We start from the raw sequence: 57,671 nt of genomic DNA, 5'->3' as shown, positions 1-57,671 counted from the left end.
TGAATTCGGCTATGACGAAAAATGGGTACTTAACGGAGAAAACTAAAGGTGAAACAATGTCAAGTATATCAATCATTTATGCGGCAACCACCGTATTGTCGCTTATTATTGCGATAGGATACTGCTGTGCAATGAAGAAAAAGGAAATATGGATGTTACTTCTGTATTTTTCGGTATTCATAATAAACGGCGGATATTTATGTCTGTCTATTTCAAAAACGCTCGGCGAAGCTCTTCTTGCCAACAGAATAGCATACCTCGGTTCGGCATTTCTGCCGCTATGTATGCTTATGACAATAATGAACGTGTGCAAGACAGGATATAGAAAGATTGCAACGGCAACCCTTTTACCCATAACCTGCATCGTCTTTCTTATTGCGGCAACACCGGGCTACCTTAATTGCTATTACAAATCGGTAACAATAGACATAACCGACGGTCTTACAACGCTTGTCAAGGAATACGGTCCGCTTCACAGAGTCTATGCGCTGTATCTGCTTTTGTATTTTGCAATAATGATAGGAATTATCATATATGCAATGATCAAGAGAAGAATAACCTCGGCTTCCCATGCAACGCTTCTTGCGTCTGTTACACTCGGCAACATCGCCGTATGGGGAATCGAACAGATCATTGACATTGAATTTGAGTTTCTTTCCATCACTTATATAATAACCGAGCTGTTTTTACTTATGCTGTACATAATGCTTCAGGTACAGGAGCATACGGCGAATACAGAATCGGAGGCTTCGCTCAAAACGAAACAGATACCTGTTCCTCAAGCTGTAAAAGAAACAGAAGCAGCGGAAACTACGACCGCAAATACAGAAACAGAAGAAACAACCGAAGAGCCGATAGACGAGTATAAGCGTTTCTGCGACGGTATTTCGCTTCTTACGGTAACCGAGAGAAAAATATTCGACCTCTACGTTTCGGGAAAAAGCACTGCGGAAACGGCAGAAGCTGTAGGCATAAAGGAAAACACCCTTAAATTCCACAACAAGAATATTTATCAGAAGCTCGGTGTTTCATCAAGAAAACAGCTTCTTTACTATGCCAATCTCTCAAACGAAACCGAAGTATCGGAAAATTGAATGTATATAACAAAAGTCCCCGGAGCAATCCGAGGACTTTTTTGTTTGGATATGTAATTATTCTGTCATATAACCTTCGAGAATCTTACGGATCTTTCCCATGCCTTCCCTGCCGTTTTCGGGCATACACTCATTGGATACTCTGATATATCCTGTGCCGGTTTTGAATTTTACTGCAACGAGCAAGCCATCCTCGGAGATTGTATTTCTCATAGTGTTCCAGCCGTGCATATGATATTCGTCGGCAATAAGGTCACACTCATATGAGCCGTAGAGCCTTGCATCATAGACATTTTCTGTTTTTGTTCCGTCGGATTTTACCTCTGTTACACGAAGCTCTGTTCTGTCCTCCTGATTGCCCTCGGCGTCTGTTTCGGATATATAGTAGAGAGCTATGGTATACGTTTCGGGGTGACCGTCAGCAACGGCTGAAGTTGCACGGTAATACTCATAAAGAAGTGTTTCTTTTATGCCTTCTTCAGGAGGAGTGTACACCATGTCATTTTTTGTCACACATTCAAGCTTCGCATCATACGGAGGCATAACAAACTCTAACTTATATCCGCCGAAATCGGAATAGGTCGCATCTATTGCCTTTCCGCTGAGGTAAAATCTATAGCTTGTGTCGGTTGCAACGTACGGAAAGTGGAGCGTTACCTTTTGCCCTGCCTTGTAGCTGTCCTTTGCTCCGCGGTACAGATCCTTACTGTCGTATTCCATTCTGTATTTTTCACCGCCTGAGGAAGTCAGTGCTCCGAATAACGCTGCAACACCTACGGCAGCTGCGGCGACTATAACTATTATCTTCATCGCTTTTTTCATTTACTTGGAAAGCTTGGTGATTGCGCTGTCGCACTTGGTGATAAGGCTTGCTTTGTCCTTATTGTCGTCGGGGAATGCTTCAACTGTTGCCTTTGCAGCCTGTGCATCCTCAAGTGTACCCCAGGAAGCTATGTTATCGATGGCACTTGACTTTACATTCTTTGAAGCCTCTGCGTCAGCAACGATAGCAAGCATTGCATTAACAACTTCTCTTTCATCAAAGTAGTCGGCACTTGCTCTCCATTCATCATATTTTGCCTGCGAACCCTTCATTTTGATGCCTGTAAGACCGTTCCATGAAGGAATGTCGGGGTTTGTTGTGTTCATTGTGTAATATTCCATTGTGAGCTTGTAAGCTGCTTCGGAGGTATTATCATGCGTAGGATATGCATACCAGATATCGGTAAGTCCGAGAAGAGCATTGCCGTGGAACTTCTTTGCAAGAGATTCATCCATAAGAACCGTTTTGTAGTTTTCCACAAGTCTGTCGTCGCCGATCTCTCCTGCGTATCTTAAAGCACTTCCCTTTACTGTATCATCCGCATCGTTCATAAGTGCGATCGCTGCTTCAAGTGCCGCATCCTTACTTTCAATATCAAATCTGTCAAATGCAGTGGTAACTGCTCTTCTTAGGTTTGCATCTTCGCTCTTTGCGAAAGGAAGTGCAAATGCCCAGAATTCATCATTGTTACCGTAGGACTGAGGAAGTCCCTTAAGCACTGCATAAACCACCTTGGGTTCTGTTTCGGAAAGAGCCTTTTCGAGAAGAGGTGCATAGATTTCGGCATCCGAGCTAATATTGTTGGTAGACTGCTGTCTGTAAGCATAAGCTCTTGCAAGGTCATACTTACTGCCGATAAGATAGCTTATTACTTCCTGATTAGCTGCATTTACAGTATTTGCACCGCTGTCCTTTATAAGCTTTACAGCTGCGACGATAGTATTATCGTTGTCAAATTCATAGTCATCCTTTGTATCAAGGAATGCATAATTTTCATAAAGCTTTGCAAATTCCTGTGCTGTGGGATTTGCCGCATCTGCAAAATATTCCTTTACAAGGTCTTCTGCTGTTTTTGACATAAATTCAGCCTTTAATTCTTCAAAGCTCTTTTCTGCGGGGACTTCCGGTTCATCGGGTGTTTCGGGTGTATTTACTTCCGTGTTATTATTCTCCGGATTCTGTGTGGGAGTTTTATCGCCACCGCAAGCGGCAAGGAAAATACACATAAGTGCTGCTAACATTAATACCAAAAACTTTTTCATAACAGCTTCTCCTTTTAATTTTATATTTTAACTATAATCAGACGGAAACAATCGGCTATATCTTCGATAATTGGTTAAATTTTTTCAAAAATCAGCATTCCACCCATAAATTCAAGACAGCCGTCATCATCGAACTCAAGAGGCATTGGATCTGTGCCCATGCTTTCGTTATGGCAGAAATACTTGTCATCTCTTTTAAGCCACTCGAATTTGTCTGCAATTACAAAGCCGTCGTCTGTAACCTCAGCTCCTTCTGCTCTTGCTTCTTCAATTGCTTGAGCCGGAATGGGAATCATCATTGTGAGTTTTCCGTCCTCGGTAATATCAAGCACCAAGCTTGCCATTTGAGCCTGTTCTTCGTCTTTCTGTTCTTCCGGAATAGCATTAAACTCATCAATGGTGATAAGCTTTGGCTCATCTCCTTCGAAGTGTATAATCTTTTTAACTTTCCAATTTCCTACAATACTCATGGCAAACTCCTTTTTTTAGAATTTTCCGCCTTTTCCGCCATATGTTCCACCGGAAGATGACTTGTGTGTTGAAGAACCACCGGATGATGATTCATTTTCTTTTTCTCTGCGGTCAACTGTTCTGTATAGGAAGAAGTCACGGGAGTTTGCGATGCTAAGGCTTCCGGGCTTCAAGTAACTTGTCGCCTGTGTCTTGAACGCAACGCTCTTGAGCTGACCTTTCCATATGCTTGTTATTATAAGAGAAACCAAAAGACCAATGCCTACTGAAACGAGAAGGCTCATCGGCAAGTCATAGGGCTCTTTTGGCATATTTCCCACGTCGTAGGGTTTGCCTGTTTTTGCCTGTGTTATAAACTCGTCGGTATACTGGATATATGCTCTGAATGCACCTGCATAGTCACCGTCGGAAAGAGCAGGAAGGAACTTTTCGGATATGTAATCTATTCCCGCATCTGTCATTGCGGTAATTCCGAAGCCCTTTGTGAGATAATACCAGTCACTTTCTTCCATGCTGATATACAGCATTGCACCGTCGTCGCCGTAACCGAGATACTCATACCATTCGGTAGCATCCTCTTCAACGGTAAGACCTTCTTCCACAGCATCTACCGTGAGAATGGCAATATCCATTCCTTGTCTCTCGCTTACTTCATCAAGAAGAGCAAGAATTTCAGCGTTTTCGCTTTCGGTAAGAAGCGGTACTTCTGTTAAATCCTGCAAACGATAATACTCATCTTCGGCAGCAACGCCTACTGTCAGCATTATAACCGACAATATTGCAACAAGCAGTGTAAATATTCTGTTTTTCATAATTCACACCCCCTCAAATTAACCAGAGCAGATAAGATATGCCGAGACATACTGCACTTATCACACCTGTAAGTCCGAAAAGCCATCTCTTGTATGCACCCTTGTCAAGAGGGAGATCGCCCACAAGCTTGCCTGTCTGACCGTTCATTGCAAAGGTGTATTTCTGACCGTTCCAATCGGTGTTGAGAAGCCACACGGGGAAAAGGGCATACTTTGAAGTGCCGTTTTCAAGATTTATACTTGACATTACGGGTGTTACGGTAGTGTAACCGTCAACTGTTGAGGCAAAAGCATCTTCGGTGCTCTTCTTGATTCTTTCATTTGCTCTTTCAATACTTGTTTCGGCGTCAACGTCATATTTGTCAGCAATATAGCCTGCAAGATATGCTGTTTGGAAATCGACAGCCTGTGAAAAGTCAAAGGGTTCAATTGATTCCATAAGGTCATCTGCCATCTTTGTCGAGCCGTCAACGGGAACTTTTTCAAAGCCGAGTGAGCCTTGACGAGTTACATTATAAAAGCTTGTTTCGGTGTATTCGTACCTCGAATCACTCCAATGGCGAATACGTGTTGCTCTGTATCTGATGTTGGCATCGGCCTCTGCATCAAAGAGCCAGAAAGGAACGTAAACGCCCTTGATTTCTTCAATATGATTCTGGTCTCTGAAAACTTTAGGAAGGAACCTCTTGCCTTTATAGTGGTTAAGGAGCGCTTCCTTCGCAGCTTTCTTATCAAGCTTAAATGGAATAACAAAGTCAGGCTTCAGAGCACCTGAGAACTGTCCCATCATAACAACCTGATTTCCGCAATAGGGGCATTTTGAAGCTGCCAGCGTATCATCGCCTACAATTTCGCCTCCGCAGGAGTTACACCGGTATGTACGAAGGCCGTCTGCTTCTCCTTCCTGCCACTCGGAACCTGCATTCGTTTCCCACTGCATGTTGCTTTCCGAGTCGTTCTGAAGCTCACTGTCATAGGAAGCAAGGGTTTCCATTTCAAATTCGTTGCCGCAGAAAGGACATTTCATTTTCTGAGATTCTGCGTCAAACGCTATCGCACCGTCACAGCACGGGCATTTGTATTCTTGTAAAGTAGCCATATAAACACTCCTTTCAAATTACTGTATTATCAGCCTACACCGCAAAGTATAAAGCTGTCATATCCGTTTTCTGCCATAAAAGCCGTCAGCGGTTCGGCGAAATCATCGAGAATGGACAGAATAAGCAGCTCACCGTCATACATAATACCGTAAGCTCCCGTCAAAGCTTCATTTTCGCCGAGTGTAAGGTACAATGTAAGAGCTTCGGCATGCCATGAGCCGCGAAGGTCTTTTTCTGTCACATCGTCCCTTGTTACATAATAGTGCGCCGAGCCATCGGGAAACAACTCAAGGTATGTTTCTGATTTTTCAGAGATTATTCCCCATGAGCCGATAAGGTAAGAGTAATCTTCCTCTTCCTCGGGCCCGGAAGCCTCTGCAAACTCAAATGTTGCACCGTTCTTGCCCCACAGTATGGGATCGCCCTCTTCGTGTGTAAGAATGAGATAAGTTCCGTCATCACGGTAATCCATATCCCACTTAAAACCGCACTTCAGTTCATACGGGTCTATAAACAATTCATCGGAATCTTCATAGTCGTTTGGCGGTCCACCGTACATATCAAGAATGATCATATCACGCTCGGCATCAAAGCTCCATTCGCCCATAAACCACTCTACAGGCTCGCTGTTTCCAACGCCGTATACGTAGGTTGCTGTTCCGTCTACGTAAAGTTCAAGGCTCATTGACATAAGCTCGTAGTCGCCGTTTTCCGATTCTCCGAACCAGCTTCCGCAGAATATGGGATCTGCTCCATCTGCAAGACCGTTCTGAATGTCATAATACTCTTTTATTTTCTCATAAGGCGAAAAATCGTAAATATCTTGATTCTCTACAAGCTCTCCGTCCTCGCCCGAAAGACAGGGACTGTATTCAAGGGTGCTTGTGCTTATGATCACATTTGGTATTATTTCGCTGACATTGCAAAGAAGAAGGAACGGTTTTCCATTTGCCGATTCGCCTAAAAGCTCACCCTTTTCAAGCTCATAGGTTTCTTCATCAGGTACTGCGTCGTATACCTTGACTGTTTCTGTACTATCGGCAGGTACAACAAGATACATCTCGTTGTTTTCGTTTACGATAAGGTCACCAAGCTCCATTTCTTCAACAAAGGGATAGTCTTCATACAGTCCTAAATATTTAAAATAATCTTTTGTGTCATCAAATGTTTCAACAAAGTATCCGAGATATGCAACACCCAGCTTTGCACCGCTGTCGGATATCTGCTTTCTGAGTTCTGTAAGTAACTCGTCTTCCTTTTCTGATTTATCAGGTTTTGATGTTGTTTTGTCACCTTGACTGTCATCAGTTTCTGTTACATCGTTATTGTTTTTCACATCAGGCTTATCGTTCTCTTGAGTGCAGGAAACAAACAGCATCGCACAAAGTGTAAAAACAAGCAACAATGATATTATTTTCTTCAATGTTATCACCGCCGTCAATACTGAACACCTGCAAGAGCCGCATCAGCCTTTGCGATAAGCTCTGTTCTGTCACCCTCAAGATATGTACCGAGACTTTCTGCCGCCGCTGCCGCTTTTTCTTCGACATTTTCGTCACCTGAAGCCGCAGCCTTTACCGCACCTGCAACATCCTTGATTGCTGCCCACTGCTTTTTTGCGTTGTTTATGGAGTTGCCAAGAGTTTTCTGAATACCGAAGAGAGTATCAAAATACTTTTCAAGCGACTTAAATTCAAGGCTGTTGCTTATCTCAAAGCGGAAGCTGTAAAGACCTGCCGTATTGTGGAAGAACATACGGCAAAATTCCTTCTTTTCTATCTTGCCCTCGGAATTTTTCACCGACTCTTCCTCATATTCATAGGAAGCGAGATCTGCTATTCTGTAAACGCAGGCAAGCTGGCTTTTGCCGAAAACAATGAACTTATATCTTGTTTCAACAAGTGCCATAAGTCCTGTTGAGGGTGACACATAAAGGGGGGCACCAAATCTCTTCAGCTTTTCTTCCTTGACCTTTGTTTTCTGCAAAGGAACAAAAATCTGATTCCATACTTTTGTACCCTTTTCAACCTGCTCAATGTGTGATTTTACCTCGTCAAGAGTTGCGGGAACAAAATCGAAGATTTTAAGACACTTCTTTGCACATACCTTACGGCAGATATATGTCTTATCCGCCAGCTGCTGTCCTGTAAACAGATTAACTTCTGCTCCGCATATTGCACATGTGTTCTTTGCCATAATAAATACCTCCGTAAATGTATTTTTTTGTTTTTGTTTTATTATCTGATTATTCAAAAATAAGTTTTTTACCACACTGTGGACAGAATTTATATTTTGCCGATACTACCGTTTTGCACTTTGTACATACAAAATGGCTATGCACATACAGCGTATAGAGAGTTTCCGTCGGAAGAGGTCTGTCACAATCGGGACAAAAGAGAAGCTCCGAATCAGCTTTTGCACCGCATTCCTTGCAAACCTTTATTCTTTTCATTACCTCGGGACCGAAGCCATAGTGCTTCATATTCTCAAGACGTATTTTTTCATAAGGTGCTGTCATAGTTTCATACCTCTCCCCCCTCATAACGCAGTTTCTTTTCACAATAGCTGCAGTTGTTTCCCGAACCATTAACCTTTTGTCCGCAATGAGGACAATATTTCGGAGCCTCCTCCCACGGAGCACAAGCTACACACTCAAAAACCTCGGCGTTAAACATTTCAGAGCTTACATAAATCCCACATTTGTGACATAGATTGAAGTGCTCTTTTGCGTTTTTATTCCATACACGTTCAAGTTCCTCCTCGGAATCTGCATTTATGGAGCTTGACGTATACTCAAGCGATCCCGATAAATCGCAGAAAAACTGATAACGTAATTTTCCTTCGCTGTCGGTAATCAATCTGTGCTTTGCCATTTTTTTTTGCATAGGCTATCCTCCCTTCGGAAACGCGTTAGAATAACAGAGTTTTTTACGCATCCGTTGGTGAAGTTCATATACAAGTGTTTGCATGCCCCTTGTTATCCTTAGAACGCAAAAATAATATCCTATCGCTTCTGTTCTTGTAAGTATAATTATATATTTTTTTTGAAATTTGTCCCCCGACCAAACACTTAAAAGTTTAGGAAAAACAAAAAAATATTTTGAATTTTAATTCAAAGGTATGGGAAAAAGTATGGGAAATGGGTGGCTATACCCGAGACTTTGGGTATTTGTCCCCTAAGCTTCAAGTCACACCCTCTGTATGTTTTTTCATTGACAGGAACAACGATTTCTCTTACACAAAAGGTATGTGCGCCACTTATTCTGAAATATCCATAATTGAAAATCCGTCTGAGTTTGACCTTTCGGGTGTCGATTAACTTGGATTTTATGGTAAGCTGGAAGCAAAAATAATGTTGGAAGTAATGGAATAAATAACCAAATAGACGGCAATAGGACTTGTGCTCGAATCGAGTACAAGTCCTATTGTTAAATGTTTGATTAAAAATCAAGCAGGGCAGTATGTTACCTACGCCTTGATTGCCAAATATTTAGGTACTGCATCAACAATCCAAAATTAATCTAAGCCGCCAAAATTGCTGAGTAGTGCATTTATAGAATTAATGTCTTGGTCTATTGCTTGAGAATGTTTTTTGATTTTCTTAAGCATTTTATTAATGCTTAACACGAGATCTTTTTGCTCATATGAATCAATATTAGGGATTTTCAATTCATACAAATTGGAACCCGAAAAATTATCTCTTACAGATCCTGATGCCAGTACTTGTATCTGATATTTCATAAACGGAGTTTTCAATAATTGAACGAAATATTTTGAATCAATTTTTAAATCTCTAACTACAACATAAGCTGGACTTGTTACCAAGTTTTTTTCACGCGAATCAATCAAGATTATTGATCCTGTGTTTATTCTGTACGGGTTAAACACAATATCCCCATATTGAAGTTTTTGTGGCAAATCAGTTGCTAATAGCTCATCAACTGTTTTTTCTTCTGTCGTTGTGATTGAACCATCAATGGTTTTTACAACCGAAACATATGTGTATGTCTTTTCAACATCTTCGATAAGTTCTTGCTCCGTGAGGCGATTTCTGCCTAAATTATCTTCTGTAATATCCAGTCCAATAAAAGATTTCATAATATCTTTGGTTTCTTCGCTAAAGAAATAATATGTCGGATCCAATCTTTTAGGGACACTTGTAAAACCTATAGTTAAAAACTTGACCATAGATTCTTTCCAAACTTCGTTCTTGTTGTCATCGCTAAATGCAAGATCAGCGTATTCGATAGGATCCGCTAAAATTTGGCTAAAGTCACCATTTGTGATTTTGTTTGCTAATATTTTCAGATCACTATTTGTATATCCTCCGTTTATTGCTTTGCCAGAAGGTTCAAATCCCGTTTGGTTAACAGAAGCAAAATTGATTGTCATAATTTCAGCTGAGTTAATCCAAGTTTTTTTATCTGAAAATTTGATTTTCTTCATTCGCTCAGCAGTGTTCTTTCTAGCAATCAAAATTACGGTGTTTATTGTGTCTACACCAGACATGACAAACGTATGCTTGGGTAATTTCACAATAGTATCAATGACAAAATGGCTCAGAATGTAATCCCTAACTTTAGAATCATTATTACTAAAGATTCCTTCTGGTAAAACAATTAAGAGTTTGCCGTTTGGTCTTAACATTTTGAATGCTTTCTCGATAAACAGATGCTCTGTCTTTTCCTTTTGATTAACAATATACTCTCTTCCACTCTCGTCTTTCTTTTTGATCTTTTTGGAAAGTGTGTACTTTGCCAAAATATTCTGATCTTCTTCTGTAGAACCGAATGGTGGATTAGCGAGTATGATATCTACTCCGGTAGAAGGATCGGATTCGTTGTACTCCTTCGCAAAATATGGAGTTCCTGTGTAGTCTTTGGTATCCAATCCGTTTCCGTGTTGGATCTGCTTTCCGTCACCCCATAACAGCATGTTCATCTTTGCTGTTCTTACAGCTCTAGGTTCAGCATCAATACCGAAAATTTGAGTCTTGGTATCTTCCAATAGCTGCTCTCGATTTTTTCCTATTAAATCTAAATATTGTTGTTGTGTTTCTTCTATTAATTTTCTTTTTCTGTCAAAAGCTTTAATAAGGAATCCACCTGAGCCGGATGCGAAATCCAAAACCTTATCAGTTATAGATATATCAGCCAACTCTATCATAAATTCAACGACAGATCTTGGAGTGAAGAACTGTCCAAGGCCCTTTCCCCTTAACTGGCTAGGAAGGAATTCTTCAAAAGCTCTACCCTTAATATCGTTTAATGAATCCTTTAAATCAAATCGTCCATCCAATGTTTCCAATATAGCGATCAATGCAGTTGACGATGCGGATATTTTCACATTATTTGCAAAAATACCAGGGTAATGCTCCTTAACTTTCTTTTGGAACCAAGTGTCAACATAATTGGATTGCTCTTTGGTTGTGCCAAACACTTTAATACGTTCAGGAGTTAAGCGTTCTTCGGCAGAGATTTTATCATTGATTATTTTGATAAACAGTATTTTGGAGAATTCATCAAATGATGCAGACGGATCTAATTTGTCAATCGATCTGATTTTTGTATGTATTTGTCTAAACAAACGTCTATAATCAACTATTTTACTTTTTTCTGCATCCATTTTTTTACCATCAAAAGTAGCGGAAGGTGTTTCCATATATTTTTTTACAATTTCTATTAATTCCTTGAAACTATCTGCTTCCATTTCCTCTATCGTTTGGTCGAAAATGATTTCCTTTTTGTTTCCAGACAAATATACCCTAACAACTGTTCTGTAGTAATTTGAAAGAATTGAGATAGGAGTTTCCAACCTAAATGCATAAGAATCTATTTGATCAAAGTATGGCTCAAGCTTTTCGTCTGGAGCTTTCGAGTCAATGACTACCACATTTTCGCCTTTGTCGTTCTTTATGAGAACATCAGCTTCTTTGGTTACAGTTTTTCGTCCCTGAGTAATTTTTACGGGGACATGAAAACTGACATTTTTACCGCTGACCTCCAAAACTTCACCAATTAAATATGCATAAATAAACTTTGTTTCGACATCTGCTTCGGTCAAATACGTATTATTTTTCATGTGTTTTACTCCATTTTCTGAAATTTTTATGAGTGTTGTTTGTAAATGATATCTATACCTCTGTATTTTGTCCGGGCTGTTATTCTATCAACATTTTCAGCACATCCATAATCTGACCATACTCAATATCCGCAGCATACGCAAACTGCTTGCGATACTTGTCCCACATTGTTTTAAGTTCCGGGCTTTCTTCGATGTTATGAAGAATATCGGAAATATCCGCAATCTGCTCTGTAGTTCCCCGGTGATTTGCCGTTGCTTTTAATGCATCCGCAAACACAGCCTTATCGAAGTTCTGTGTTGTGGTCAGTATATAGGCATCATAGAAATCTCTTGGGCGAGTATTAAACACGCCGCGTCGCAAAATGGTTTCCACCTTTTCAGCCATAACGGTTTCTATGTTGTATGCCCACAGTTCATATGATTTCTCATCATCAAAAATTTCAGAGAAATTGTACTGTACTGCATGAGGTGTAATTGCATCACCAGTGGATACATCAATACTGAGTGGCGTCAGCAGAGTATCAAATTTTGCATTCAACATGACACGATAACCGCCGTAAATATCATCTTCACGTATGGGAGATATCGTGCCAATCTCAAACTCAACTCCGTCATCAAATGCGATGTTGCAGACATCCTCCAACGCACCGCGAATCGCTTCCGGTGTAAGAGGGAGATTTTTGAGCGTGGTGTCCATATCCATTGTTGCACGGTTGTCCAGTCCGACAATGGCGGCTACCAACATACCTCCCTTTAATACAAACTTCTCTTTGTATTCAGAAGCAGACAAACGGACAAGCAAACGTTCAAACATATAGTTTTGCAGAATGACCTGTGCAGGAATATTTTTCTGCTTGGCAATATTGCGAATTTTCGCTTTCAGACTCATTGCTTTGCTCATAGGAGTACCTCCAAATATTGACGCAATACTTTATCAACACGCATTTTTTTTGCGCAAGAGTTTAGTTTATTCAAATCTTTTTTGTGGCTCGCCGCATACAGCTTTAATGCCGCAAGGAAAGTTTCTGTTCCCAATTTGTTTCGACTGCGAATTACATCACAGATTGTGCGTTCAAGATCATATGCAGGAACATCATTTCCGGCAGGTGTTCTCAGCGTTGTTTTGCCCAGTTCAAACAACTCAGGCTTGATGTAATACACCTTGCATTCAGATTTAATTGCCGCAGAAGGAATACAGCCAGACGGTGCAGTAACCGTATGCTCAAATGGAGTACGATCAGAAATTCCGTGAAGGTAAAGAGCTGTTTCGTGAGAAAAAATGATTCTTTCTGAACGGTTGCTGATTGCCAATAATTCATCCTGTATATCATCCGGAAGAATGTACTGACCTTTAACAATGCGGTGGATTTTATCTTCTTTGCACAGCTTATAAAGCATTGTCTTAGAGATGCCTTGCTGCGCTGCTATTTTCGTTTCAATAATTCCGCCATGCATTTTTGCAATAGCGGCAAGTTCACTCATATAATCCATAAACTCACCTCGACAATAATAATCCAATAATATTATACACAGTATTATGATTTAAGTCAACAGGCTCAAGTAATCATTCCGAAAATATTTACAATTAAATTATGATTAAAGTCAACAAGATTTCTAGGTTTTAATAAATTTAATTGTTTTAAGAAGCCCCGCCAAACCGTCAGAACTTTTGAGAAAACCTTATATTGAAACAAAAGTACCGGGAGCGTTTTTCGAAAAATTTTTAAAATTTTCGCCTCAAAAAAACATCGATTTCTCCACCTCTACCCCTCTGAAACCCTTGTGGCACAAGGGTTTTCAATTCAAAATTTAAAAAATTCAACTTTTACAGCTCCACCTCTTGTAAATGATTTTTGCTTGTGGTATAATATAGTCGTGAGATGGGAAATATTTCATCGAACAGGGTTTGACAGTGTCTTTGACTGCGTGGACGGTCGAATTCCCGGCAGCTCGATACGCATGGGATCGGGTGTTCAAAATGGAAAGCAGTCGATGCCGAAAGGCATCAACGATTTTTGGGCTTTCCTGGGAGGCATATGCCTTCGCAGGAATGAAACGATTTTTTAAAGCCTTGGGAGAGCTATGCTCTTTTGAGGCAAAACTAATTACAGGAACTAAAATATTTATTGGATTTTAAACACACATTTTGTATCTACGGGATACCTATGTGTGTTTTTTGTTTTCTTCGCTCCTTTTTCCTTTGCTTCTTCAATTCTGATAATTTGCCAAAAATTTGGGTAACATAACTTAGGCAAGATGTCACGCAGGTGACATTATGAAATCAGCAGGAGTACAATCCTCCGCTGATTTCAGTGCGGCAAAACCGCACCTTGCCACGTTGAATGACGGGGCAAGCCCCTTATTGAGAATCACAAAAAGAAAGCGTGGTGATTTATTTGACAAAAAAGAATTACGAGTTCAGTCCTGTACTTTATACGGTTGAAAGATGTTATGGAAAAAACACTGTAAAGCAACTCATAACAGAAAGCATAGCAAAGGAAAATAACGGAAATTACGAGCCTTTGTTGACAACAAGTGCGAATGTAATGTATAATATAGATGGGTCGGTTGGGGAGGACATGAATGCAAACCGATAATAAAACAAGGATAGCATTTGCCTATCTGCGACTGTCAAGAGAAGAAAGCAAAAACGGCTCTGAATCGTCGAGTATTCAGAACCAAAGAGTGATTATTCAGGATTTTTGCGAAAGAAACGGAATTACACTTGTACGCGAGTTTGTTGACGACGGCTGGTCGGGCGGAAGCTTTGAAAGACCTGCGTTTCAGGAAATGATTTCACAACTGAAGAAAGGGCTTGCCAACACCGTTGTCACAAAGGATTTATCCCGATTCGGACGAGAAATGAACGGAGCTAGCGATTATGCCGAGCAGATTTTGCCCGAAATGGGAGTTCAGCTTGTAACGGTTGTTGACAACTTCAACACGGAAGATGCATTCGTTTATGCACCGTTTATGTACGCAATGAACGATGTTTATATCCGTGACGGCTCAAAGAAAATCAAAGAGGTTTTAAAGAACAAGCGTGAGCACGGACAATACTGTGCTTGTCCGCCATACGGCTACAAAAAGAGTGATGCGGACAAAAACAAGCTTGTTCCCGACGAAATAACAGCTCCGGTCGTAAAGCGTATTTTTGCGGCGGCAGCAAATGGTGATTCTTCAAGGAAGATTGCAATGGACTTGAACAGTGACGGCATAATACCGCCGTTAAAGTACAGAGTTTTATACCGTGATGACTTCAGCGAAGCAGGTGCGGCAAGAGCATCTGACTTGTGGAACTACACTACCGTCAAGCGAATACTGAAAAATCCCGTTTATCTCGGTCACACAATTCTCGGAAAAACAAAAAAAGTCAGCCTTAAATCCAAAAAGAAGATGGCAGCTCCAAAAAAGGAATGGGCGATAACCGAGAGCACTCACGAGCCGCTTGTTTCCGAAGCTGTTTTCGAGCAGGCAAAAATCAATATGGGAAAAGGCACAATGACGCACGAAAGCTATGACAATGTGCGAAAGAGCATTTTTTCGGGGATTGTCTACTGCAAGAAGTGCGGACACGCTCTATGCTCGGCAGGAACGGTGTATAAAGGAGAGCGAGAGAAGTACTGGTATCTTTCCTGTATCAACAAGCGTAAGGACATCACAGAGCCTTGCAGCGGCACGAGAATACGCTATGCAGATTTGCTTGAAGTGGTACGGCGGGATCTAAATGAACTATTGACACTTTCCGATGAAGAAGTGAACGAAATTGCAAGCGAGCTTATAAGGCGTGAAAATGCGAAAAGCGGAGTTGTCAATTCTGCGGTGCAAAAGCGAAAGCTGATCGAACGGCTTGACACCATAAACAGAATTATCACAAAGCTTTACACCGACAACGCCGAGGGCAGACTTTCTGACGAGCGGCTTTTTACAATGGTAAGCGAACACGAAAAGGAAGCCTCACAAATCAAGGAAACACTTGCGCAGGCAGAGGCGGCAAACCACGAAGAAAAAATCAAGGACAGCTTTGACAAATTCTTTTCTGCGGCAAAGCGATATTCAAACATTGAAACTCTTGACAGAGAAACTCTTACAACCTTTATTGAAAAAATCGAAATCGGCGAAAAAATTCTTCCGCCGGGAACAAAAACGGTAACACACAGAAACCAAAGCTATTCACAGGAAATAAAAATCTATTACAAATTCATAGGAAATATAGCCGATGAAGAAATGCGACAAATCGGCTGAAAAAAACTATTTTAATATGGTCCGGGAACACCCACAGAAGTAGGCGTTAACCTCAAGCAGGGCTACAACGGCGATCTTACCTCCAAGCAGGCAGGTTCCGTTGGCGGTCAGATGGTTAAAAAGATGATTCAGAACGCCGAGAATGCAATGAAGAACGGCTACCAGCAGTAATTTAAGTTGAATTACGCTTTTTAACGTATAACCAGCAAACAGCCGATGGAATTATTCCATCGGCTGTTGTTTTATTTCGGATTTTATTTGTAAAAACAACGGAGCGCCGAAGCGCTCCGTTTATTGCTTTTACATTACAGTGATAATAACGTGACATTATTATCGCTGCGTATAAGCTATTGTATTATTCGCAGTCGCAGCAGGTGCAAGCGGGCTTGTAGTGAACATGGAGAAGCTCGTGCTCTCTGCCCTTAACGATTTCTTTGTAGATAGCGTCCATAACGGGGTTATCCTCAGAACGACGGATGGGAGACATATTGTCCGCAGTATACAGACCCTTGCCGCGCTTGGTCTTGGTATCCGAGTCAACGAAGGGCTGACCGCCGCCGTTTACACAACCGCCGGGACAAGCCATAACTTCAACAAGGTCGAAGTGTTCGCCTGCCTGGATGCGCTGGATAACGGTTTCTGCATTTTTCAAACCGCTGACAACAGCGATTTTAAGAGTTGCATCGCCTGCGGGAACGTCGAATTCCTTGATGCCCTCGGTTCCGCGTACGCCGATCTTAGCAACGTCAAGCAGATTTGCTCTGGACTTGTCTGCGGAAACTCTTCTGAGAACCGCTTCAGTAACACCGCCGGTAACACCGAAGATTACACCTGCGCCGGAGATAGTGCCGAAAGGCATATCGCAAGCCTCGGGTTCAAGCTCTTCGAAGATAACGCCGGATTCCTTAATCATGCGGATAAGCTCCTGAGTTGTGAGAACTGCATCAACATTCAGCTCGCCGTCCATCATGAACTCTTCGCGTTCGCCTTCGAACTTCTTAGCGGTACAGGGCATGATTGCAACGTGGAACATCTTCTTTTCAGCGCCCTTGTTCTGCTCCTTGATAAGAGAAGCGAACATCTGCATGGGGCTGCGGCAGGTAGAAATGTTCTTGAGAAGCTCGGGATGTCTCTTTTCTGCGTAACGGATCCAACCGGGGCAGCAAGAGGTGAACAGAGGAATATTTTCGCCCTTTTCAATTCTTTCGAGGAATTCCTTGGACTCTTCAAGAACTGTAAGGTCAGCACCAACGGTGGTGTCATAAATTTCGTCAAAGCCCATACGGCGCAGAGCAGCAACGATTTTGCCCATGCTGTTATCGCCGTCCTTGAGGTGAAGCTCCTTACCGATAGCAACACGAACAGCGGGAGCAACCTGAACGGAGGTTCTGATATTTTCATCACCCAGAGCAGCCCAAACCTTCTTGGTATCGTTCTTAACAACGATAGCACCGGTGGGGCAGACAGCAGCACACTGACCGCAGCCTACACAGGGAGACTCGGAGATGGGTTTGTCAAACGCGGTGCTGATGGTCAGCTTGGAGCCGCGGTGAGCAAAGTCGATAGCGCCAACGTTCTGAATTTCGTTACACATACGTACACAGTCGCCGCAAAGGATACATTTAGCGCTGTCTTTAACGATGGAAACGGAGGAACGGTCTTCCTTGGGATGCTCGTTGGTGTTGGGGAAGCGAACGCCTTCGATGTGATATGTTTTTGCAAGAGCCTGCAGCTTACAAGCGCCGTTGTCCTCACAAGTGGTACAATCGCGGCAGTGGTTAGCAAGCAGAAGTTCAAGAATCATCTTGCGGTATTTTCTGAGTCTGGGGGTGTTGGTGAGGTAAGCACCGCCTGCTCTGGGGGGAGTGGAGCAAGCTGCTTCCAGCATGCCTCTTTCGTTTTCTACCATACACATACGGCAAGCACCGTAAACGGAAAGCTCGGTGTGATAGCAGAAGGTGGGCATCTTAATGCCTGCTTTACGGATTACCTGAAGCAGATTTTTTTCGTTTTCTATTTCAACGGGAATTCCGTCTATTTTAACAAAATTGCTCATTCTGATTACGCCTCCTTAATCCTTGATAGCCTTGAAGGGACATGTGCTTACGCAAGCGCCGCACTTGATACATTTATCCTGGTCGATAACAAACGGTTCTTTAATCTTACCGGAAATTGCGCCGACAGGACAAGCTCTGGAGCACTTGGAGCAACCCTTACAAAGGTCAGGATCAATAACAATTTTCTTGAGTTTCTTGCAGTTGCCGGTGGGGCAGGTGCCGTTGATGTGAGCAACATACTCGTCTCTGAAGTACTTAAGGGTGCTGCGAACGGGGTTAGGAGCAGTTTTACCCAGACCGCAGAGAGCGGTGTTGATAATCATATCAGAAAGCTCGGAAAGGGTTTCGATATCCTCTTCCTTGCCCTGGCCTGCAACGATTCTTTCAAGGATTTCAAGCATGCGCTTGGTACCCTCACGGCAGGGGATACATTTACCGCAGGATTCGTTCTGAGTGAAGTTCATGAAGAAGCGGGCAACCTCAACCATACAGGTGTGCTCGTCCATAACAACCAGACCGCCCGAACCGATGATAGCGCCAACGGTTTTGAGAGAGTCGAAGTCGAGGGGCAGATCCATATGCTCGTTGGTAAGACATCCGCCGGAGGGACCGCCTATCTGAACTGCCTTGAACTCAGCGCCGCCGCGGCAGCCGCCGCCTATATCATAAATGATCTCACGAAGTGTGGTTCCCATGGGAACTTCGATAAGACCGGTGTTTTCAATGTTACCGGTAAGAGCAAATGCCTTTGTTCCGGCATTGCCTGCGGTACCCAGGGACTGATACCATTCAGCGCCCTTGTTGATGATTTCGGGAACGTTGGCATAGGTTTCAACGTTGTTGGGAACGGTGGGCTTGCCGAACAGACCCTTGATAACGGTCAACGGGGGACGTACTCTGGGGAAGCCTCTTTCGCCCTCAATGGAAGCGATAAGTGCGGTTTCCTCGCCGCATACGAATGCGCCTGCACCGCGGTTGATGTGCATGTGGAAGGAGAAGTCTGTGCCCAGGATGTTGTCACCCAGAAGTCCCATTTCCTCTGCCTGTGCGATAGCGTTCTTAAGACGTGCAACTGCCATGGGGTATTCGGCACGAACGTATATGTAACCGTCGTTGGCACCGGTAGCAACACCTGCTATCATCATACCCTCGAGTACTCTGTGGGGGTCACCCTCCATAATACTTCTGTCCATGAACGCGCCGGGGTCGCCCTCGTCACCGTTGCACAGGATGTATTTCTTGTCAGCGGGAGTATTTCTTACGGTTTCCCACTTGATACCTGCGGGGAAGCCCGCACCGCCGCGTCCGCGAAGACCGGAATCCTTAACGGTCTTTACGATTTCGCCGCCGTCAACATCGAACAGTGCTTTTTCAAATGCGGTGTAACCGCCGATTGCGATATATTCTTTGATAGAGTCTGCGTTGATGTGTCCGCAGTGTTCAAGAACAACACGGGTCTGCTTCTTGTAGAAGGGAATTTCATCCTGCTTAGGATAAATTTCACCGTTCTTCTTGTAAGCAAGACGCTCAACAAGCTCATCGTTTATGATGGTCTTTTCAATGATTTCTTCGCAGTCCTCAAGCTTAACCTTGGTGTACAGCCAGCCCATGGGGTCGATTCTGAGCAGGGGTCCCATTTCGCAGAAGCCGTGGCATCCGCACTTCTTAACACCTACGGAATCATCATGAGGGTCAACTTCGAGTTCTACTGTGTAAGGAAGATTTCTTTCCTTCATGAGTTCGCACAGACGGTCATATATCTGGAGAGAACCGCCGGCGATACAGCCTGTACCGGCACATACGAGAATTTTTTTAGTTTGCTTATCCAGAGCGCCCTTAAGCTCAGCTCTCAGCGCCTGAAGCTCGTTTCTGTTCTTAATCACGGCTTATAATTCCTCCTTGAGTTTCTTTAAAAGTTCGCTCGCCTTATCGGGAGTCATCTCAGGGTAAACCTTGTCGTTTACTGTGAGAACGGGAGCCAGACCGCAAGCACCCAGACAGGATACGGTCTCAACAGTGAAGTTGAGGTCATCGGTGGTCTTTTTGCCGTCGGTAAGACCCAGCTCGCTCTGAAGTCTTTCCAGAATCGGAATGGAGCGTCTTACGTGGCATGCAGTGCCGTCGCACACCTTGATAACGAACTTACCCTTGGGTTCAAGAGAGAAGTTCTCGTAAAAGGTAGCAACGCTGTAAGCCTTAGCCTCGCTGATACCGAGCTTCTTCGCCATATAGGGGAATACTTCGCGGGGCAGATAGTGATAATGCTCCTGAATTTCCTGCAGTATGGAGATTATTGCCTTAGGATTGTTTGCATTGGCGGTAAGGATAGCATCAACCGCCGAATAATCGAATTTTTCGTTCATAATCCTCATCCTTCTTTCGTATTTGCTTTATTTATAGTGATTTTTTTATTAAAGCCTAAATGTATGTGAAAGTTTTAACGTACTTTTATGCAAAAGCAGTGCCGTCAGGCAGTTCACAGACCCGTTTTTGCATAATTTCAATTCTCGTTTTTCAAACCCGTTGATGGGTGCCGTCTGCAAATAGGCGCAAAAACCCTTGTGACTGCAAAACACTCACACAGGCAAAAAAACGTATTGTACGGCGAAAAACGGCTTTTTATGCGGTTTTTCGCGATTTTCACGTCAAACGACCACCATTCTGTACGGTGCATTTGACATATAAATTATCCTACAAAAATGTTAATTTTTAAAGTCATATTTTTTAAATTTTGTGTTCATATGTAAAACTGCCGTAAAATTTACTTGTTTTTATACTCAACCGTCCTCCTCGTATGAGTAAGCGGGCAGGACAACACTCCGCCCTTCCGGGCACCTCCCCTTGCACAGGGGAGGCTTTTTCGCGCCGGTACTTCTCAGAATTACAAGATGGAAGAAAAACGCAAAGCGTTTTTCAACAATAATTGCGAATTGCGAATTGTAAATTTCGCATTGACTGCATACTACTCTCCATAATATGCTTTCAGATATATCTCTTTCATTTCACTCATCAGCGGGTAACGCGGATTTGCGCCTGTGCACTGGTCGTCAAACGCCATTTCGCACAGCTTGTCAAGGACATCGGCAAACTCTTTTTCGTCTACGCCGTAGTCGCGGATGCAATGCTTTACTCCTATCTTTTCTTTCAGGTTATCCACCGCTTCAATGAGCTTTTCCAGCTTTTGGCAATCATTCTGTCCCTCAAGCCCCAGTGCCGACGCTATCTCACCGTAACGTCTGAGTGCCGAGGGATACTTATACTGAGGAAAAACACCGGGCTTTACCGGTTTTTCAGACGCGTTGTAACGCATAACATGAGTGATGAGCAATGCGTTGGAAACACCATGGGGCAAGTGAAAGAAGCTTCCCAGCTTATGCGCCATGGAGTGGCATATGCCCAGAAAAGCGTTGGCAAATGCCATGCCCGCCATTGTTGCCGCATCCGCCATTTTTTCCCGCGCCTCGGGGTCGTTTTCGCCATGCTCAAAAGCGCGGGGCAGAAATTCAAACACGGTTTTCAGCGATTTAAGCGCAAGAGCATCTGTATAGTCGGTGGCAACCATAGACACATACGCCTCAAGCGCATGGGTTAAGGCATCTATGCCCGAAGCGGCAGTAAGACTTTTGGGGGCTTTCATCTGCAGGTCGGCATCCACTATCGCCATGTCGGGCATCAATTCATAATCCGCAAGAGGATACTTGATTCCGCCGTTTTCGCTGTCGGTAATAACCGCGAAGGGTGTAACCTCGCTTCCCGTGCCCGCCGTGGTGGGAATAGCGATAAAATCAGCCTTTCCGCCCATTTCAGGGAAAGAATACACGCGTTTTCTGATATCGAAAAAGCGCATTGCAAGGTCGCCGAAGTCGGTGTCGGGATGCTCGTACAAAAGCCACATAATCTTTGCCGCATCCATGGCACTTCCGCCGCCGAAGGCTATAACCGCATCAGGTTCAAAGGCGGTCATACTGCGTGCGCCCTCCCGTGCACTCGCAAGTGTGGGATCAGGCTGCACATCGCTGAAAACCGCCGTTGAAATGCCCATTTCGGATAGCTTTTTGGTAACGGCATCAAGAAAACCGTTTTTAAAAAGAAATTCATCCGTCACTACGAATATTCTCTTTTTGTTCTTCAGCTCCTCAAGTGCCGAGCCAAGACATCCGCGCTTTAAAAATATCTTTTGGGGAGTACGGAACCACAGCATGTTTTCTCTCCTTTCGGCAACGGTCTTGATGTTCAGAAGTTGTTTTACTCCTACATTTTCCGCCACACTGTTTCCGCCCCATGAGCCACAGCCCAGTGTAAGAGAGGGCGCAAGGCGGAAATTGAAAATATCGCCGATGGCTCCGTGAGAGGCGGGCGAATTAACAATTATACGGCATGCCGTCAAACGGTTTGAAAAGCTCTCAAGCCTTTCTCTGTGCGACGGGTCGATAAACAGCGAAGCGGTGTGACCCGCTCCCCCGTTCTGCACCAGCTTTTCCGACTTTTCAACCGCTTCTTCAAAGCTTTCGGCTTCATAAAATGCCAGAACAGGGCACAGCTTTTCACGGGAAAGAGGATAGGAATGACCTATTCCGTCAGTGGGGCAAATTAAAATTCTTGTGCTTTCAGGTACCTCAAAGCCTGCCATTCGGGCAATTTCATGAGCTGATTTTCCCACAACAGCAGGATTGAGATTTTCCTCCTTGAAAAGTGTGTCAGCCAGCATTTGAGTTTCTTGGGGCGCGGTAAAAACACATCCTCTTTTTTCAAATTCCAGTTTCACTTTATCCGCAATGCCCTTGCACACAACTGCCGCCTGCTCGGAAGCGCAAATCATGCCGTTATCAAAGGTTTTGGAAATTATGATATGGTTGACCGCCATAGCTATATCGGCGCTTTCGTCAATCAGTGCGGGAGTGTTTCCCGCGCCTACGCCCACAGCGGGTTTACCGCTTGAGTATGCAGCCTTGACCATTCCCGGTCCGCCCGTGGCAAGTATCATATCGCAGGATTTCATAAGAGCTTCGGTAAGCTGTGCCGAGGGGGTGTCTATCCAGTCGATTATACCCTCGGGTGCGCCCGCCTTAACCGCCGCCTCCAGTACAATCCGCGCCGCCTCGGCAGTGCAATTCTTTGCACGGGGATGAGCGCTGAGCATAATTGCATTACGTGTTTTTAGTGCCAGAAGGCACTTGAAAATCGCGGTAGAGGTGGGGTTTGTTGTGGGGATAACCGCGGCAATAACGCCTATCGGATGAGCGGTTTTTATTATTCCGCCCGCGCTGTCGCGCTCGATTATTCCGCAGGTAAGGGTATTTTTGTAGGCGTTATATACATACTCGGAAGCATAGTGGTTTTTTATTGTCTTATCCTCAACCACACCCATTCCCGTTTCCTCAAACGCCATTCTCGCAAGAGGTATACGTGCATTGTTTGCCGCTTTTGCCGCGGCGGCAAAAATCCCGTCAACCTGTTCCTGCGTATACGAGGAATATATTTTCTGTGCGTTTTTCAGCCCTTCAAGTGCTTTTTCAAGGCTTTTTGCATCATTTACGTTTTCGTGCATGTTTTTCTCCTTTCGGAAAATATTTTTACTATATTTTTTCCCGAAACAAAAAAGCATATACTTTTATATTTCACGAAAACGAAGTTTATCTTTTACGGTTAATATCATAACACATCCTCAGCTCAATTTCAATGCAAAATTGCTGTAACATATGGAAGAACCATATTTTTTGAAGAAACTATTGACAAACAAACGTTTTTTTGATATAATTCAGTTAAACTATATATAAAGGAGAACTATCATGAAAAAGACAAGAATTATCGCTCTTCTTCTCGCACTTGTTGCCATCGTGGGCGTTTTCGCTTCCTGTAACAGAGTTCAGAAGCGTATTGCAGGCGTAACCATCAAAATCACCGACCGTAACGGCGATGTCATGGCAAACGGTATTGTAACCGTTGAAGATACCGATCCCACCGTACTTATGGCAATCGAGCAGTTCCTTCAGGAGCAGGACATTCCCTTTGCTGAGGACTCCTACGGCAACAGCCTTGCTGTTATAGGCGATGTGGACAACAGCGATTCCGACAGCGAATACTTCTGGACCTTCAAGATCAACGGCAAAGACCCCGAAATGGGCATGGCGGCAGAGCTTGTTTGGGACCAGGACGTACTTACCGTATACTGCAAGAAGAACCCCTACGCAAACGCTGACTAAAAACTTATATTAAAGCCTGCCCGTCGGGCAGGCTTTAATTTTTGAATCCCCTTTCAAGGTAAAAATTATGATGCTTACAACACGCAAAATATACACTGTCGGTGCAGACAGCCACTTCGTGCCCGACAAAATTTTCAACTGCGGTCAGTGCTTCCGGTTTGAACGCTGCTCCGACGGCTCCTATGAGGGTGTGGCGTTTTCCAAATACCTGCGGGCAGAAAAGGACAAAAACGGCAAAATACTGCTGTACGGTGCCGACAAGGGCGACTACGATTCCGTCTGGCGCAGTTTTCTGGATATGGACACCGACTACAAGGCACTGTCAGATGCTTTTTCGGCTATGGGCGGTGTTATGAAGGAGGCGGCGGAAATCGGAAAAGGAATCCGTATTCTCCGTCAGGACCCATGGGAAGCGCTGTGCTCCTTTATTATTTCTCAAAACAACAACATTCCCAGAATCAAAAAAATAATCGAAAATCTCAGCCGTTCTTACGGCGAAAAAATATATTCCCCCGACGGACGTGAGTTTTACTCCTTCCCCACCGCAAAGCGACTTTTTGAGGCCGGCGAGGAAGAAATATTTTCATACAAAACGGGCTTCCGTGCAAAATACATATACGACGCGGCAAAAAAGGTGACCTTAGGCGACATAGACCTTGATGCCGTGTACGCTATGAACACTGCCGATGCCTCGGAGTACCTTAAGCAGATAAAGGGTGTGGGCGACAAGGTCGCCGCCTGTGTACTGCTGTTTGCCTATCACAAGACAGACAGCTTTCCCGTTGATGTGTGGGTGAAAAAGATACTTGCCAAATACTTCGACGGCAAAATCCCCGACTTCGGACAGTATGCGGGAATTGCTCAGCAATACCTGTTTTACTATGAACGATATGTTGTAAACGGCATAAAAATATAGAAAACGAGGAAATTATGGATTTACAGACCACTACAATCGCATATATCTGCCCTGCCTGCGGTTCAACCGTTACGGAGGACATAAACATTTTTTCTCTTTCCGGCGGACATGACGTTGCCTGCCGTTGCGGAGAGGCTCTTAACATCAAGGTGTCTCATGACAGAAAGATAACTCTGTCCGTGCCCTGCCTTGCCTGCCCCGACAACCATACCACCCGTCTCTCAAGTGCTTCGTTTTTCAGCCGTGAGCTGTTCACCGTGCAGTGTCCCTACACCGCTCTGGACATATGCTATATCGGTCAGCGAGAAAAGGTCGAAAAGGCCATGGCGGAAAACAAAAAGTACCTTGAGGAAACCTTCGCGCAGGAAAAGGGCGAAGCCGAAGAGGACGTACTCAAGGAAGCGTACGACATGTACGAAAACCCTATGGTCATGAACGATGTGCTTTTACTGCTGAGGGACTTTATCACCGACGGCAGAATTCATTGCGACTGCGGAGGCTTCCCGGGAATGGAAAAATTAAGAGTTGACATAAACCGTGTGAACGTAGTCATCACCTGCACTGCGTGTGGAAAAAAACGTATTGTGCGTGCACTCACCGAAAACGACGTAATATATCTGTGTGAAACGGATATTCTTGAATTAAATCAGTAAAATCAAAGAAAGGCAATATTATGAGTACTCTATTAAAAGCCGCTATTCTGGGATGCGGTGGAATTTCCAAAACCCACATCGATGCCATTAAAAAGAACGACCTTGCCGATATTGTGGCACTGTGTGACATACGTGAAGACCGTCTTGCTTCAAACGCGGCTCTTTGTCCCGAGGCAGAAACCTTTTCGGACTATAAAGAGCTTCTTGAAAAGGTGGATTGCGACGTAGTGCACATCTGCACACCTCACTATCTTCACGAGGAAATGGCTATTGCCGCCATGCGTGCAGGTCACGATGTGTACCTTGAAAAGCCTGCCGCAATGCTCCCCGAGGGTGCGCGCAACATTCTTAAGGTAAGCCGTGAAACAGGCAAAAAAGTGTGCGTTTCCTTCCAGAACAGACTTATAAACTCCACCGTCAGCGCCAAGAGCATAATCGAAAGCGGTGAAATCGGAAAGCTTCTGGGTCTTAAGGGTATTGTCACCTGGGACAGAGGCGGTGCGTACTATACCGAAAGCGGCTGGCGCGGGACCTGGGAAAAAGAGGGCGGCGGTGTGCTTATGAATCAATCCATCCACACCATCGACCTGCTTTACTATCTGGGCGGAAAAATAGAGCGTGTCGAAGGCTCGGTCGCTTTGCGCAAAAACAAAGGAACCATCGAGGTAGAGGATACGGCTGAAGCGACATTCTGGTACGAAAACGGCGCCACTGCCATATTCTACGCTACCAACTGCCATGCCATGTCCTCACCTGTTGAAATAGAAATAGTGGGCGAAAAAGGCTCGCTTCTTATCCGCGAAAACACACTTTACCGCCGTAACCATCAGGACGGCTCGCTGGAAAAGGTTTCCGAAAACAGCAGTCTTGCGGTAGGTAAATCCGTATGGGGTCACGGTCACGCCATTATGATAGGCAACTTTTACGAGGCAGTCAAAGGGAATGACGCTTTGTACTGCGACATAGAGGACGCAATCGTTTCACTTGAAATCATTCAAGCGATATACGCCACAAGCAAGAATAAATTGAAATGAAATTCCCTTATTCGGACGACAACAAGCGTTACCACACACTGAATTATCACCTGCGCCGTACCTTTGGCGGCAAAACCGTGCGAATACCGCTGGACGGGGGCTTTACCTGTCCCAATATTGACGGGAAATGCGGTGTGGGCGGATGCATCTACTGCTCCGACAGAGGAAGCGGTGATTTTACCCAGTCCCCGCTTTTATCAATCGAAGAGCAATACTTTGCCATGCGTGAAAGGATGGCAAAAAAGTGGGACAGTGCCCGTTTTATTCCATATCTTCAGGCTCATACCAACACCTACGCCCCCATGGAAAAGCTTCGTGAGCTGTATGAAAAATGTCTTGTTCTTCCCGATGTATGCGGATTTGCCGTGGCAACACGTGCCGACTGCATAACCGAGGAGATAGCAGATTATTTTTATGACATATCAAAAAGGACGTATCTGACGGTGGAGCTGGGCTTACAGACGGTGCACGACAGCACTGCCCGCCTTATAAACCGCGGTCACACCTTTGAGGACTTTTTAAAGGGCTACGGGCTTTTAAAGGAGCGCGGAATAAATATCTGCGTTCACCTTATAAACGGTCTGCCGCACGAGAATAAAGACATGATGCTGGAAAGCATCCGTCAGGTGGCAAGGCTTGCTCCCCACAGCGTGAAGCTTCATCTTCTGTATATCCTCAGCTACACACCCATCGCGAAAATGCTCGAAACAGGTGAGCTTTCGGCATTGAGCCGAGAGCAATACGTAGACATAACCGTCAGTCAGCTGGAGCTTCTGCCTGCCGAAATTGTGGTGGGCAGGCTGACGGGAGATGCGCCCGCAGAATTTCTCACAGCCCCCATGTGGAGTCTGAAAAAGTTTTGCGTGCTTAACGAAATCGACAAAGAATTTGTAAGAAGGGACACTTACCAGGGAATATATGCTGATAAATAATATTGAATTTGCTCACGACCTTATCACCCGTGCGCTGGCTGAATGCCATCACGACAAAAAAGCCGATGACTTTTCGGCGCTTTACCTGTGCGATTTCACCATGGGCAACGGCAACGATACGCTGTTTATGTCCCGTCTGGCGGCACAGTACGGAATAAATGTGTATGCCTTTGACATTCAGGCGGCGGCGCTGGAGTCCACCTCGGCATTTCTTAAAAAGAGCGGTGCCGATGAAAATTACACACTGATTAACGATTCCCACTCCGAGTTGGACAAGTACGTTCCAAAAGAGGGCGAAATGGCGTGCGGAATGTTCAATCTGGGCTATCTGCCCGGCGGCGACAAATCGGTTACCACACTGCGCACCACCACCCTTGAAGCCATTGAAAAGGCGGTAAACAAGCTCACCGTCGGCGGTATTCTTACCGTTACCATTTATCCGGGTCATCCTGAGGGCAAAATTGAGGGCGAGCTTATCGAAAAATACCTTTCGGCGTTGTCAAACCATGACTTCAACGTACTCAAATACGCTCTTTGCAACAAAACCGACCCGCCTTACGTTATGGTAACACAGCGTATAAGACGTTCGTAGCGGTGCACCGAAAAGACTGTATCTGAATTTTGTGTCACTTATAAAGGAGAAAAAACATGAAAAAACTCAAAAACGTCATTTTTTCCGCAACACTGAGCTTTACACTGATAACCTACCTTATGTCGCTGTTTGTGCGTGTAAGCGATACTTCAACCTTTGTGCTCACCTTTGAAAGCATGAGCCGTTTTCTCATATTTTCGATTATTCTGGGGCTTGCGGGGCTCATTCACGGCATAAATAAAATGCCGAAAAGCGTTGCACGCATTTTACACTTCATAGTGCTGTGTGCAGATTTCTGTCTGGTCATTGCAACACTTCCCTATGGAAATGATTTCCGCATGATTTTTGCCTCTCTGCTTATATTTATGATAATCTACTGGGTAATTATAGGTATCTGTGCCGCAGCAAAAAACCTTTTTTCTGATAAAGGAGAAAAATGATGAAAATTTCAGCCGAAAAAATAACCCAAGCCTTCGTTTGCGACACTGCCAACGGTCAGGACGGCGCAATTTACGGCGGATATATGTTCCGCTTTGACCATGACGGAAGCTGCCGTGTTTTTGCCATGGATACATACAAGGAAATTTCCGCTTTCCGACTTGATAAATCCGACTTAATCACGGCTCACTGCAACGCTGTGTGCTTCGGCAGTGATTTTTACGACGAAAAGGACAGCTTTCCGCTGTTATATGCAAATGTTTACAACAGTTATATGAATGAGCGCGACCGCATGGAGGGTGTGTGCTGTGTATACCGCATCACCAACGAGGGCAAGGAATTTTCTTCAAAGCTCGTTCAGATAATAAAAATCGGCTTTACGGAAAATCTGGATTTGTGGAAATCCCTCGAAAATAACCGCGACCTGCGTCCCTACGGCAATTTTGTGGTAGATACCGACCGGAAAAAGTATTACGGATTTGTAATGCGCGATAAGGAAAAGGTCACAAGATTTTTCGAGTTCGACTTGCCCGAATATACTGCCGGCACATACAGCGGTATATACGGTGCAAACGTATTAACCCTTAATGAAGAGGACATTATAAATCAGTTTGACTGTGAGTATTCCTCTCTGCTTCAGGGCGCATGCTATTATGACGGAAAGATATTTTCCGTCGAGGGCGGAACCGTTCCGCAGGATGAGGAAAAGCGAAAGAATTTTCCCTTTATGCCGCGTCTTCTCATTGCCGACGCAGTAAACAGAAAGCAGTTCGCCTTTTTCGACCTGTATCCCATAGGTCTTGACCATGAACCCGAATTCATCTGTTATTACGACGGTAAGCTGTATTACAGCGACATCCGCGGTAAGGTGTATACGCTTAGCTTTGAATAACAAAAACGTGGGTTTAACAAACCCGCGTTCGGACTCTCGAGAAAGTCGTGATACCGCGACGGTAATAAAATATATTTCAAAAAGACGAAAATAAATCAAAAAACAAATTAACAGCAGGTGATACATCGAATATCACCTGCTGTTTGTCGCTTTTTGCCGCTTCAAGCCTTATCGTACCTTTGTACGCCGACAGGCTTGAATCAGCAAAATATCCCTGACTTTTCGAAAGTCTTTCAGTGTGTCGATAGGTTTATCGACACACCGGACGTGGGTTTAATAAACCCACGTTTTTTTCACATCAGCACCTTTTCAAGAAGCTTCATGAAAATGTCACCGATACCCACTCTTTGTACCGATTCCAGTGTTACAATATCCTTTTGAGCAATTATCTCGCCGTCAAGAGTGTAGGTGATTTTGCCCACCGTCTGCCCTTTTTCCACGGGTGCACACAACGACGGCATAATGCTCACCTCGCGCTGAATCTTTTTCTCCTGACCCTTCAACACAAGGAGCTGTTCGCTTCCCTCAAAGCCCACGGGGCAAAAATCCGACTTACCCGCACTCACACGGACAGGCTCAATTTCCTCCGCAGGCGGTGTATACACCGCATAACCGGCGAAGCCGTAGTTAAAAAGCTGTTTTGCGGTGGCAAAGCGGTCATCGCTTGAGGGTGAGCCCAGAATTACCGCAATAAGCTGCATATCGTCCTTTTTTGCCGTGGCAGAAATACAAAACTTTGCTTTTGAGGTGGAGCCCGTCTTAAGACCGTTGGCACCGGGATAAAACCGTATGAGCTTGTTGGTGTTGGAAAGCCCGAATTTGCCGTCGCGGATGGTATCTATCCAAATAGTTGTGTAGTTAAAAATAGTGGGGTGCTTTATAAGCTCGCGTGACATGATTGCCACATCGCGGGCGGTGGAATAATGCACCTGAGTGTTATCAAGACCCGTAGCGTTTACAAATTCCGTGCCCGTCATTCCGAGCTGAACGGCGCGCTCATTCATTTTTGCCACAAATGCCGCCTCGCTTCCCGCTATGTGCTCTCCCAATGCCACGGCGCCGTCATTGGCGCTGGAAACCACCACTGCTTTAAGCATATCATTAACACTCATCTGCTCGCCCGGCTCCATATAAGCCTGGCTTCCGCCCATGGATGCGGCGTTTTCGCTGACCGTGACAATGTCATCAAGACTAAGTGCGCCGTTATCGATGGCTTCCATCACAAGAAGCAGTGTCATAACCTTTGTAACCGAAGCAATGGGCAATTTTTCGTCAATATTCTTTTCGTACAGCACCTTACCGCTTGACGCCTCCATGAGAAGCGCCGCACGGCAGTTGGGCGCAAGTCCCCCGTCGGTAACATCGCTTACAACGGCAGTATCACTCTCAAAAACGTAATCCTCGGGCAGCATTTCCGCAAATGACGGGCAACATAAAACGCATATAATAATCAAAAATGAAAAAATCCGCTTCATATAATTCTCCCTTTCGTTTTTTTATATAATATGCGGATACTACCGCAAAAAGAACAAAACAGACCTGAAGGTCTGTTTTGTCCTTTTGTTGTATCAAATTGCAGAGGACGATGCGGGTATATCACAATTTATTATTTACAGAATTTTTCCACGTAGTTTTCGATTGCCGCGGCGATAATTTTTTCGGCACTTTCGCGGTTCTGAACCTCGTTGACGTCGGTGGTCTTATTTTCCAGCGCCTTATATACCGAGAAGAAATGGCTCATTTCGTCAAAAAGATGCTTGGGGAGCTGTTCGATGTCGGTATAGAAATTGTAATTGGGCTCGTTAAAGGGAATTGCAACAATTTTTTCGTCATGTCTGCCGTTATCTATCATGGAGATAACGCCGATAGGATAAGCACGCACCAGCGTCATGGGCTCGATGGTTTCCGAGCATATGAGAAGCACATCCAGCGGGTCGTTATCGTCGCCGTAGGTACGGGGAATGAAGCCGTAGTTTGCCGGATAATGGGTGGATGTATATAAAATTCGGTCAAGCATCAGAAAGCCGGTTTCCTTATCCAGCTCATATTTCTTTTTACTGCCCTTGGAAATTTCCACAACACACATAAAATCGTCGGGATGAATACGCTTGGGTGATATATCGTGCCAGATGTTAGACATTCACATTCTTCCTTTCACTTTTTGGTGTCAACATTGTAACACAAATAATAACATCTGTCAAGTGTTAATTTTACAAAAAGTGTGATTTTCCCTTGATATTAACGTGTAATTTTTATCAGAACTTAACATTTTATTACATTTTGCACAACAAAAAAACAGGATGCGGAGAAATTTTTTCCGCATCCTGTTTTGTTTTATTATTTTCCTATTGTTTCCTTTATCTGCTGTGCGATGCCCTCATCCGACATACCGTACTGAGTGCGAATCCACTGCTGATGACCGATAAGCGCTACGTTTACGTCCGGCAAAGCAATGCGCTTAAATGCCTTGGGGTATACCTGAGTATCGCAGATAACCTCCGAAACAGCACTGCCCAAACCGCCCGAAAGGTTGTGCTCCTCGATGGTAACGATACCGCCGGTATTCTTTGCCGCATCAATAATGGCTTCTTTGTCAATGGGCTTGATGGTATGCATGCTTACAACGCGGCAGGAGATACCCTGCGCTTCAAGAATATCCGCCGCATGAAGTACGTTTATACCGATAGGGCCTGCGAACATAAGAGTTACATCCTTACCCTCGCGTACAGTGATGGCTTTTCCTATTTTAAAATCAACAGGGCCTGAGTGAATATCCTTTTCGCCCTTATAGCCGCAACGGTAGTAAAAAGGACCGTTGTATTCTATCATTGCGTGAGTTGCCGCCTCTGCCTCGTAGTTATCGCAGGGAACAACCACTACCATATTGGGCAGTGCGCGCATAATGGCAATATCCTCGGTAGAGTGGTGGGACATACCCAGAGGTCCGTAGGAAACACCGCCGCCGATGATAACGATTTTCACATTTGCGTTGTGGTAGCAAACGTCATTTCTTATCTGCTCAAGGCAACGCAGTGTAGGGAAATTCGCAATGGAATATGTAACAGCAATGTTGCCCTCCATGGCAATACCGCAGGCAACGCCCGTCATGTTCTGCTCGGCAACGCCCACATTATAGTATCTGTCGGGGAAGGTGTCGCGGAAAGGCTCAATTTCGCCGTAGCCGATATCCGCCAGCACCATATGTATACGGGGATCTTTTTTAGCTATTTCAAGCAGAGTTTTATTAAATACGGCTCTCATTTACGCTTCCTCCTTTATTGCATTGATAACACGTTCCATATCTTCATCGGCAACGTACTTGTAGTGGGATTTTACGGTGTCCTCAAATTCGGGGATGCCCTTGCATTTTATTGTGTTGGCAATTATTGCCGAGGGCTTGTCGCTTGAGAAAGGAATTTTTGAAAGAGTCTCATATATCTCCTCACAGTTATGACCGTCTATCTCCACGGCATTCCAGCCGAAGCATTGCAGCTTTTCGGTGAGCTTTCTCAGGTCGATGATGGTTTCGGAATGACCCAGCGCCTGAACCTGATTGTAGTCCACAATAAGAGTAAGATTGGAAAGCTTTTCCTGTGCGGCAAACATAATTGCCTCCCAGGTGGAGCCTTCGTTCATATCGCCGTCGCTGGACATACATATAATACGGCGGTCGCTTTTTGCGTATCTTGCGGCAATCGCCATACCTACCGCAACCGGCAGACCGTGACCCAGCGAGCCGGTGGAAAACTCAACGCCCGGCACCTTGTGGCTGATGTGACCCATTAATTTACCGTCGTCGCAGTAATAAAGGTCCAGCCATTCGCGGGGAATAAAGCCCTTCTGCGCCAGTACGGAATATACTGCCGCCGCCGCATGACCCTTGCTGAGTATGAAACGGTCGCGGTCGGGCATATCGGGGTTTTTGGGGTCTACTTTAAGTATTTTTTCATAAAGAACGGCAATCATATCCGCCATGGAAAGCATACTTCCCACGTGACCGCTCTGCGCCTTGTTTGTCATATATACCGAATCAACGCGTATCTGACGGGCAATTTCTCTGCATTTTTCCATTTTATTTCTCCTTTGATAAATTACATTATGGTTATGCCGCCGTCGGCAACGATAATAGCGCCGTTGATATAGGACGACTGCTCACCGGCAAGAAACAGTGCGGTTTTCGCAATTTCCTCAGGAAGCCCCCAACGGCGCAGGGGTGTGCCCTTGGTAAGAAAATGCTGTTCGTCGAATTTGGGGTCGTTGAGGTTTGACTCTTTTACCATTTCTGTGCGGATAGCCGCAGGAGCAATGCAGTTTACACGAATATTCTCGGGACCGTACTCCACCGCCATGGATTTTGTCATGGAAACAGTGGCACCCTTTGTTGCGGTGTATGCATCGCACTCGGGTATACCGATAACACCTGCCGAAGACGAGGTGTTGACAATAGCTCCGCCCCCTGCCTTACGCATGAGAGGAATGGCAAACTTTGTGCAGTAGAACATGCCGTTGAGATTGATGGAAATTATCTTGTGCCAGATGTCAAGCGGCAACTCCGACACAATGTTGTCACGTCCGCCCAGGAATACCGAGGCATTGTTATAGAGAATGTCCACTCTGCCGTAAAGACGGTCGATTTCGTTCATGGCGGATATTACCTGGTCGGAATCGGAAATATCGGTCTTTATGAACTTTGCCTTAAAGCCCTTTTCCAGCATTTCCTTTTCCAGCTTTTCGCCTGCCGTAACATTCACGTCCAGCATTACAACCGTCGCTCCCTCGGAGCAGAAAAGACGTGTTCCTGCTTCACCTATTCCGGATGCTCCTCCGGTGATAACGGCAATTTTGTCTTTGAGTAACATGATTTTCTCCTTTCGCGTTTAGAGAAACGTTTCTCTAAATTCATAAAAAAATATTATTTTAATAATCTTGTTTTTTGCAGGGAGATTACCTCTCCCCGCAAGGACTATCATTCCACGTCCGTCAAAAGATACAGTGCAGGACGCACATACACCGTATGAACGGTGGATTTTTCCCCGGTATGATAACTGTTTTTTTCAACCAGGTACTCATACGCCTTTCTCACGCAAAGGCTTCCCACCTTTTTCTGGTTCTGATATACCGTTGCCTGAACAGTGTTATTTTTCATATAATTTCTGAGTTCATCAAAAATATCAGTGCATACCAGCGTTATTTTACCGCTGTACCCCATCTGCTCAATGTAACGGCAGACAGGCTCGGAGGTAGCCGTGGAAACGTAAACCGCATTCACATCACTATGCTCGACGAGCATACGCTTTGCGCACTCGTAAGCCTTTTGTGTGTTATCCTCCGTTTCATAGACATCGCATACCTTACCGCCGAATTTTTCCACTCTTTTGCGGAAAGCATCGGTTTTTTCGCGGTGGGAATCGACACGCAGTGAGCCGGTAAACATAACGGCATTAAGCTTCTTGCCGTGAACACAATGCAAAAAGTCCGCCGCAAGCTTGCCTGCGGAAACAGCATGCGTAACAACAGCGGTGATGCTCTCTATTTCACCCACATCTCCGCCTGCAATAAACACGGGAAGAGAGGATTTTTTAAGCGCCGTCACAAACGTGTCGTTCAGATTGTACATGGACGGACAATAAATAAGCGCGTCAATACGGTTTTCCTTAAGCCACAAAAGAGCGCTCTGAGTGTCGGAATCGGAAAAATCGGAGGAAATATGGTAAAACAGACCGCGCACCTTGTATTTAGCCAGGCTGTCTATCTCTTTCTGAATACCCTCCTGCATGCTTTCAAAGTAATTCTGCCAGTTTGATGGCATGAAAATTCCCAGTGTTATATCCTTTCGTGAAAGGGACTGTGCTACGGCATTAACGCTGTATCCCAGTCTCTGAGCCGTTTCAAGCACCTGTTTACGGCGCTGTTCGCCAACACCCGGCTTACCCGTAAGCGCCTTGTGAACAGTGGAAAGAGAAATATTCAGTTCGCGTGCAATATCCTTAACCGAAACACTTTTCATTCTTTGGGCAACTCCTTTCCGGGAGAAACGTTTTCCTTGCACCATTATAACATAACTTTTTGGGTTTGTCAAGAGCGAGGGGATGTAAAAATCCGTTTTGACCTTTTACATCCCCGATTTCAAATTATATGTTCTTTTTATATATTTTTCTTATATATTCTTCCTTTTTGCCGCATCAAGTATTCTTACGATTGCGGGGCTGAGAATAATGTTGGTGATAAGCTCAAAAACGAAGTTCAGTCCCACAAAGAATACAATAAGATACATTCCTACCGACATTCCCTCTGCCGTTGCACCTGAACTCACTGCATCCATAAAGAAAATAAGCGAGCCCAAAAGGAATATTCCCGTATTCACCACGGGGCATACAACAGCACTTACAACAAGCGCAACATAGCGGTTGAATTTTTCAAGAAGCTTATATACAAGTCCTGCACACAAGCCCGCCAGAATACCCTTTACCATTACGGTAATGATTGTTCCGTGTACACTGAGTCCCAGCCAGAATGCCGCGTCGGGTGTAGCAAAGAATATAACACCTGCCACAGCTCCAAGCCACGCACCTGCGTACGGGCCGCACAAAGCTGAGCCGATGACTACGGGTATGAGGGTCAGTGAAATGGACGCAAATCCGCCGATTTTGATAAACCCGCCGTAGTATGCCAGAACCGCCACAATCGCCGAAAGCAACGCGAGCAGTACCAGCGTTCTGGTGTGCTGTCTTTTTCTGTTTGTGTTTTCCATAAGATTTCCTCCTTGCTGTCGTCCGCTTTTTGCGGTACAACGCATATAAAATTTATATTACCTCTCCTTTGGAGAAATTAATATACAAACCGTATTCAGTTATTTTTACTGTAAAGAATATTAAGCCCCTTAAGAACGAGTGTTTCGTCAATCACAATATCATGCTTGCAGTGCGGAATAATAAGATGCGCTACTCCTCCCGTTGCGTATACGGGGATATCCGAGCCAATTTCGTCGCAAATACGGTCAATCATACCGTCTATCATTGATGCATTTCCGAAAACAACGCCCGAGCGCATACTGTCCGAGGTATTTTTTCCTACAACAAATCTGGGCGCTTCAAGCTCCACCTCGGGAAGCTGAGCCGTGTCCTCCGACAGTGAGTTAAGCCCCATAAGTACGCCGGGTATAATGGAAACACCGATAAAGGCACCCTTATCATTTACAACTGCCATTTTTGTGGCAGTTCCCATATCCACAATCAGCGCGGGACAGCCGTAAATGCCGTTTGCCGCAACGCAGGCGCATATAATATCCGCTCCCACCGAGGAGGGAGTGTCGCAGTGGATGTTGATGCCGGTCTTTATTCCGGGCCCCACCATCAGAGAGTCTATGCCCCAAATAATTCTGACGGCATCCTTCATAACAAGATTAAGCGTGGGAACTACCGAAGAGATTATACAGCCATCTATACATTGCTTATCGATACCGTGCAGTGAAAGAACACCGAGTATTTTAGTTGCAAACTCATCGGCAGTCTTTTTCGCTTCGGTGGAAATACGAACCACAAAGCAAAGCAGGTCGCCTTCAAAGCCGCCAAGAGATATATTTGAATTTCCGATATCTATTGTAAGTATCACAGGCTTCGCCTCTCTTTACATCGTTTGTCTTATTATAGTACATTTTTGTGAATTTTTCAACCCTTGGCATACTCAAACAAAAAAATTCCGTGTGCATTTTCGCACACGGAATTTTTCATACGAAAAGAGATGTATGGAGGATTATCATTTTTTACTGCCGCAGCTGCAGCTCTTACTGCCGCAGGTTTTGGCATGGGGACAGCCTATGCAGGTCTGTCCGCGTTTTTTGGAGCGGTATACGTAAAACGCCGCACCGCCCAGAATAAGTAATAATACTGCAATAATAATCAAATCTGACATAGCTTTTTACGCTTTTTTGAGTGCGTATTCCTCTTTGATTTTCTTGTTGGTGGAATTGATGAGTGATACAATTATTATAACAAATACCGCCACAACCAAAAGACCGCCCAGTGCAGTGCCTATGTTAAGGCTCTGTGCATCGGTAATGAGGGTTCCGATGGTGTAAACGAAATATGACACGGTATATCCCACGCCCATCTGGAGACCTATACCGCCCCACAGCCACTTTGCGCTCTTCATTTCGGCATTCATAGCGCCGATTGCCGCAAAGCAGGGAGGTGTATACAGGTTGAACATCAGGTAAGCCAGCGCCGCAACCTTGGTGATTGCCATAATGCCTGCCGCCTGCGCACCCGCGCCCTCAACGAGAGCCAGCTCATCTGCATTAATGAGATTTTCAAGACCTACAAAGCATACCGCCAGTGTGCCTACAACGTTTTCCTTGGCAATAAAGCCCGTAACCGCCGCCGCGGCAAGCTGCCAGGAAAGAACACCCACGATGGGAACAAGGATATATGCGAAGGGACGTGCAACCCAGGCAAGAATGGATACATCCGATGTCTCGGCAACGGCAAAGGACCAGGTGAAGCTCTGCATTATCTGAACTGCGGTATTACACAGCAGAATGATGGTAGCCGCCTTGACTATGTAAGCCCAGCCGCGTCCGCACATGGATTTGAATGCGCCCCAGAAAGAGGGGACTTTATATTCGGGAAGCTCGATAATAAAATAGGATTTGCGTTTTCGCGCACCTGTTATTGCGTTTACCAGCAGTGCGCCTATGAATATGAGTACGATACCGCTGAGATACATAACAGTGCTTACCCAACCTGCGTCATCAAAGAACGCGCCTGCAAAAAGTGCGATTACTGGAATTTTGGCACCGCAGGGCATAAAGGGAGAAAGCATTGCTGTTGCTCTGCGTTCACGCTCGTTTCTGATGGTACGGCTCGCCATAATACCGGGAACGGCACAACCGATGGTGATAACAAAGGGAATAACGGATTTACCCGAAAGACCGACCTTTTTGAAAATGGGGTCCAGCACTACTGCCACACGGGACATATATCCGCAATCCTCCAGCAGTGCGATGAGGAAGTACATTACCATTACCAGCGGTAAAAATCCGATTACCGCGATAACACCGCCGATGACACCGTCAACAAGCAATGCGTAAAGCAGAGGAGAAGCATCTGCCAGAAGCTCGCCCACCCAGCCCTGGAAGCTTTCAAGCCAGCCTACCAGAAGGTCTGCAACGGGAGTGCCCACCCATACCTGGGAAATCTGGAAAACCAGCCACATAACAACTGCAAATATCGGTATACCCAGCCATTTGTTGGTGAGAACAGCATCTATTTTATCGCCGAAGTTTCTGTCCTTTGTAAGAACCTTACGGGTTTCAACCTTTTTGACAATGCCTTTTACAAACTCAAAGCGCTTGCGGTCAGCCGCCACAACCGCCTCTTTGCTTGTAAGGTCTGTTTCGCCCTGAACATATGGAGCCTTCTGACCCTTTCCTGCCGCTTCCTCAGCCGCCTTTACCACTTCCTTAAGACCGTCTGCCGAGGTGGAAACGGTTTCAACAACGGGACAGCCCAGACTTTCAGAAAGCGCCGCAACGTCTATTTTAGTTTGCTTTTTGGAATTTATATCACTCTTGTTAAGCGCAACCACCACCGGCACACCCAGCTCCATAAGCTGTGTCGTGAAGAACAGGCTTCGGCTGAGGTTGGTGGCATCAACAATATTGATGATTGCATCGGGGTTTTCATTCTTGACATAGGCGCTGGTAATGCTCTCCTCGGATGTAAAGGGGGACATGGAATAAGCGCCGGGAAGGTCTACCGCGATAAGCTCATTACTGCCGTTTATGTAGGCTTTTTTGATGGGGCGTTCCTTTTTGTCTACGGTAACACCCGCCCAGTTGCCCACCTTTTCATTACTGCCGGTCAGGGCATTGTACATTGTGGTTTTACCGGAATTGGGGTTTCCTGCGAGAGCAATTCTCATAGGTAATGTTCCTCCTTAATATAAAAATCCTTGCGGATAAATTTACATTTTGCGTCGGTTAGCCGTGGCTAACCGACCGGTAAAAAAATATATCGGCTTGCGCGATATATTTTATTTTTATACTATAATGGCGCTTGCAAGCTGATTGTCAATATTGTATCTGCCATCCTTGATGGAAACAATACAGCCGCCTTTCAGGTGGGAAATAACGGTAATAGCCTCGCCGCTGTAACAGCCGAGAGAAAACAAAAACGCATCCATTTCCTCGTCATCGGTGTCGATAGCTTTAATGATATATTCTTTTCCCTCTTGCGCTTCTTTCAGATTCATTACAATCACCCGTTCTTATGCAATTAGCATTGGCTAACCGAGGAGCGAAAAAAACGATTAGCCTCGGCTAACTACGTGCATATTTTAGCACACTATTTCTGTTTTGTCAATACTTTTTTCCAAAAAAATCAATTTTGGCACAAGTGACTACCGCAAAAAAACAGTGTCCCCGCTTTTTTGTCAAAAATGCAAAAAAGCGGGGAAAATATTATTTATCAAGCTTTGGCATAAGCGCCAGTATGTCCGGGATGCTTATACTCTGGGGGCATTTTGCAACGCAGGCTTCACATTTTATACAATCCGGAGCACGTTTTCCCTCGGAGCATTTTTCGGCATAAGCATTTTTGAACTCACCCATATCCTTGGTTTCCAGATACTTATTATATGCATCGAAAATAAAGGGGATATCAATTCCCATTGGGCACACCTCGGTGCAATAGCTGCAGGCGGTGCATGGGATGGTTTCAATACGGCGCATTTCGTTGGCGGCATTATACAGTGCCGTCATTTCTTTTTCGCCAAGGGAGAGTTCGGATGAAAACAGCTCTATATTTTCCTTTACCTGCGCCTCGTTTGACATACCGCTGAGTATCACGGAAACATTTTCAAAGCTACCTGCAAATCTCAATGCCATGGCGGCAGAGGACGTATCAGGCGACACCTTATCTATCTCCGCCCGTGCGCGCGGGGAAATGTCAGCCAATTTTCCGCCGCGTACCGGCTCCATGACGATTACGGGTATACCGCGGGCGGTTATCATATCATATTCAAGCTTGGCATTTGCAGAATAATAATCAAGATAATTAAACTGTATCTGCACGAAATCCCACTCGGCAAAGTCCAGCAGCTCTTTAAGCAGCTCAGGCGTGCCGTGGAACGAAAAGCCCAGATTTTTTATTATACCCTTTTTCTTTTTATCAAGGCAGAATTCATAAGCGCCCATAGCCTTAAAGGTTTTCCAGGTGTCCGGTGTCATGGAATGAAGCAGGTAATAGTCGATGTAATCGGTTTTAAGGTCACTTAATTGCTTTTCAAAAATAGTGTGCAAATCCCCGGGAGCTTTTAAGTTCCATGCGGGCATTTTGTTTGCCACATAGTAGCTCGAACGGTCATATTTTGACAGGCATTTGCCCACAAACTCGGCGGATTTGCCGTTATGATAGCCGAAAGCGGTGTCAAAATAATTCACTCCGTTGGCCATTGCATAGTCAAAAAGCGCCTCGGCTTTTTCAAAATTTATTGTCTGATCCTCTTTTACGGGCAGACGCATCGCACCGAAGCCCAGACGGGAAACCATATTACCGCAAAAATCAATTTTTATCATAAAATTCTCCTTATGTTGAGAGTATATTTAATTATATCACACTTAATACTATTTGTAAATAGAAAATTTATTAACGAAAGGCTTGCATATGGACAAAAAGAAAAAAATCCAAAACGAAAGAAAAGACTCTTCCCCTCAGCAAAAAATCTCAAATCCGCCGTCCTCCACAGACCCGCTGGGAAGCTATACCGGCGTTCCCGCCGACCCGGGCGAAGTCCCCACACAGGATGCAGATGACCTGTAAAGCCGGAAAGCTTTTTGCGAATTAAAAAATCAAGTCCGCTCACGCGGACTTGATTTTTTACAGTCTTATTATTTTCTGACAAATTCATGCTCGATGTCATCAATAGTCTTGGTAACCGAGTGGCGGATAGGCTCCCATTTTACACGCTTGAACAGGGCGATAATGGCGATGGGGGCGTAGGTCAGAAGGAACAGGGGAAAAGTGAAAAGATGCAGTATTTTTTTACTGTTTTTACAATTTATCTTGTTCCATTCGGTGATAATGGTAACCGCACCCAGCGCAAAAAACATAAAGTAAAAGCTGAGTACCGTTTTGGCAAGTACCTCAAAAAGCATGGGGATATATGCGGGAGCGATGAACGCAGATATCGCAATGGCGCCGATGTTGATAAGCACACTGGAAATCGTAAGAAGCATTGCGGGGCTGAGCATCATAAGCATATCGTAGCAGGAAAAGCTGCCCTTGAAAATACCCTTAAAAAGCTTCCATCCGTAATGGTAAAGCACCTGATAAAAGCCCTTTGCCCAGCGCAGTCTCTGCTTATAGGAAACGCAGAAGCTGGAGGGCTGTTCGTCGTAAAGCACAGCATCGGCGCAATAGCCGATTTTTTCGCCCTTGATAATGCTGTCGGCAGTAAATTCGATATCCTCGGTGAGAAGATGGTGCACCCAGCCGCCGTTTTCTTCAATAACATCAGCACTTACGAGAAAGCCCGTGCCCGACACGGCACAGCTGTTGCCCAGCTTCATTCTGGCATTGTTGAGATAGCGTGCTTCGCGCAGGAACCACAGTGAATATCCTGCAGTAAGCCAGTTGTCACCATAATTCTTGGAGTTGCGGTAGCTGGTGATTATGCGGTATCCGTTATCAAAGACCTTATTCATATTTTCAATGTAATCGTGCTCAAGAATGTTGTCGGCATCAAAAATTATGTAAGCCTCAAAATTTTTGTGTGCATAATCATTCTTAATATTTGTGAACAGCCAGTCCAGTGCATAGCCCTTGCCCACGTACTCTTTATTGAAGCGCTCATACACAATGGCACCTGCACTGCGCGCGGCATCCGCCGTGTTGTCGGTGCAGTTATCCGCAACCACAAATACGTCAACAAGCTCCGAAGGATAACTTTGCTCCTTGACGCTCTGTATCAGATTTCCTATAACGCAGGCTTCATTTCTTGCAGAAATGACAACGGCATAGCGGTGATTTTTTTTGGCGGTAAATTTTTTCGGCTTTGTGATAAGTCCAATAAACACATAAACAAACTGATAAAAATAACACAGCGTAAATATAACCGAAATAGCAAAGTTCAAGTATATTACTGATTCCATTTACGTTTTCCTCTACTAAAATAGTTGTATAATTAAGCAGATTTTTTACATTTTTATTGATTTTTTTGCATTTTCCTGCAAACACAATTGTGTATTGTATCACAGAATTATGAATTAGTCGTAAACAAAAATATAAATTCACATATTTTCCAATGTTTGCCATTCGAGTTTTTTGCCGTAACATTTTACGGCACACAGCGTATTGCAAGAACAGCAAAGCGCTCTTGCAAAATCCTTTTTTTCTGACAAAAAATGCTGTTTTGTTTACATTGCACAAGAGCGAGTAAAAAATATGTAAAATAATCTAAAAAAAGATTCCACATTTTTTGAAAAAGTACTTGATATTCTCCTATAAATATAGTATAATGTTTTATAGTGCCGAGGATTTTCTTCGGCGGGGAAATATGTCTTTCAGGCAAGGCTGTGTAGTGCCGTTGGGACGCGCATTGTGCGGTACTGCCTGTTTGTTCGTCAAAAGATTGTTAATTTTTAGACAATTCGCGGCGAAATTTCCTATTTATAGATTGAAAAAAATACAGGGCCTTTAAAGGTTCGATTAAGAAGAGGTATTCACCATGAGCAAGATCACCGTCATCGGTGCCGGCAATGTTGGCTCCACCATCGCATATACTCTCACGGTTGCAGGCATAGCATCCGAAATTGTTATGATTGATATCAACGAAAACAAGGCGTTCGGCGAGGCAATGGATATCCGCCAGGGCGTTTCCTTCTGCAGTCCCTGCTCCATTTACTCGGGAGAATATCACGACGCGTCGGGAAGCGATATTGTAATAATCACCTCCGGTGTGGCGAGAAAGCCCGGCCAGACCCGTCTGGAGCTGGCACAGACAAACATCAACATTATCAAGGACATCACTCCCAAAATAACCAAATACGCCCCCGAAGCCTCTTACATAATCGTCAGCAACCCTGTTGACATACTGACCTATGTATTCACCAAGTATTCGGGTATTCCCGAAAACCGTATCATCGGCTCGGGTACGCTTCTTGATTCTGCAAGACTGCGTTCCTACCTGTCTGAATACTACGCAATAAACCAGAACAACATCCATGCTTATGTACTGGGCGAGCACGGGGATTCCTCCTTTGTGCCCTGGTCTCTTGCCAACATTTCCAACATTCCCATTCAGGAATGCGGCAAGGCATTCGCAAGGAACGACAAGGTTCTGCCCGAGCTTAACTATCCCGAGGTAGAGGATTACGTAAGAAAATCCGGTGCTACCGTTATTGCCAACAAGGGTGCAACCTTCTATGCCGTTTCCGCCTCCGTGTGCCACATCTGCAAGGCACTTATGGGTGCGGTAGGTACTACCATGACGGTTTCAACCATGTTCCACGGCGAATACGGTATTGAGGATGTATGTCTGAGCACTCTGTGCAACATGGGCAACATGGTAATACGCAATAAGATTATGATGCCTCTCAATGACGAAGAAATAGTCTACTTCCGCGCCAGCGCACAAAAGCTTAAGGAAACTTTAAAAAGCGTTGAAATATAAATCGAATTACAAATCGGAGGAAATATAAATGGATTACCGTATTGAGCATGACTCCATGGGTGAAATAAAAGTTCCCGCAGACAAGCTGTGGGGCGCGCAGACCCAGAGAAGCCATGAAAACTTTGAAATAGGTGTGGGCATCGAAACAATGCCTGCTGAAATCATTCACGCTTTCGGAATACTCAAAAAAGCCGCTGCTCAGGCAAACGCGGTATTGAAGCCCGAAAAAATGACCGCAAAAAAGCTTGGCTTTATTGAAAAAGCCTGCGACGATGTTATCGCAGGAAAACTGAGTGACAACTTTCCGCTTGTTGTATGGCAAACAGGCTCAGGCACCCAGTCCAACATGAATGCCAACGAGGTTATCGCCAACTACGGCAACAGCATGGCAGGCGAAAAGCTTCTCCATCCCAACGATGACGTAAACATGAGCCAGTCCTCAAACGACACTTTCCCCACCGCAATGCACATTGCGGCGGTACTTATGCTGGAGGACAAGCTTATCCCCGCGGTTCAGACACTTATCGACACCTTCAAGCGTCTTGAGGCGGAAAACGAAGGCATTGTAAAGAGCGGCAGAACACATCTTCAGGATGCAACCCCCATAAAGTTCAGCCAGGAAATAAGCGGCTGGCGCTCCAGTCTCGAAAAGGATGTTGAGCTTATAAAATTAAGCCTTAAGCCTCTGCACGAGCTGGCGCTGGGCGGTACCGCGGTAGGTACGGGACTTAACGCGCATCCCGACTTCGGAAGAGTGGTTGCCGAAAAGGTAAGCGGTATCACAGGCAAGCCCTTTGTCACCGCCGAAAACAAGTTCCATGCTCTCACCTCCAAGGACGAATTGGTATTCGCTCACGGTGCAATAAAGGCACTGGCAGGCGATATGATGAAAATAGCCAACGACGTGCGCTGGCTGGCAAGCGGTCCCCGCGACGGTCTGGGTGAAATATTCATTCCCGAAAACGAGCCCGGCTCCTCCATCATGCCCGGCAAGGTCAACCCCACCCAGTGCGAAGCAGTTACCATGGTAGCCGTACAGGTAATGGGCAACGATGTTGCGGTAGGTATGGCGGCATCCCAGGGCAACTTTGAATTAAACGTATTCATGCCCGTGTGCATTTACAACTTCCTGCAGTCTGCAAGACTTATGGCGGAGGCAATTCTTTCCTTCAACAAGAATTGCGCCTGCGGAATCAAAGCGAACAAAGAGAAAATGCACCACAATCTGCACAATTCTCTCATGCTGGTCACCGCGCTCAACCCTTATATAGGTTACGAAAACGCGGCTAAAACAGCAAAGAAGGCGTTCAAGGACAATATCTCCCTTAAAGAGGCATGTGTCCAGCTTGGATTCCTTACCGCGGAGAAATTCGACGAGGTATTCCATCCCGAGCAGATGGTATGACGGCGTAAGCGCCGAGCCAATTCGCGTGCCAAGCGTAACATAAACATCATGCACGCGAAGAATTTCAACAATAGATTTTGAAAAGAAAAATCTTCCATAATTGCGCATTGCAAATTGCAAATTGCAATTTGCAAATTACTATCAGGAGGTATGAAAGGAAGTATGAAAACAGTATCCTACTTTCCCGGCTGTACTTTAAAGACAAAAGCCAAAATGCTTGACATATACGCCAGAAAAAGCATGGAAAAGCTGGGTGTATGTCTTGAAGAAATAGAAAACTGGCAGTGCTGTGGCGGCGTTTTCACCACTTCGCGTGACGAAATTGCAACAAAGCTCTCCTCTGTCAGAGCGCTCAAGGCGGCACAGGATAAAGGTCAGCCCCTTGTCAGTGTGTGCTCCGCCTGCCACAATGTTATAAAGCAAACCAATCACGCCATGCAAAACGATGCCGAGTTCAGTTCCCATGTCAATAACTACATGGGCGCAGACGGACCCTACGACGGCACCACACAGGTGCTTCATCTTTTGGAGCTGATCCGTGACGAAATCGGTTTTGACAAGGTAAAAGAAGCGGTTGTAAAGCCCCTTGAGGGCAAAAAAATCGGTGCATATTACGGCTGTCTGCTTCTCCGCCCCAGCGGTGTCATGAAGATGGACGACCCCGAAAACCCCACGATTATGGAAAACCTTATCCGCGCTCTGGGCGGTGAGCCCGTTATATATCCTTTCCGCAACGAATGCTGCGGCGGTTACATAGCACTGGAGAATGCCGACAGCGCCAAGGCGCGCAGCAGTAAGGTTTTCGGCAGTGCACAAAGCCACGGTGCAGATATCATCGTTACCGCCTGCCCCCTTTGCAAGTACAACCTTGAAAAGAACGGCTCCACCGTTCCCGTAGTATATTTCACAGAGCTTCTTGCCGAGGCACTGGGTGTCAAGGAGGAACAAGATGCACAATAAAAACGGTCTTAAGGATGAAATTATCCGCATGAGCGGTGTAAATCCCCGCAAGTGTATGCGTTGCGGCAAGTGCTCCGCCACCTGTCCCGCCTACAACGAGATGGAATATCATCCCCATCAGTTTGTTTACATGGTTGAAAACGGCGACATTGAGCCGCTTCTCAACTCAAAATCCATATATCAGTGCCTTACCTGCTTTGCCTGTGTTGAGCGTTGCCCCCGTGCCGTTGAGCCTGCCAAGCTGGTGGAAGCGGTACGTCTTGCGGCAGTACGCAAGCAGGGCGCAAACCACCTCAAGCCCGACGATATTCCCGCGCTTCTGGACGAGGAAATGCCTCAGCAGGCTATTGTCAGCGCTTTGAGAAAATATAATAAATAAGGAGGAAAAGACATAATGCAGAGAATAGGCGTTTTCGTGTGCTGGTGCGGAAGCAATATCGCCGGCACGGTGGATGTACAGGCAGTTTCCGAAGCTCTTAAAAATGAGCCGGGCGTTGTCTTTTCCACAAATTATCAGTATATGTGCTCCCAGGCAGGTCAGGATATTATCAAGGACGCCGTTAAAGAGCACAAGCTCACAGGTATAGTAGTATGCTCCTGCTCCCCCAGAATGCACGAGGCCACCTTCCGCAAGACAGCGGCGGCGGCAGGCTTAAATCCCTACATGGTAGAGATTGCAAACATCCGCGAGCAGTGCTCCTGGGTACATAAGGACATGGCAACAGGTACCGAAAAAGCAATTATTCTGGGCAAGGCGGCGGTTGCAAAGGTTAACCTCAACGCTCCTCTTACCCCCGGTGAAAGCCCCGTTACCAAGCGTGCGCTTGTTATCGGCGGCGGTATCGCAGGTATCCAGACAGCCCTCGACATCGCAGATGCCGGCTTCCCGGTTGACATCGTGGAAATCAAGCCCACCATCGGCGGTAAAATGGCTCAGCTTGATAAAACCTTCCCCACGTTGGACTGTGCGGCTTGTATCCTGACACCTAAAATGGTGGATGTGGCTCAGAACGATAAGATAAGAATTTTCTCATACAGCGAGGTTACCGAAATCAAGGGCTTTGTGGGTAACTTCGACGTTAAAATAAAGAAAAAAGCACGCTTTGTAAAAGAGGATGTATGTACCGGCTGCGGTCTGTGTACCGAAAAATGTCCTCAGAAGAAGGTGCCCAACGAGTTCAATCTCGGCATGGACAACAGACGTGCAATCTACATTCCCTTCGCTCAGGCTGTTCCCAAGGTTGCAACCATCGATGCGGACTATTGTACCATGCTCAAAACAGGCAAGTGCGGTATCTGCTCCAAGGTATGTACCGCAGGTGCTATCGATTACACCCAGAAGGATGAGATAATAGAAGAAAAGTACGGCGCAATCGTTGCGGCTACCGGCTTCAATCCCATCAGCATGGAGAAATTTGACGAATACGCTTATAATCAGTCCAAGGACGTTATAACCTCTCTGGAATTTGAGCGTCTCACCAACGCGGCAGGTCCCTCTGCGGGCAAGCTTCTTCGTCCCTCCGATGGCAAGCACCCCCACACCATCGTGTTTGTACAGTGCGTAGGCTCCAGATGTGCCGCATGTGCCGAAAAAGGCAAGGAGTACTGCTCCAAGATATGCTGTATGTACACCGCTAAGCACGCAATGCTTACAAGAGATAAATATCCCGACACCGACGTATACGTATTCTACATCGACGTGCGTACCCCCGGCAAGAACTTTGACGAGTTCTACCGCCGTGCAGTTGAGGAATACGGCGTACACTATATAAAAGGTATGGTAGGTAAGGTTGCACCCGAGGGCGACAAGCTTATTGTAAAGGCTTCCGACCTTATTGACAACAAACAGCTTACCATTGCCGCAGACCTGGTGGTACTTGCGGCGGCTATCGAGCCTGACAAGTCTGCCAGACCTCTTGCTACCATGCTGACCGCCAGCATGGACACCAACGACTTCTTTACCGAAGCCCATCCCAAGCTGCGTCCCGTTGAAAGCCCCACAGCAGGTGTGTTCCTTTCGGGTACCTGCCAGGGCCCCAAGGATATCCCCGAAACCGTTGCTCAGGCAGGTGCGGCGGCATCCAAGGTTATCGGACTTCTGGCTAAGGACAAGTTGACAGGCAACCCCTGTGTTGCTTCCAGTAACGAGGCTATGTGTAACGGCTGCTCCTCCTGCGAAAAGGTATGTCCCTACGGCGCAATCACCTACGTGGACAAGGAATTCCGTATGCCCGACAGAACCACCAAGATACGCCGCGTTGCATCTGTCAACGAAGCGGTATGTCAGGGCTGCGGATGCTGTACCGTTGCATGCCCGTCGGGTGCTATGGACCTTAAGGGCTTCTTAAACAAACAAATCATGGCGGAGGTAGATGCAATATGCAAATAAACGGTGAATACAAGCCTCTGATTGTGGCTTTCTGCTGTAACTGGTGCTCTTACGCAGGCGCTGACCTTGCGGGAAACAACCGACTGGCTTATCCCGAAAATGTCAAAATCATAAAAGTTCCCTGCTCCTGCCGCGTAAACCCCATGTTTATACTTCGCGCATTTCAGCGCGGTGCCGACGGCGTAATTCTTTGCGGATGCCATCCCGGTGACTGCCACTACACCTCCGGCAACTACTATACAAGACGAAGAATGGCTCTTTTGTTCTCCATGCTTGAATATCTGGGCATAGAAAAAGAGCGTACCCGTGTGGAATGGGTCTCTGCCGCCGAGGGTGCTAAATTCGCGGCGACCATGAACGAGTTTACCGAGGCTGTTGCCGCACTGGGTGAAAACAAGAGATTGGAGGACTTAAGATGCAAAAAATAACAACCGATATGCTCATAGCTAAAGCCTGCGAGCTTATGGAAAACGGCACTGTTCAGTGTGTTGTGGGCTGGAAAAACGGTGAGTTTGCATATGATGTCACTCCCGGCTTTTTCGAGAGCTGTGACGAAATAAAGAAGGATTTTGTATTCGGAGATTTCTGCGGTGCAAACCTTTCAAAATACCTTATAAATCTCACCTCGAAGGTTGAGGGCAAAATCCTTGTGTTCCTCAAGCCCTGCGATACATACAGCTTCAATCAGCTTGTAACCGAGCACAGAATCCCCCGTGAAAAGGTATACATCGTGGGTATCCCCTGCGAGGGCATGGCTGATACCGAAACGGTTAAAAAGCTTGCCGACGGTATTGTGAAAATCACCTGTGAGGGCGAAAATCTCAACATCGAAACTCTTTACGACGGTGTAAAAACCGTGAAGTTCAGTGACGTTATCGCCGAAAGATGCCGTGTGTGCAAGAGCAAAAAGCATGTGGCATACGACGAGCTGATAGGCGAGGACGGCGAGGTTATTGACAGTGCGCGCTTTGACGAGGTGGCACGTCTTGAAAAGCTGACCCCCGACGAAAAATTCGCATTCTGGCAGAACGAATTATCCCGTTGCATCCGTTGCAACGCCTGCCGTAACGTATGTCCTGCCTGCACCTGCGAAAAGTGCGTATTTGACAACCCCGAATCGGGTGTTGAAAACAAGGCGATTTCCGACAGCTTTGAAGAAAAAATGTTCCATATTATACGCGCATTCCACGTTGCGGGAAGATGTACCGACTGCGGAGAATGCTCCCGCGTTTGTCCCCAGTCCATTCCTCTGCATCTTCTCAACCGCAAGTTCATAAAGGACATCAATTCCTTCTACGGCGACTATCAGGCAGGTGCCGAGGCAGGAAGCCGTGCACCGCTTATCGATTACACCCTTAACGACATTGAAGCGGCAGATGCCCTTGCGAAAGGAGAGAATGAAAATGCGTAAGTGTTCACTCACATCTCTTGAAGCGGTTTTTGAAAAGCTCAGTGACGCCATGACGCTGTATCTCCCCGTAGACGCTGAGGCAGGCGCGGAATATAAACAGTGGGAAAAAGGCACTCAAATGTCGGGGGCGCTCAACACCAACCGCAGCCCCAAGGATTTCTTCTTCCCCCAGAGCGAAAACCTGATGGAATTCAAAACCGAGGGTACAAACATAGAAATTATAGACACCCGTAAGGAAAGCGAGGACTTCATCGTATTCGGCGTACGCGCCTGCGATGTAAAGAGCTTTGACGTACTTGATCGCGTATTCCTCACCGAGCCTTACGACAGCTACTACGCCACCCGCCGTGAGCACGGCATAATCTTCTCTCTGGCGTGCAGCCGTCCCGGAGAAACCTGCTTCTGTCAGACCTTCGGAATTGATGCGGCAAACCCCATGGGCGATGTTTCCATGTGGAAATGTGACGGATATATGTACTTCAACGCCAACACCGAAAAGGGTGAAAAGGCATTGGCGCTTATAGAAAGCGTTACCGAGACGGCAGATGACAGTGCCGTTAAGGAAAGTCAGGCAAAAACCCGTGAAATAATGAAAAAGCTTCCTCTTGCAGACCTGAAAGCCGATGCTTTCGGTGCAGGCAAGACGGATAAATTCTTTAATGCTCCCGAGTGGAAGGAGCTGAGCGAAAGCTGTCTGGGATGCGGTACATGTACATTTGTATGCCCCACCTGCCAGTGCTACGATATAAAGGACTTCAAAACGGGTAAGGGCGTAATCAGATACCGTTGCTGGGATTCCTGCATGTACTCCGATTTCACCAAAATGGCACACGGCAACTCCCGAAACTCTCAGCTTGAACGCTTCCGTCAGCGCTTTATGCACAAGCTGGTTTACTACCCCGAAAACAATGACGGCATGTTCAGCTGTGTGGGCTGCGGACGTTGTCTGAATAAATGCCCCATTTCCATGAACATTGTCAAGGTTATGAAGAAATTAGGAGGTAAGGCTGATGAATAACCGCACCGAAGCACTCATTCCCAAAGTCGGCGTTATCACCGACATACGCATGGACACTCCCGATGTCAAGACCTTCCGCGTGGTAACACCCGACGGAAAAAAGGCGTTTGAGCATATGCCCGGTCAGTGTGCAATGCTTTCCATCCCCGGCGTAGGCGAGGCGATGTTCTCCATAACCTCATCTCCCACCAATACGGAATTTATGGAATTTTCCATCAAAAAATGCGGATGTGTCACCGAATGGTTACATCAGGCGACAGTCGGTCAGCAGATAACCATCCGCGGACCTTACGGCAAAAACTTCCCCGTTGATGACGTTTTTGCAGGAAAAGACCTGTTATTCATCGCGGGCGGTATCGGTCTTGCACCGCTTCGCTCTGTAATTAACTACTGCCGTCACTACCGCGACCGCTACGGCAAAATCGATATAGTTTACGGCTCCAGAAGCAAGGACGACCTCGTGGATTACGATGAGATACTCAATGAGTGGCTCAAGGATGATGGAATTGACGTTCACCTCACCATCGACCGCGAGCAGGAGGGCTGGGACGGCCATGTAGGCTTTGTTCCCAACTACGTCAAGGAGCTGGGCTTTGACACCACCAAAACCGCCATCATATGCGGACCTCCCATTATGATTAAGTTCACCTTGGACGGTCTTATGTCACTGGGCTTCGACAAAACCCAGGTTTACACCACCATGGAGCTGAAAATGAAATGCGGTATCGGCAAGTGCGGAAGATGCAACATCGGTGCAAAGTATGTTTGCAAGGATGGTCCTGTATTCAGATGCGATGAGCTGGAAGAGCTTCCTGACGAATATTAATAAAGGGGGAAATTAACATGGAAAATATGGTTAATATATTTCTGTTCGGAAAAAAATATGAAGTTCCGGACAATCTGACTATAATGAACGCGATGGAATATGCCGGCTATCAGCTGGTTCGCGGCTGCGGATGCCGTAACGGCTTCTGCGGTGCATGTGCCACCATTTACAGAATCAAGGGCGACAGAGAATTAAAGAGCTGTCTTGCCTGCCAGACCAAGGTTGAAAACGATATGTATATCGCAACCCTGCCCTTCTTCCCGCTGGTAAAACAGGTTTACGATATGGAAAAAATCAAGCCCACCGAGCAGATAATGATGCAGCTTTACCCTGAGATTTACGCTTGTATCGGCTGTAACGCCTGCACCAAGAGCTGTACTCAGGAGCTTAATGTAATGCAGTACATCGCTTACGCTCAGCGCGGTGAATACGAAAAGTGCGCCGAGGAATCCTTTGACTGCGTAATGTGCGGTGTTTGCTCCGCCAGATGCCCTGCGGGTATTTCTCATCCCCAGGTTGCAATGCTTGCCCGCCGTCTCAACGGTAAATACCTTGCTCCCAAGTGCGACCACCTCGAGGACCGCGTAAAGGAAATCAAGGACGGTACCTTTACCGAGCTTATCGAAGCGCTTATGCAAAAGCCCATTGACGAAATCAAAGAGCTTTACAACACCAGAGAGATTGAGAAATAAGGAGGCGGCTGACAATGTATTCTGAAAATCTGATGGATTCCCTCAAAGCGGTTGAAGCCGCAAGAGATGCCAATATTGCTTACGAGCCTCAGCGCATGACGGCTCAGCAGAAGGAAGACCTTCTTAAGGCTTATCACCCCGACTACAAGGCAGACGAGTTTGAAGAACTCAAAATCGGTCCCAACAAGGGTCAGAAGGTGCCCAAGGAACTGGCAGAAATGCTGCAGGCTCATGCCCGCATAAAGGCAGAGGACATCGACCTTTCAAGTCCCACCTACGATGTTGACGTACTCATCATCGGCGGAGGCGGTGCAGGCTCTTCCGCAGCCATTGAGGCTCACGAAGCAGGCGCAAATGTTATGATAGTTACAAAGCTTCGCATAGGCGATGCCAATACAATGATGGCGGAGGGCGGTATTCAGGCGGCTGACAAGCCCAATGACTCTCCCGCAATCCATTTTGTAGACGCTTTCGGCGGCGGTCACTTTGCCGCAAAGCGTGACCTGCTTTCCAAGCTGGTTTGTGACGCTCCCGATGCAATCGCATGGCTGAGCGAATTGGGTGTTGAGTTTGACAAGGACGCCGAGGGCAACATGATTACCACCCATGGCGGCGGTACATCCCGCAAGCGTATGCATGCCGCAAAGGACTATTCCGGTGCGGAAATCATGCGTACCCTGCGCGACGAGGTTTTAAACCGCGAAATTCCCGTTGTAGATTTCACTGCGGCAATCGAGCTTATACTTGACGAAAACGGCAAGGCGGCAGGCGCAGTGCTTATGAATATGGAAACAAAAGAGCTTATGGTAGCAAAGGCTAAAACCGTTATAATCGCTACCGGCGGTGCAGGACGTATGCACTACCAGGGCTTCCCCACCTCCAACCACTACGGTGCAACCGCCGACGGATTGGTGCTGGGTTACAGAGCAGGTGCTTCTCTGCTTTATGCTGAAACTCTGCAGTATCATCCCACAGGTGCGGCATACCCCGAGCAGATTTTCGGTGCACTGGTTACCGAAAAGGTTCGTTCTCTGGGCGCAAAGCTTATAAACTGCAAGGGCGAGGTTTTCGTTCATCCCCTTGAAACCCGTGACGTTGCGGCGGCTTCCATTATCCGCGAGTGCAACGACCGTAAAAACGGCGTTGAAACAGGAAGCGGCCTGGGTGTATGGCTGGACACTCCCATGATTGAAAAGATAGGTGGCGAAGGCACTATCGAAAAGAGAATCCCCGCAATGATGCGTATGTTCGGCAAATACGGTATCGACATCCGCAAAGAGCCTATCATCGTATACCCCACTCTGCACTACCAGAACGGCGGTCTTGACATCACTCCCGACGGCATGACCACCAATGTTGAAAATCTGTTTGTAGCAGGTGAGGCTGTGGGCGGTATCCACGGCAGAAACCGTCTGATGGGTAACTCGCTTCTTGACATCATCGTATTCGGACGCGGTGCAGGTAAGAGCGCGGCGGCTAAGTGCAAGGATGTTAAGGTAGGCAAGCTCACACTTGACCACATTGCTAAGTTCGAGGCAGAAATCGAGAGCGCAGGCATCGCTACCGACGCCGTATCTCCCAAGCTTCTCCCCGATTACACCAGAAAACACTAAGGGGGAAATCATAATGACTTTATTCGGCGGAGTAATCTCCATAACCGGCATTTCTTTTCTGATGTTCTGCGTGCTTGCCATTGCAGCGGCAGGCTATGCATTAGGAAGAATCACCATAAAAGGTGTCTCGCTCGGTACTGCGGGCGTATTTATCGTTGCCCTTGTTTTCGGATGCCTTTTCTACAAGCAGCTTGATGCACAGCTTGTTACAAGCTCCGTTTCTTACACCACCAATGCTCTTAAAATAATTGAAAACCTGGGACTTATCCTGTTTGTTACCTCGGTAGGCTTCATTGCAGGTCCCAAGTTCTTCAGCAACATGAAGAAAAACTTCAAATCCTATGTTCTTCTGGGTCTTATCATCATTATAGCAGGCGGTATCTCGGCTGTCGGATGTATTTACGCAGGACGCGCATTGGGTGAAGCAAATCACGAGGAATTCACCGCTATGGTAGTAGGTCTTTTGTCGGGCTCCCTTACCTCCACCCCGGCATTCAGTGCAGCAAAGGACACTGTTAACCCCATTTATGAAAATGCGGTTTCGGTAGGACACGGCATAGCCTACATTTTCGGTGTATTGGGTGTTGTTCTCTTTGTACAGCTGGTCCCCAAGTTCTGCCGTGCAAACATGGCAGAAGAGCGTGAAAAACTCACCATCGCCAGCGACGGTGCCGAAAAGAAAGCATACGCAGGCAAGCTCATTCACCTTGACGGCTTCGGATTTTGCGCATTTGCACTTGCGGCTATTGTAGGTATATTTGTGGGTATGATCAAAATCCCCCTTACCGCAAACGGCCTTTCCGGCACTACCTTCAGCCTTACCACCACAGGCGGATGTCTTTTGGTTGCCCTTATATTCGGTCACTTCGGCAGAATAGGCAAAATAAGCCTTATGCCCGACGAGCACACTCTCAAGGTGTTCCGTGAATTGGGTCTTATGCTGTTCCTTATCGGCGCAGGTGTTGCAGGCGGTGCAAAGTTCATTGAATACTTTGACCCCATGTACTTTATCTACGGCGCGATAATGACCATATTCCCCATGATTATCGGTTTTATCTTTGCAAAATATGTGCTCAAGCTCAGCCTTTTCAACAATTTGGGCTCTATCACCGGCGGTATGACAAGTACTCCCGCACTGGGCACACTTATCAATGTCGCAGGTACCGAGGACGTTGCCGCGGCTTATGCCGCAACCTATCCCATCGCACTTATCGCGGTGGTGTTGGTTTCACAGTTCTTAATAATATTGTTCTGATTTAAAAATAAAAAAATTGCAGGAGTTGCCCAAGTGTTCTCAAGGACACTTGGGCAGTTTTATTCGCCTTACGGCGAGTTTTATTGCTTCGCAGTGATAGATATTGCCTCCGGCAGTTTATGGCGAATAAAATAACACTGAAATCGCAAGATTTCAATATCACTTCCCGAATGGGAAATATCACTCTGTGCGAAAGGCACAGAATATCACGATATAAAAAAATACTACCCGGAAAAGAGCTTTGTTTTCTCTTCTTCGGGTAGTTTTGTCGTATACTGTTGCAAGCAGGAATTTTGTGTGCCAAATTTCGTTTATATTAAAGATAACTGTCCTTAGCAACCCTGCTCTTTAAGCTCCTGCAATTTTTATTTGCTTTTAAAAAATGACCTTATTGAGCTGAACGCCTTTGTCAGTCAGTCGGGTACAAACTCGCACTTGGGACCTGCAACGTAGTAGTTGAACTGATCCTGAATTCCTGCCTCCGCAGTAGTACCGCGGTGAACAATGCAACGGTACTTAAAGGTCATGCTTTCGCCATCTTTTATCACTCTGTCACCGCCGATATAGAAGTTATTGGGGGCATACAGACCGTAGTTACGGGAGTGCCAGTAGGAGGGGTAAGTGTCGTTGTCGGGATTATCAAGCAGAGCAACACCGTAGGTAAATCCGTTTGTGGTTTTGCCGTAGTAATCGCAGAAGAAGGAGCGCTTCATCCAGATTTCGTCCTCATTGATACCGCCATGTGAATCCTCAATGGTTCCTGTACGGTCGGCACGCAGATTTTCATCCATACGCACTGCAACGGGACCCGCTTCCTTGGTAGAGCCCAGAGTTACATCACCGTAGTTGGCAAAAAGGGTAAGCTCCATATCCATAATAACAAATTCGCCGATAGGGTTATAGAATCTTACAGTGGTACGGTCGTCGCACAAGGGCTTGCCGGAGTTATCCGTCCAGGTATTTACGGCATCAAAGCCCGCAGTAACAGCACCGCCCGCAATAATTTCAGCAGATTTATTCTTGATATAGCCGTGGGTACCCTCCGGCTCGTTCCAGGTATCTATTCCGTTAACCGCACCGTGGCTGAACCAGATGGAGCGGTGGTGGGGGTGTTCCTTGATTTCAAAATCGTAACGGGTAATGTTTTCGCCGTTTTTGGTGGTGATAGGGCCTATGTGGGGCTTTGCAAAGCCGATATCATACTGATACGCGGTGTAGAATTCGCCATCGATATTTATATTGATCTTACCCTTATCCGCCACGCTCTCTATTCTTGCCGGGGGAGCGGAATCAAAATCGGGCACAAGCACTGCCTGAGTACCCTTTTCCATATACATCACAATAAAATCGATACGGTACTGACCGTTTTTATCTTTTGAAAGCTGTGCGGGAATTCTGTCTCTGCCGTCCTTAAGCCAGAAAGAGCATTCCTTAAGCTCTTTATCACTGTCAAACATAAATGTTACGGGGCAATTCTGAATATTGCGGTTGGCGCCTGCCGTAAGCTTAATAGGTTTAATGGTTTTCATATCAGAAAATCTCCTTATGTATTTTGTAGGTTTTATTTTATCAATAAAGTATTAACACACTAAATCGGCATTTATTAATAATATGTAAATTATAATAATAAATCTAAAATCTCATCAATATTTTACATTATAAACTGTTTTTTTGACAGATTTTATGATAATATTTCTATAGCCGAAAAGAGCCGAACAAGAGTGAGGTAAGATACGAAAACGAAGTCGACAAAAAGCCTGTTTAGGGCATTTTCTTCGTTAAAATCCTCGCAAATCCGATAGGATTTGACTGCGGTTTTGCCTT

The 57,671-nt window shown here is 45.7% G+C and carries 53 protein-coding genes and 1 pseudogene (2 of these 54 only partly in view); 25 read left to right on the top strand and 29 right to left on the bottom strand.

All coding sequences use genetic code 11. The features are described from left to right. Positions 1–46, top strand: partial view of a helix-turn-helix transcriptional regulator gene (locus tag E7588_06300; protein ID MBE6688873.1) — the final stretch only. Its footprint begins 176 nt before the window's first position; only the last 46 of its 222 coding nucleotides appear in the window; its start codon lies off the left edge, out of view; its stop codon occupies positions 44–46. Continuing rightward, positions 1–1,094 carry the 3' portion of a hypothetical protein gene (locus E7588_06295; protein ID MBE6688872.1) on the top strand. It extends 64 nt beyond the left edge of the window, so the window shows 1,094 of its 1,158 coding nt (coding positions 65–1,158); its start codon lies beyond the left edge, outside the window; it ends in the stop codon at positions 1,092–1,094. The genes E7588_06300 and E7588_06295 overlap by 110 nt, the downstream gene beginning before the upstream one ends. 57 nt (positions 1,095–1,151) lie before the next feature. Here the strand turns inward: E7588_06295 and E7588_06290 are convergent, their stop codons facing one another. The 9 genes from E7588_06290 to E7588_06250 form a co-directional block, all read right to left on the bottom strand. Continuing rightward, complete coding sequence (locus E7588_06290) at positions 1,152–1,904, bottom strand: hypothetical protein (GenBank protein ID MBE6688871.1); 753 nt, start codon at positions 1,902–1,904, stop codon at positions 1,152–1,154. Positions 1,905–1,916: 12 nt separating this feature from the next. Further along, positions 1,917–3,179, bottom strand: a complete 1,263-nt coding sequence (locus E7588_06285) for a hypothetical protein (GenBank protein MBE6688870.1) — start codon at positions 3,177–3,179, stop codon at positions 1,917–1,919. 74 nt (positions 3,180–3,253) lie between these two features. Then, positions 3,254–3,649, bottom strand: a complete 396-nt coding sequence (locus E7588_06280) for a hypothetical protein (GenBank protein MBE6688869.1) — start codon at positions 3,647–3,649, stop codon at positions 3,254–3,256. A 15-nt stretch (positions 3,650–3,664) separates the two neighbouring features. Continuing rightward, entirely contained in the window at positions 3,665–4,462 is a 798-nt protein-coding gene (locus tag E7588_06275; GenBank protein MBE6688868.1) for a TPM domain-containing protein, read from the bottom strand. 13 nt (positions 4,463–4,475) lie between these two features. Then, a complete protein-coding gene (locus E7588_06270) occupies positions 4,476–5,561 on the bottom strand; it encodes a hypothetical protein (protein ID MBE6688867.1) in 1,086 nt (361 codons plus the stop codon). 29 nt (positions 5,562–5,590) lie between these two features. Beyond that, positions 5,591–6,985 (bottom strand): hypothetical protein, encoded by a 1,395-nt coding sequence (locus E7588_06265; GenBank protein ID MBE6688866.1) that lies wholly within the window; start codon positions 6,983–6,985, stop codon positions 5,591–5,593. A 14-nt stretch (positions 6,986–6,999) separates the two neighbouring features. After that, on the bottom strand, positions 7,000–7,758 hold the full coding sequence (locus E7588_06260) for a hypothetical protein (GenBank protein MBE6688865.1): 759 nt from the start codon (positions 7,756–7,758) through the stop codon (positions 7,000–7,002). Between the two features lie 49 nt (positions 7,759–7,807). Further along, positions 7,808–8,149, bottom strand: coding sequence for a zinc ribbon domain-containing protein (locus E7588_06255; protein ID MBE6688864.1), 342 nt, complete (start codon positions 8,147–8,149; stop codon positions 7,808–7,810). After that, positions 8,085–8,447, bottom strand: a complete 363-nt coding sequence (locus E7588_06250) for a hypothetical protein (protein ID MBE6688863.1) — start codon at positions 8,445–8,447, stop codon at positions 8,085–8,087. The genes E7588_06255 and E7588_06250 overlap by 65 nt, the downstream gene beginning before the upstream one ends. A 215-nt stretch (positions 8,448–8,662) precedes the next feature. On the opposite strand from E7588_06250, the gene E7588_06245 reads away from it, so the two are divergent. Next, entirely contained in the window at positions 8,663–8,881 is a 219-nt protein-coding gene (locus tag E7588_06245) for a hypothetical protein (protein ID MBE6688862.1), read from the top strand. 197 nt (positions 8,882–9,078) lie between these two features. Here the strand turns inward: E7588_06245 and E7588_06240 are convergent, their stop codons facing one another. From E7588_06240 to E7588_06230, 3 genes are all read right to left on the bottom strand, one after another. Next, positions 9,079–11,643 (bottom strand): hypothetical protein, encoded by a 2,565-nt coding sequence (locus E7588_06240; GenBank protein MBE6688861.1) that lies wholly within the window; start codon positions 11,641–11,643, stop codon positions 9,079–9,081. A gap of 79 nt (positions 11,644–11,722) precedes the next feature. Further along, positions 11,723–12,535, bottom strand: a complete 813-nt coding sequence (locus E7588_06235; GenBank protein ID MBE6688860.1) for a nucleotidyl transferase AbiEii/AbiGii toxin family protein — start codon at positions 12,533–12,535, stop codon at positions 11,723–11,725. Between the two features lie 8 nt (positions 12,536–12,543). After that, the gene (locus E7588_06230; GenBank protein ID MBE6688859.1) at positions 12,544–13,137 is read right to left on the bottom strand and encodes a hypothetical protein; all 594 of its coding nucleotides are present in this window, start codon (positions 13,135–13,137) and stop codon (positions 12,544–12,546) included. Between the two features lie 1,092 nt (positions 13,138–14,229). Here E7588_06230 and E7588_06225 point away from each other — a divergent pair. Both E7588_06225 and E7588_06220 read left to right on the top strand, forming a co-directional pair. Next, entirely contained in the window at positions 14,230–15,891 is a 1,662-nt protein-coding gene (locus E7588_06225; GenBank protein ID MBE6688858.1) for a DUF4368 domain-containing protein, read from the top strand. A 27-nt stretch (positions 15,892–15,918) separates the two neighbouring features. Further along, positions 15,919–16,062 (top strand): annotated as a pseudogene (locus E7588_06220) (alpha/beta-type small acid-soluble spore protein). 184 nt (positions 16,063–16,246) lie between these two features. Here E7588_06220 and E7588_06215 read toward each other — a convergent pair. The 4 genes from E7588_06215 to adhE form a co-directional block, all read right to left on the bottom strand. Beyond that, positions 16,247–17,947, bottom strand: coding sequence for a 4Fe-4S dicluster domain-containing protein (locus E7588_06215; GenBank protein ID MBE6688857.1), 1,701 nt, complete (start codon positions 17,945–17,947; stop codon positions 16,247–16,249). 15 nt (positions 17,948–17,962) lie between these two features. Continuing rightward, positions 17,963–19,831 carry a 4Fe-4S dicluster domain-containing protein gene (locus E7588_06210; GenBank protein ID MBE6688856.1) on the bottom strand — a complete coding sequence of 623 codons (1,869 nt, stop codon included), beginning with the start codon at positions 19,829–19,831 and terminating at the stop codon, positions 17,963–17,965. A gap of 3 nt (positions 19,832–19,834) precedes the next feature. Next, positions 19,835–20,320 (bottom strand): NAD(P)H-dependent oxidoreductase subunit E, encoded by a 486-nt coding sequence (locus E7588_06205; protein MBE6688855.1) that lies wholly within the window; start codon positions 20,318–20,320, stop codon positions 19,835–19,837. 590 nt (positions 20,321–20,910) lie between these two features. Further along, positions 20,911–23,496 (bottom strand): bifunctional acetaldehyde-CoA/alcohol dehydrogenase, encoded by a 2,586-nt coding sequence (gene adhE, locus E7588_06200; GenBank protein MBE6688854.1) that lies wholly within the window; start codon positions 23,494–23,496, stop codon positions 20,911–20,913. A 241-nt stretch (positions 23,497–23,737) separates the two neighbouring features. Here adhE and E7588_06195 point away from each other — a divergent pair, with 241 nt between their 5' ends. The 8 genes from E7588_06195 (at position 23,738) to E7588_06160 (ending at position 29,608) form a co-directional block, all read left to right on the top strand. Next, positions 23,738–24,151, top strand: a complete 414-nt coding sequence (locus E7588_06195; protein ID MBE6688853.1) for a DUF4430 domain-containing protein — start codon at positions 23,738–23,740, stop codon at positions 24,149–24,151. Positions 24,152–24,218: 67 nt separating this feature from the next. Further along, on the top strand, positions 24,219–25,067 hold the full coding sequence (locus tag E7588_06190) for a DNA-3-methyladenine glycosylase 2 family protein (GenBank protein ID MBE6688852.1): 849 nt from the start codon (positions 24,219–24,221) through the stop codon (positions 25,065–25,067). Positions 25,068–25,081: 14 nt separating this feature from the next. Then, positions 25,082–25,720 carry a hypothetical protein gene (locus tag E7588_06185; GenBank protein MBE6688851.1) on the top strand — a complete coding sequence of 213 codons (639 nt, stop codon included), beginning with the start codon at positions 25,082–25,084 and terminating at the stop codon, positions 25,718–25,720. A gap of 20 nt (positions 25,721–25,740) precedes the next feature. Then, complete coding sequence (locus E7588_06180) at positions 25,741–26,754, top strand: Gfo/Idh/MocA family oxidoreductase (protein MBE6688850.1); 1,014 nt, start codon at positions 25,741–25,743, stop codon at positions 26,752–26,754. Next, on the top strand, positions 26,751–27,686 hold the full coding sequence (locus E7588_06175; GenBank protein MBE6688849.1) for a TIGR01212 family radical SAM protein: 936 nt from the start codon (positions 26,751–26,753) through the stop codon (positions 27,684–27,686). The genes E7588_06180 and E7588_06175 overlap by 4 nt, the downstream gene beginning before the upstream one ends. Beyond that, entirely contained in the window at positions 27,673–28,278 is a 606-nt protein-coding gene (locus tag E7588_06170; protein ID MBE6688848.1) for a hypothetical protein, read from the top strand. The genes E7588_06175 and E7588_06170 overlap by 14 nt, the downstream gene beginning before the upstream one ends. A 56-nt stretch (positions 28,279–28,334) precedes the next feature. Then, complete coding sequence (locus E7588_06165; protein ID MBE6688847.1) at positions 28,335–28,718, top strand: hypothetical protein; 384 nt, start codon at positions 28,335–28,337, stop codon at positions 28,716–28,718. Continuing rightward, complete coding sequence (locus tag E7588_06160) at positions 28,715–29,608, top strand: hypothetical protein (GenBank protein MBE6688846.1); 894 nt, start codon at positions 28,715–28,717, stop codon at positions 29,606–29,608. The genes E7588_06165 and E7588_06160 overlap by 4 nt, the downstream gene beginning before the upstream one ends. Positions 29,609–29,901: 293 nt before the next feature. Here the strand turns inward: E7588_06160 and E7588_06155 are convergent, their stop codons facing one another. The 12 genes from E7588_06155 to E7588_06100 all read right to left on the bottom strand — a co-directional run bounded on the left by E7588_06155 (position 29,902) and on the right by E7588_06100 (position 42,758). Beyond that, positions 29,902–31,083: a D-alanyl-D-alanine carboxypeptidase gene (locus E7588_06155; protein ID MBE6688845.1), complete on the bottom strand. Its 1,182-nt coding sequence runs from the start codon at positions 31,081–31,083 to the stop codon at positions 29,902–29,904. Between the two features lie 131 nt (positions 31,084–31,214). Beyond that, positions 31,215–31,748, bottom strand: a complete 534-nt coding sequence (locus E7588_06150; protein ID MBE6688844.1) for an inorganic diphosphatase — start codon at positions 31,746–31,748, stop codon at positions 31,215–31,217. Positions 31,749–31,945: 197 nt separating this feature from the next. Then, complete coding sequence (locus E7588_06145; GenBank protein MBE6688843.1) at positions 31,946–32,869, bottom strand: transketolase; 924 nt, start codon at positions 32,867–32,869, stop codon at positions 31,946–31,948. Then, positions 32,870–33,679, bottom strand: coding sequence for a transketolase (locus tag E7588_06140; protein MBE6688842.1), 810 nt, complete (start codon positions 33,677–33,679; stop codon positions 32,870–32,872). 20 nt (positions 33,680–33,699) lie between these two features. Beyond that, positions 33,700–34,467, bottom strand: a complete 768-nt coding sequence (locus E7588_06135; protein ID MBE6688841.1) for an SDR family oxidoreductase — start codon at positions 34,465–34,467, stop codon at positions 33,700–33,702. A 107-nt stretch (positions 34,468–34,574) separates the two neighbouring features. Beyond that, complete coding sequence (locus tag E7588_06130) at positions 34,575–35,660, bottom strand: LacI family DNA-binding transcriptional regulator (GenBank protein ID MBE6688840.1); 1,086 nt, start codon at positions 35,658–35,660, stop codon at positions 34,575–34,577. A gap of 105 nt (positions 35,661–35,765) precedes the next feature. Beyond that, positions 35,766–36,359, bottom strand: a complete 594-nt coding sequence (locus E7588_06125; GenBank protein MBE6688839.1) for an ECF transporter S component — start codon at positions 36,357–36,359, stop codon at positions 35,766–35,768. Positions 36,360–36,454: 95 nt separating this feature from the next. After that, the gene (locus E7588_06120) at positions 36,455–37,219 is read right to left on the bottom strand and encodes a type III pantothenate kinase (protein ID MBE6688838.1); all 765 of its coding nucleotides are present in this window, start codon (positions 37,217–37,219) and stop codon (positions 36,455–36,457) included. A 306-nt stretch (positions 37,220–37,525) separates the two neighbouring features. After that, positions 37,526–39,529 (bottom strand): ferrous iron transporter B, encoded by a 2,004-nt coding sequence (locus E7588_06115; protein ID MBE6688837.1) that lies wholly within the window; start codon positions 39,527–39,529, stop codon positions 37,526–37,528. A 117-nt stretch (positions 39,530–39,646) separates the two neighbouring features. Beyond that, complete coding sequence (locus E7588_06110) at positions 39,647–39,859, bottom strand: ferrous iron transport protein A (protein MBE6688836.1); 213 nt, start codon at positions 39,857–39,859, stop codon at positions 39,647–39,649. Positions 39,860–40,067: 208 nt separating this feature from the next. After that, a complete protein-coding gene (locus E7588_06105) occupies positions 40,068–41,183 on the bottom strand; it encodes a 4Fe-4S dicluster domain-containing protein (protein MBE6688835.1) in 1,116 nt (371 codons plus the stop codon). 312 nt (positions 41,184–41,495) lie between these two features. Then, positions 41,496–42,758: a glycosyltransferase gene (locus E7588_06100; GenBank protein ID MBE6688834.1), complete on the bottom strand. Its 1,263-nt coding sequence runs from the start codon at positions 42,756–42,758 to the stop codon at positions 41,496–41,498. A 575-nt stretch (positions 42,759–43,333) separates the two neighbouring features. On the opposite strand from E7588_06100, the gene E7588_06095 reads away from it, so the two are divergent. The 12 genes from E7588_06095 to E7588_06040 all read left to right on the top strand — a co-directional run bounded on the left by E7588_06095 (position 43,334) and on the right by E7588_06040 (position 55,847). After that, positions 43,334–44,278 (top strand): L-lactate dehydrogenase, encoded by a 945-nt coding sequence (locus E7588_06095; protein MBE6688833.1) that lies wholly within the window; start codon positions 43,334–43,336, stop codon positions 44,276–44,278. A gap of 28 nt (positions 44,279–44,306) precedes the next feature. Then, the gene (gene fumC, locus E7588_06090) at positions 44,307–45,683 is read left to right on the top strand and encodes a class II fumarate hydratase (GenBank protein MBE6688832.1); all 1,377 of its coding nucleotides are present in this window, start codon (positions 44,307–44,309) and stop codon (positions 45,681–45,683) included. Positions 45,684–45,845: 162 nt separating this feature from the next. After that, positions 45,846–46,643, top strand: coding sequence for a disulfide reductase (locus E7588_06085; protein MBE6688831.1), 798 nt, complete (start codon positions 45,846–45,848; stop codon positions 46,641–46,643). After that, entirely contained in the window at positions 46,633–47,022 is a 390-nt protein-coding gene (locus E7588_06080) for a 4Fe-4S dicluster domain-containing protein (protein ID MBE6688830.1), read from the top strand. Before E7588_06085 ends, E7588_06080 begins: the two co-directional genes overlap by 11 nt. A gap of 15 nt (positions 47,023–47,037) precedes the next feature. Then, positions 47,038–49,032 carry a CoB--CoM heterodisulfide reductase iron-sulfur subunit A family protein gene (locus E7588_06075; GenBank protein ID MBE6688829.1) on the top strand — a complete coding sequence of 665 codons (1,995 nt, stop codon included), beginning with the start codon at positions 47,038–47,040 and terminating at the stop codon, positions 49,030–49,032. After that, positions 49,023–49,460, top strand: coding sequence for a hydrogenase iron-sulfur subunit (locus E7588_06070; GenBank protein MBE6688828.1), 438 nt, complete (start codon positions 49,023–49,025; stop codon positions 49,458–49,460). Before E7588_06075 ends, E7588_06070 begins: the two co-directional genes overlap by 10 nt. Beyond that, on the top strand, positions 49,448–50,443 hold the full coding sequence (locus tag E7588_06065; GenBank protein ID MBE6688827.1) for a 4Fe-4S ferredoxin: 996 nt from the start codon (positions 49,448–49,450) through the stop codon (positions 50,441–50,443). Before E7588_06070 ends, E7588_06065 begins: the two co-directional genes overlap by 13 nt. After that, on the top strand, positions 50,436–51,461 hold the full coding sequence (locus tag E7588_06060) for a 4Fe-4S ferredoxin (GenBank protein ID MBE6688826.1): 1,026 nt from the start codon (positions 50,436–50,438) through the stop codon (positions 51,459–51,461). The genes E7588_06065 and E7588_06060 overlap by 8 nt, the downstream gene beginning before the upstream one ends. Next, the gene (locus tag E7588_06055) at positions 51,454–52,287 is read left to right on the top strand and encodes a hydrogenase (protein ID MBE6688825.1); all 834 of its coding nucleotides are present in this window, start codon (positions 51,454–51,456) and stop codon (positions 52,285–52,287) included. The genes E7588_06060 and E7588_06055 overlap by 8 nt, the downstream gene beginning before the upstream one ends. 17 nt (positions 52,288–52,304) lie before the next feature. Next, a complete protein-coding gene (locus E7588_06050) occupies positions 52,305–52,979 on the top strand; it encodes a 2Fe-2S iron-sulfur cluster binding domain-containing protein (GenBank protein ID MBE6688824.1) in 675 nt (224 codons plus the stop codon). A gap of 14 nt (positions 52,980–52,993) precedes the next feature. Then, positions 52,994–54,592, top strand: coding sequence for an FAD-dependent oxidoreductase (locus tag E7588_06045; GenBank protein ID MBE6688823.1), 1,599 nt, complete (start codon positions 52,994–52,996; stop codon positions 54,590–54,592). A 13-nt stretch (positions 54,593–54,605) separates the two neighbouring features. Beyond that, complete coding sequence (locus tag E7588_06040) at positions 54,606–55,847, top strand: permease (protein MBE6688822.1); 1,242 nt, start codon at positions 54,606–54,608, stop codon at positions 55,845–55,847. 413 nt (positions 55,848–56,260) lie between these two features. Here E7588_06040 and E7588_06035 read toward each other — a convergent pair whose 3' ends face one another. Beyond that, on the bottom strand, positions 56,261–57,376 hold the full coding sequence (locus E7588_06035) for a hypothetical protein (protein ID MBE6688821.1): 1,116 nt from the start codon (positions 57,374–57,376) through the stop codon (positions 56,261–56,263). Positions 57,377–57,671: the final 295 nt, after the last annotated feature.

Source organism: Oscillospiraceae bacterium, assembly GCA_015065085.1.
Classification (GTDB): domain Bacteria; phylum Bacillota; class Clostridia; order Oscillospirales; family SIG627; genus SIG627.
The sequence above is the reverse complement of the archived record's forward strand: the minus strand, read 5'-3'. Positions and strand labels throughout refer to the sequence as shown.

Coding starts and splice junctions, on each gene's coding strand:
- E7588_06290 (MBE6688871.1), bottom strand. CDS start 1,904: ATGAAGATAATAGTTATAGTCGCCGCAGCTGCCGTAGGTGTTGCAGCG.
- E7588_06285 (MBE6688870.1), bottom strand. CDS start 3,179: ATGAAAAAGTTTTTGGTATTAATGTTAGCAGCACTTATGTGTATTTTC.
- E7588_06280 (MBE6688869.1), bottom strand. CDS start 3,649: ATGAGTATTGTAGGAAATTGGAAAGTTAAAAAGATTATACACTTCGAA.
- E7588_06275 (MBE6688868.1), bottom strand. CDS start 4,462: ATGAAAAACAGAATATTTACACTGCTTGTTGCAATATTGTCGGTTATA.
- E7588_06270 (MBE6688867.1), bottom strand. CDS start 5,561: ATGGCTACTTTACAAGAATACAAATGCCCGTGCTGTGACGGTGCGATA.
- E7588_06260 (MBE6688865.1), bottom strand. CDS start 7,758: ATGGCAAAGAACACATGTGCAATATGCGGAGCAGAAGTTAATCTGTTT.
- E7588_06255 (MBE6688864.1), bottom strand. CDS start 8,149: ATGGTTCGGGAAACAACTGCAGCTATTGTGAAAAGAAACTGCGTTATG.
- E7588_06250 (MBE6688863.1), bottom strand. CDS start 8,447: ATGCAAAAAAAAATGGCAAAGCACAGATTGATTACCGACAGCGAAGGA.
- E7588_06240 (MBE6688861.1), bottom strand. CDS start 11,643: ATGAAAAATAATACGTATTTGACCGAAGCAGATGTCGAAACAAAGTTT.
- E7588_06235 (MBE6688860.1), bottom strand. CDS start 12,535: ATGAGTCTGAAAGCGAAAATTCGCAATATTGCCAAGCAGAAAAATATT.
- E7588_06230 (MBE6688859.1), bottom strand. CDS start 13,137: ATGGATTATATGAGTGAACTTGCCGCTATTGCAAAAATGCATGGCGGA.
- E7588_06225 (MBE6688858.1), top strand. CDS start 14,230: ATGCAAACCGATAATAAAACAAGGATAGCATTTGCCTATCTGCGACTG.
- E7588_06215 (MBE6688857.1), bottom strand. CDS start 17,947: ATGAGCAATTTTGTTAAAATAGACGGAATTCCCGTTGAAATAGAAAAC.
- E7588_06205 (MBE6688855.1), bottom strand. CDS start 20,320: ATGAGGATTATGAACGAAAAATTCGATTATTCGGCGGTTGATGCTATC.
- adhE (MBE6688854.1), bottom strand. CDS start 23,496: ATGCACGAAAACGTAAATGATGCAAAAAGCCTTGAAAAAGCACTTGAA.
- E7588_06195 (MBE6688853.1), top strand. CDS start 23,738: ATGAAAAAGACAAGAATTATCGCTCTTCTTCTCGCACTTGTTGCCATC.
- E7588_06190 (MBE6688852.1), top strand. CDS start 24,219: ATGATGCTTACAACACGCAAAATATACACTGTCGGTGCAGACAGCCAC.
- E7588_06185 (MBE6688851.1), top strand. CDS start 25,082: ATGGATTTACAGACCACTACAATCGCATATATCTGCCCTGCCTGCGGT.
- E7588_06180 (MBE6688850.1), top strand. CDS start 25,741: ATGAGTACTCTATTAAAAGCCGCTATTCTGGGATGCGGTGGAATTTCC.
- E7588_06175 (MBE6688849.1), top strand. CDS start 26,751: ATGAAATTCCCTTATTCGGACGACAACAAGCGTTACCACACACTGAAT.
- E7588_06170 (MBE6688848.1), top strand. CDS start 27,673: ATGCTGATAAATAATATTGAATTTGCTCACGACCTTATCACCCGTGCG.
- E7588_06165 (MBE6688847.1), top strand. CDS start 28,335: ATGAAAAAACTCAAAAACGTCATTTTTTCCGCAACACTGAGCTTTACA.
- E7588_06160 (MBE6688846.1), top strand. CDS start 28,715: ATGATGAAAATTTCAGCCGAAAAAATAACCCAAGCCTTCGTTTGCGAC.
- E7588_06155 (MBE6688845.1), bottom strand. CDS start 31,083: ATGAAGCGGATTTTTTCATTTTTGATTATTATATGCGTTTTATGTTGC.
- E7588_06150 (MBE6688844.1), bottom strand. CDS start 31,748: ATGTCTAACATCTGGCACGATATATCACCCAAGCGTATTCATCCCGAC.
- E7588_06145 (MBE6688843.1), bottom strand. CDS start 32,869: ATGAGAGCCGTATTTAATAAAACTCTGCTTGAAATAGCTAAAAAAGAT.
- E7588_06140 (MBE6688842.1), bottom strand. CDS start 33,679: ATGGAAAAATGCAGAGAAATTGCCCGTCAGATACGCGTTGATTCGGTA.
- E7588_06135 (MBE6688841.1), bottom strand. CDS start 34,467: ATGTTACTCAAAGACAAAATTGCCGTTATCACCGGAGGAGCATCCGGA.
- E7588_06130 (MBE6688840.1), bottom strand. CDS start 35,660: ATGGTGCAAGGAAAACGTTTCTCCCGGAAAGGAGTTGCCCAAAGAATG.
- E7588_06125 (MBE6688839.1), bottom strand. CDS start 36,359: ATGGAAAACACAAACAGAAAAAGACAGCACACCAGAACGCTGGTACTG.
- E7588_06115 (MBE6688837.1), bottom strand. CDS start 39,529: ATGAGAATTGCTCTCGCAGGAAACCCCAATTCCGGTAAAACCACAATG.
- E7588_06110 (MBE6688836.1), bottom strand. CDS start 39,859: ATGAATCTGAAAGAAGCGCAAGAGGGAAAAGAATATATCATTAAAGCT.
- E7588_06105 (MBE6688835.1), bottom strand. CDS start 41,183: ATGATAAAAATTGATTTTTGCGGTAATATGGTTTCCCGTCTGGGCTTC.
- E7588_06100 (MBE6688834.1), bottom strand. CDS start 42,758: ATGGAATCAGTAATATACTTGAACTTTGCTATTTCGGTTATATTTACG.
- E7588_06095 (MBE6688833.1), top strand. CDS start 43,334: ATGAGCAAGATCACCGTCATCGGTGCCGGCAATGTTGGCTCCACCATC.
- fumC (MBE6688832.1), top strand. CDS start 44,307: ATGGATTACCGTATTGAGCATGACTCCATGGGTGAAATAAAAGTTCCC.
- E7588_06085 (MBE6688831.1), top strand. CDS start 45,846: ATGAAAACAGTATCCTACTTTCCCGGCTGTACTTTAAAGACAAAAGCC.
- E7588_06080 (MBE6688830.1), top strand. CDS start 46,633: ATGCACAATAAAAACGGTCTTAAGGATGAAATTATCCGCATGAGCGGT.
- E7588_06075 (MBE6688829.1), top strand. CDS start 47,038: ATGCAGAGAATAGGCGTTTTCGTGTGCTGGTGCGGAAGCAATATCGCC.
- E7588_06070 (MBE6688828.1), top strand. CDS start 49,023: ATGCAAATAAACGGTGAATACAAGCCTCTGATTGTGGCTTTCTGCTGT.
- E7588_06065 (MBE6688827.1), top strand. CDS start 49,448: ATGCAAAAAATAACAACCGATATGCTCATAGCTAAAGCCTGCGAGCTT.
- E7588_06060 (MBE6688826.1), top strand. CDS start 50,436: ATGCGTAAGTGTTCACTCACATCTCTTGAAGCGGTTTTTGAAAAGCTC.
- E7588_06055 (MBE6688825.1), top strand. CDS start 51,454: ATGAATAACCGCACCGAAGCACTCATTCCCAAAGTCGGCGTTATCACC.
- E7588_06050 (MBE6688824.1), top strand. CDS start 52,305: ATGGAAAATATGGTTAATATATTTCTGTTCGGAAAAAAATATGAAGTT.
- E7588_06045 (MBE6688823.1), top strand. CDS start 52,994: ATGTATTCTGAAAATCTGATGGATTCCCTCAAAGCGGTTGAAGCCGCA.
- E7588_06040 (MBE6688822.1), top strand. CDS start 54,606: ATGACTTTATTCGGCGGAGTAATCTCCATAACCGGCATTTCTTTTCTG.
- E7588_06035 (MBE6688821.1), bottom strand. CDS start 57,376: ATGAAAACCATTAAACCTATTAAGCTTACGGCAGGCGCCAACCGCAAT.